This window comes from Rhizobium sp. Nf11,1, assembly GCF_050587665.1.
In the GTDB taxonomy this organism is placed as follows: domain Bacteria; phylum Pseudomonadota; class Alphaproteobacteria; order Rhizobiales; family Rhizobiaceae; genus Rhizobium.
The window spans coordinates 107803-163331 of sequence record NZ_JBOBHU010000001.1; the positions used below are offsets into that span (position 1 = coordinate 107803).

56 protein-coding genes (1 of these 56 running past the window's edge) are annotated in these 55529 nt (G+C 61.3%); 36 read left to right on the forward strand and 20 right to left on the reverse strand.

Going from position 1 to position 55529, the window contains the following annotated elements:
- From ACQ7C1_RS00580 to ACQ7C1_RS00590, 3 genes are all read left to right on the forward strand, one after another.
- Nucleotides 1-688: the 3' portion of an ABC transporter permease gene (locus ACQ7C1_RS00580; protein WP_097600296.1), read on the forward strand. The gene continues 335 nt to the left of window position 1, outside the view; 688 of the gene's 1023 nt are visible here — the last part of the coding sequence; its start codon lies off the left edge, out of view; it ends in the stop codon at nucleotides 686-688.
- A gap of 189 nt (nucleotides 689-877) precedes the next feature.
- A complete protein-coding gene (locus tag ACQ7C1_RS00585; RefSeq protein WP_430956941.1) occupies nucleotides 878-2023 on the forward strand; it encodes a right-handed parallel beta-helix repeat-containing protein in 1146 nt (381 codons plus the stop codon).
- Nucleotides 2024-2117: 94 nt separating this feature from the next.
- Nucleotides 2118-2921: a Ku protein gene (locus ACQ7C1_RS00590; protein WP_430956942.1), complete on the forward strand. Its 804-nt coding sequence runs from the start codon at nucleotides 2118-2120 to the stop codon at nucleotides 2919-2921.
- Between the two features lie 14 nt (nucleotides 2922-2935).
- Here ACQ7C1_RS00590 and ligD read toward each other — a convergent pair whose 3' ends face one another.
- From ligD to ACQ7C1_RS00610, 4 genes are all read right to left on the reverse strand, one after another.
- Nucleotides 2936-5446, reverse strand: coding sequence for a DNA ligase D (gene ligD, locus ACQ7C1_RS00595; protein ID WP_430956943.1), 2511 nt, complete (start codon nucleotides 5444-5446; stop codon nucleotides 2936-2938).
- A 1-nt stretch (nucleotide 5447) separates the two neighbouring features.
- Nucleotides 5448-6299: a Ku protein gene (locus tag ACQ7C1_RS00600; RefSeq protein ID WP_430956944.1), complete on the reverse strand. Its 852-nt coding sequence runs from the start codon at nucleotides 6297-6299 to the stop codon at nucleotides 5448-5450.
- Between the two features lie 18 nt (nucleotides 6300-6317).
- Nucleotides 6318-6548 carry a DUF2188 domain-containing protein gene (locus ACQ7C1_RS00605; RefSeq protein ID WP_077992584.1) on the reverse strand — a complete coding sequence of 77 codons (231 nt, stop codon included), beginning with the start codon at nucleotides 6546-6548 and terminating at the stop codon, nucleotides 6318-6320.
- Between the two features lie 70 nt (nucleotides 6549-6618).
- Nucleotides 6619-6885 carry a hypothetical protein gene (locus tag ACQ7C1_RS00610; RefSeq protein WP_183702626.1) on the reverse strand — a complete coding sequence of 89 codons (267 nt, stop codon included), beginning with the start codon at nucleotides 6883-6885 and terminating at the stop codon, nucleotides 6619-6621.
- 144 nt (nucleotides 6886-7029) lie between these two features.
- Between ACQ7C1_RS00610 and ACQ7C1_RS00615 the strand changes: the two genes are divergently transcribed.
- The 3 genes from ACQ7C1_RS00615 to ACQ7C1_RS00625 all read left to right on the forward strand — a co-directional run bounded on the left by ACQ7C1_RS00615 (nucleotide 7030) and on the right by ACQ7C1_RS00625 (nucleotide 10012).
- Nucleotides 7030-7464, forward strand: coding sequence for an OsmC family protein (locus ACQ7C1_RS00615; RefSeq protein WP_430956945.1), 435 nt, complete (start codon nucleotides 7030-7032; stop codon nucleotides 7462-7464).
- A gap of 47 nt (nucleotides 7465-7511) precedes the next feature.
- Nucleotides 7512-8996 (forward strand): FAD/NAD(P)-binding protein, encoded by a 1485-nt coding sequence (locus tag ACQ7C1_RS00620; RefSeq protein WP_430956946.1) that lies wholly within the window; start codon nucleotides 7512-7514, stop codon nucleotides 8994-8996.
- Between the two features lie 110 nt (nucleotides 8997-9106).
- Nucleotides 9107-10012, forward strand: a complete 906-nt coding sequence (locus tag ACQ7C1_RS00625) for a DMT family transporter (RefSeq protein WP_183702636.1) — start codon at nucleotides 9107-9109, stop codon at nucleotides 10010-10012.
- Here ACQ7C1_RS00625 and ACQ7C1_RS00630 read toward each other — a convergent pair.
- Genes ACQ7C1_RS00630 through ACQ7C1_RS00645 form a run of 4 tightly spaced genes read right to left on the reverse strand, consistent with a single transcriptional unit; the run spans nucleotide 9978 to nucleotide 15838 of the window.
- Complete coding sequence (locus tag ACQ7C1_RS00630; protein WP_430956947.1) at nucleotides 9978-11660, reverse strand: VOC family protein; 1683 nt, start codon at nucleotides 11658-11660, stop codon at nucleotides 9978-9980. The genes ACQ7C1_RS00625 and ACQ7C1_RS00630 overlap by 35 nt on opposite strands.
- A gap of 21 nt (nucleotides 11661-11681) precedes the next feature.
- A complete protein-coding gene (locus ACQ7C1_RS00635; RefSeq protein ID WP_430956948.1) occupies nucleotides 11682-13277 on the reverse strand; it encodes a response regulator in 1596 nt (531 codons plus the stop codon).
- 4 nt (nucleotides 13278-13281) lie between these two features.
- Nucleotides 13282-13707, reverse strand: coding sequence for a response regulator (locus ACQ7C1_RS00640; protein ID WP_064800648.1), 426 nt, complete (start codon nucleotides 13705-13707; stop codon nucleotides 13282-13284).
- The gene (locus tag ACQ7C1_RS00645) at nucleotides 13694-15838 is read right to left on the reverse strand and encodes a sensor histidine kinase (protein WP_430956949.1); all 2145 of its coding nucleotides are present in this window, start codon (nucleotides 15836-15838) and stop codon (nucleotides 13694-13696) included. The genes ACQ7C1_RS00640 and ACQ7C1_RS00645 overlap by 14 nt, the downstream gene beginning before the upstream one ends.
- Nucleotides 15839-16032: 194 nt before the next feature.
- Between ACQ7C1_RS00645 and ACQ7C1_RS00650 the strand changes: the two genes are divergently transcribed.
- The 3 genes from ACQ7C1_RS00650 to ACQ7C1_RS00660 all read left to right on the forward strand — a co-directional run bounded on the left by ACQ7C1_RS00650 (nucleotide 16033) and on the right by ACQ7C1_RS00660 (nucleotide 18063).
- Nucleotides 16033-16410: a response regulator gene (locus ACQ7C1_RS00650; protein ID WP_097600307.1), complete on the forward strand. Its 378-nt coding sequence runs from the start codon at nucleotides 16033-16035 to the stop codon at nucleotides 16408-16410.
- Nucleotides 16411-16891: 481 nt separating this feature from the next.
- On the forward strand, nucleotides 16892-17596 hold the full coding sequence (locus ACQ7C1_RS00655; RefSeq protein ID WP_085776927.1) for a helix-turn-helix transcriptional regulator: 705 nt from the start codon (nucleotides 16892-16894) through the stop codon (nucleotides 17594-17596).
- A 29-nt stretch (nucleotides 17597-17625) separates the two neighbouring features.
- A complete protein-coding gene (locus ACQ7C1_RS00660; RefSeq protein WP_097600308.1) occupies nucleotides 17626-18063 on the forward strand; it encodes a response regulator in 438 nt (145 codons plus the stop codon).
- A gap of 103 nt (nucleotides 18064-18166) precedes the next feature.
- Here ACQ7C1_RS00660 and ACQ7C1_RS00665 read toward each other — a convergent pair whose 3' ends face one another.
- The 4 genes from ACQ7C1_RS00665 to ybaL form a co-directional block, all read right to left on the reverse strand.
- Nucleotides 18167-18883: a sensor histidine kinase gene (locus ACQ7C1_RS00665; RefSeq protein WP_430956950.1), complete on the reverse strand. Its 717-nt coding sequence runs from the start codon at nucleotides 18881-18883 to the stop codon at nucleotides 18167-18169.
- A gap of 174 nt (nucleotides 18884-19057) precedes the next feature.
- Nucleotides 19058-21607, reverse strand: coding sequence for a protein translocase subunit SecD (gene secD / locus ACQ7C1_RS00670; RefSeq protein WP_430956951.1), 2550 nt, complete (start codon nucleotides 21605-21607; stop codon nucleotides 19058-19060).
- 85 nt (nucleotides 21608-21692) lie between these two features.
- On the reverse strand, nucleotides 21693-22073 hold the full coding sequence (locus ACQ7C1_RS00675; protein ID WP_430956952.1) for a hypothetical protein: 381 nt from the start codon (nucleotides 22071-22073) through the stop codon (nucleotides 21693-21695).
- 55 nt (nucleotides 22074-22128) lie between these two features.
- On the reverse strand, nucleotides 22129-23949 hold the full coding sequence (gene ybaL / locus ACQ7C1_RS00680; RefSeq protein WP_430956953.1) for a YbaL family putative K(+) efflux transporter: 1821 nt from the start codon (nucleotides 23947-23949) through the stop codon (nucleotides 22129-22131).
- Nucleotides 23950-23982: 33 nt separating this feature from the next.
- Here ybaL and ACQ7C1_RS00685 point away from each other — a divergent pair, with 33 nt between their 5' ends.
- Complete coding sequence (locus ACQ7C1_RS00685) at nucleotides 23983-24288, forward strand: helix-turn-helix transcriptional regulator (protein ID WP_430956954.1); 306 nt, start codon at nucleotides 23983-23985, stop codon at nucleotides 24286-24288.
- A gap of 5 nt (nucleotides 24289-24293) precedes the next feature.
- On the opposite strand, the gene ACQ7C1_RS00690 is transcribed toward ACQ7C1_RS00685, so the two are convergent.
- Nucleotides 24294-25715, reverse strand: coding sequence for an ArnT family glycosyltransferase (locus ACQ7C1_RS00690; protein ID WP_430956955.1), 1422 nt, complete (start codon nucleotides 25713-25715; stop codon nucleotides 24294-24296).
- 641 nt (nucleotides 25716-26356) lie between these two features.
- Here ACQ7C1_RS00690 and ACQ7C1_RS00695 point away from each other — a divergent pair.
- The 13 genes from ACQ7C1_RS00695 to visR all read left to right on the forward strand — a co-directional run bounded on the left by ACQ7C1_RS00695 (nucleotide 26357) and on the right by visR (nucleotide 38566).
- Nucleotides 26357-27988 carry a globin-coupled sensor protein gene (locus tag ACQ7C1_RS00695; RefSeq protein ID WP_430956956.1) on the forward strand — a complete coding sequence of 544 codons (1632 nt, stop codon included), beginning with the start codon at nucleotides 26357-26359 and terminating at the stop codon, nucleotides 27986-27988.
- A gap of 63 nt (nucleotides 27989-28051) precedes the next feature.
- On the forward strand, nucleotides 28052-28348 hold the full coding sequence (locus ACQ7C1_RS00700; RefSeq protein WP_085776937.1) for an STAS domain-containing protein: 297 nt from the start codon (nucleotides 28052-28054) through the stop codon (nucleotides 28346-28348).
- Nucleotides 28345-28710: a chemotaxis response regulator CheY1 gene (gene cheY1 / locus ACQ7C1_RS00705; protein ID WP_003570362.1), complete on the forward strand. Its 366-nt coding sequence runs from the start codon at nucleotides 28345-28347 to the stop codon at nucleotides 28708-28710. The genes ACQ7C1_RS00700 and cheY1 overlap by 4 nt, the downstream gene beginning before the upstream one ends.
- A gap of 17 nt (nucleotides 28711-28727) precedes the next feature.
- The gene (locus ACQ7C1_RS00710) at nucleotides 28728-31001 is read left to right on the forward strand and encodes a chemotaxis protein CheA (RefSeq protein WP_430956957.1); all 2274 of its coding nucleotides are present in this window, start codon (nucleotides 28728-28730) and stop codon (nucleotides 30999-31001) included.
- 4 nt (nucleotides 31002-31005) lie between these two features.
- Nucleotides 31006-31473, forward strand: coding sequence for a chemotaxis protein CheW (locus ACQ7C1_RS00715; protein WP_011424005.1), 468 nt, complete (start codon nucleotides 31006-31008; stop codon nucleotides 31471-31473).
- Nucleotides 31470-32378 (forward strand): protein-glutamate O-methyltransferase CheR, encoded by a 909-nt coding sequence (cheR, locus tag ACQ7C1_RS00720; RefSeq protein ID WP_430956958.1) that lies wholly within the window; start codon nucleotides 31470-31472, stop codon nucleotides 32376-32378. The genes ACQ7C1_RS00715 and cheR overlap by 4 nt, the downstream gene beginning before the upstream one ends.
- Nucleotides 32375-33418, forward strand: a complete 1044-nt coding sequence (gene cheB / locus ACQ7C1_RS00725) for a protein-glutamate O-methylesterase CheB (RefSeq protein WP_430956959.1) — start codon at nucleotides 32375-32377, stop codon at nucleotides 33416-33418. The genes cheR and cheB overlap by 4 nt, the downstream gene beginning before the upstream one ends.
- Nucleotides 33419-33808 (forward strand): response regulator, encoded by a 390-nt coding sequence (locus ACQ7C1_RS00730; protein ID WP_004672258.1) that lies wholly within the window; start codon nucleotides 33419-33421, stop codon nucleotides 33806-33808.
- Nucleotides 33805-34362 (forward strand): chemoreceptor glutamine deamidase CheD, encoded by a 558-nt coding sequence (gene cheD, locus ACQ7C1_RS00735; protein ID WP_085776941.1) that lies wholly within the window; start codon nucleotides 33805-33807, stop codon nucleotides 34360-34362. Before ACQ7C1_RS00730 ends, cheD begins: the two co-directional genes overlap by 4 nt.
- Nucleotides 34363-34378: 16 nt before the next feature.
- Nucleotides 34379-34768 (forward strand): chemotaxis protein CheT, encoded by a 390-nt coding sequence (cheT, locus tag ACQ7C1_RS00740; RefSeq protein WP_064800665.1) that lies wholly within the window; start codon nucleotides 34379-34381, stop codon nucleotides 34766-34768.
- A gap of 197 nt (nucleotides 34769-34965) precedes the next feature.
- On the forward strand, nucleotides 34966-36657 hold the full coding sequence (gene fliF, locus ACQ7C1_RS00745) for a flagellar basal-body MS-ring/collar protein FliF (protein ID WP_085776942.1): 1692 nt from the start codon (nucleotides 34966-34968) through the stop codon (nucleotides 36655-36657).
- Between the two features lie 407 nt (nucleotides 36658-37064).
- Nucleotides 37065-37811, forward strand: coding sequence for a transcriptional regulator VisN (visN, locus tag ACQ7C1_RS00750; RefSeq protein ID WP_430956960.1), 747 nt, complete (start codon nucleotides 37065-37067; stop codon nucleotides 37809-37811).
- An 8-nt stretch (nucleotides 37812-37819) separates the two neighbouring features.
- Nucleotides 37820-38566: a transcriptional regulator VisR gene (visR, locus tag ACQ7C1_RS00755; RefSeq protein WP_430956961.1), complete on the forward strand. Its 747-nt coding sequence runs from the start codon at nucleotides 37820-37822 to the stop codon at nucleotides 38564-38566.
- Nucleotides 38567-38878: 312 nt separating this feature from the next.
- Here the strand turns inward: visR and ACQ7C1_RS00760 are convergent, their stop codons facing one another.
- The 6 genes from ACQ7C1_RS00760 to motA all read right to left on the reverse strand — a co-directional run bounded on the left by ACQ7C1_RS00760 (nucleotide 38879) and on the right by motA (nucleotide 44181).
- Nucleotides 38879-39319 (reverse strand): hypothetical protein, encoded by a 441-nt coding sequence (locus ACQ7C1_RS00760; protein WP_085776945.1) that lies wholly within the window; start codon nucleotides 39317-39319, stop codon nucleotides 38879-38881.
- Nucleotides 39320-39324: 5 nt separating this feature from the next.
- On the reverse strand, nucleotides 39325-40404 hold the full coding sequence (flhB, locus tag ACQ7C1_RS00765) for a flagellar biosynthesis protein FlhB (RefSeq protein WP_085776946.1): 1080 nt from the start codon (nucleotides 40402-40404) through the stop codon (nucleotides 39325-39327).
- A 232-nt stretch (nucleotides 40405-40636) separates the two neighbouring features.
- Nucleotides 40637-41677, reverse strand: coding sequence for a flagellar motor switch protein FliG (gene fliG / locus ACQ7C1_RS00770; protein WP_085776947.1), 1041 nt, complete (start codon nucleotides 41675-41677; stop codon nucleotides 40637-40639).
- Nucleotides 41678-41704: 27 nt separating this feature from the next.
- On the reverse strand, nucleotides 41705-42292 hold the full coding sequence (fliN, locus tag ACQ7C1_RS00775) for a flagellar motor switch protein FliN (RefSeq protein WP_430956962.1): 588 nt from the start codon (nucleotides 42290-42292) through the stop codon (nucleotides 41705-41707).
- Between the two features lie 65 nt (nucleotides 42293-42357).
- Complete coding sequence (locus tag ACQ7C1_RS00780) at nucleotides 42358-43308, reverse strand: FliM/FliN family flagellar motor switch protein (RefSeq protein WP_085776949.1); 951 nt, start codon at nucleotides 43306-43308, stop codon at nucleotides 42358-42360.
- Nucleotides 43309-44181 (reverse strand): flagellar motor stator protein MotA, encoded by an 873-nt coding sequence (gene motA / locus ACQ7C1_RS00785; RefSeq protein ID WP_020920386.1) that lies wholly within the window; start codon nucleotides 44179-44181, stop codon nucleotides 43309-43311.
- Nucleotides 44182-44432: 251 nt separating this feature from the next.
- Between motA and flgF the strand changes: the two genes are divergently transcribed.
- From flgF to fliP, 13 genes are all read left to right on the forward strand, one after another.
- A complete protein-coding gene (gene flgF / locus ACQ7C1_RS00790; protein WP_097600325.1) occupies nucleotides 44433-45167 on the forward strand; it encodes a flagellar basal-body rod protein FlgF in 735 nt (244 codons plus the stop codon).
- A gap of 3 nt (nucleotides 45168-45170) precedes the next feature.
- Nucleotides 45171-46568: a flagellar protein export ATPase FliI gene (gene fliI / locus ACQ7C1_RS00795; protein WP_430956963.1), complete on the forward strand. Its 1398-nt coding sequence runs from the start codon at nucleotides 45171-45173 to the stop codon at nucleotides 46566-46568.
- A gap of 2 nt (nucleotides 46569-46570) precedes the next feature.
- Nucleotides 46571-47113 (forward strand): flagellar protein, encoded by a 543-nt coding sequence (locus tag ACQ7C1_RS00800; protein WP_097600327.1) that lies wholly within the window; start codon nucleotides 46571-46573, stop codon nucleotides 47111-47113.
- Nucleotides 47114-47271: 158 nt separating this feature from the next.
- Entirely contained in the window at nucleotides 47272-47664 is a 393-nt protein-coding gene (gene flgB / locus ACQ7C1_RS00805) for a flagellar basal body rod protein FlgB (protein ID WP_085776953.1), read from the forward strand.
- A gap of 5 nt (nucleotides 47665-47669) precedes the next feature.
- Nucleotides 47670-48086, forward strand: a complete 417-nt coding sequence (gene flgC / locus ACQ7C1_RS00810) for a flagellar basal body rod protein FlgC (protein WP_064693821.1) — start codon at nucleotides 47670-47672, stop codon at nucleotides 48084-48086.
- 3 nt (nucleotides 48087-48089) lie between these two features.
- Nucleotides 48090-48431 (forward strand): flagellar hook-basal body complex protein FliE, encoded by a 342-nt coding sequence (locus ACQ7C1_RS00815; protein WP_097600328.1) that lies wholly within the window; start codon nucleotides 48090-48092, stop codon nucleotides 48429-48431.
- A gap of 19 nt (nucleotides 48432-48450) precedes the next feature.
- A complete protein-coding gene (flgG, locus tag ACQ7C1_RS00820; RefSeq protein ID WP_011424026.1) occupies nucleotides 48451-49239 on the forward strand; it encodes a flagellar basal-body rod protein FlgG in 789 nt (262 codons plus the stop codon).
- 16 nt (nucleotides 49240-49255) lie between these two features.
- A complete protein-coding gene (gene flgA / locus ACQ7C1_RS00825; RefSeq protein WP_430956964.1) occupies nucleotides 49256-49738 on the forward strand; it encodes a flagellar basal body P-ring formation chaperone FlgA in 483 nt (160 codons plus the stop codon).
- Entirely contained in the window at nucleotides 49735-50856 is a 1122-nt protein-coding gene (locus ACQ7C1_RS00830) for a flagellar basal body P-ring protein FlgI (RefSeq protein WP_085776956.1), read from the forward strand. Before flgA ends, ACQ7C1_RS00830 begins: the two co-directional genes overlap by 4 nt.
- On the forward strand, nucleotides 50853-51392 hold the full coding sequence (locus ACQ7C1_RS00835) for a MotE family protein (RefSeq protein ID WP_085776957.1): 540 nt from the start codon (nucleotides 50853-50855) through the stop codon (nucleotides 51390-51392). Before ACQ7C1_RS00830 ends, ACQ7C1_RS00835 begins: the two co-directional genes overlap by 4 nt.
- Nucleotides 51389-52105 (forward strand): flagellar basal body L-ring protein FlgH, encoded by a 717-nt coding sequence (flgH, locus tag ACQ7C1_RS00840; RefSeq protein ID WP_085776958.1) that lies wholly within the window; start codon nucleotides 51389-51391, stop codon nucleotides 52103-52105. The genes ACQ7C1_RS00835 and flgH overlap by 4 nt, the downstream gene beginning before the upstream one ends.
- 12 nt (nucleotides 52106-52117) lie before the next feature.
- Complete coding sequence (locus ACQ7C1_RS00845; RefSeq protein WP_430956965.1) at nucleotides 52118-52621, forward strand: flagellar basal body-associated FliL family protein; 504 nt, start codon at nucleotides 52118-52120, stop codon at nucleotides 52619-52621.
- Entirely contained in the window at nucleotides 52618-53355 is a 738-nt protein-coding gene (gene fliP, locus ACQ7C1_RS00850) for a flagellar type III secretion system pore protein FliP (RefSeq protein ID WP_097600331.1), read from the forward strand. Before ACQ7C1_RS00845 ends, fliP begins: the two co-directional genes overlap by 4 nt.
- A gap of 79 nt (nucleotides 53356-53434) precedes the next feature.
- Here fliP and ACQ7C1_RS00855 read toward each other — a convergent pair whose 3' ends face one another.
- A complete protein-coding gene (locus ACQ7C1_RS00855) occupies nucleotides 53435-55351 on the reverse strand; it encodes a glycosyl transferase (protein WP_430956966.1) in 1917 nt (638 codons plus the stop codon).
- Nucleotides 55352-55529: the final 178 nt, after the last annotated feature.

Below are 55529 nucleotides of genomic sequence, written 5' to 3' on the forward strand. Positions count from 1 at the left end.
CGCTTCGCTCGCCTCGATGGGCACCGGCGCGCTCCTTGGCGCCATCAACGGCTGGGTCTGCGAAAAGTGGAAGCTGCCGTCCTTCATCGTCACGCTCGGCATGCTGAATGTCGCCAGCGGCCTGGCACGCGTCGTCAGCGACAACTCCACCATCACCGGCCTGCCGCAGCCCTTCGTCGATTTCGGAAATCTGATCTTCTGGGGCATCTTCCCGTCGATCTTTCTGATTGCGATCGTCGTCGTCCTCGTCGGCTGGTTCGTGCTGCGTTACACCGTGTTCGGACGTTTCGTCTTCGCAATCGGCACCAATGAAGAAGCTGTGCGGCTGTCGGGGCACGAGCCGAAACGATATAAGATCGCGGTGTTCACGATCTCGGGCCTGACCGCCGGCATCGCCGCCATGGTCTATCTGCTCCGCCTCAATGTCGGCAGTCCGGTTGCAGGCATCGGCTATGAATTGAACGCGATCGCTGCGGTCATCATCGGCGGCACTAGCCTCTCCGGCGGCAAGGGCTCGATCGTTGGAACGCTGGTCGGTGCCTGCATTCTGCAGGTGCTGTCGACGGGATTGCAGCTGCTGGGCGCCGACGACAACATCAAGCCGATCGTCATCGGCGCCGTCATCGTGCTTGCCGTTATCCTGGACAGCTATCGCGGCCGGTTGATGCGGATACTGGAAACGCGTTGACCGACCGCCAGGCGTTGGGCTTCTGAGATCTCATGGCGGCGTGCGAAGTCGACGCAGGCCGTCAAACTCCTGCCACAAGCCGTGCATTAATTCGACGCGAGTGCGTACTCCTTATATCGGAATCGATTTAGGGATAACGTGCGCAGCAGTTCATAGCGTTGCTGCAGCAACCGCGTCGATGGAGATCCGATGCCCGCAATTCTGCGAAAAAAAGTTCACGGCGCGTCCACGCGGGCTGAGGTCATCGACGGCGCAGAGGATATTGGCGTCGCCTATCAGGTGTTTTCCGATACGGTGATCGAAGACGTTGTCGTCAAGAACTCACCTCGTGGCTTCAAGTTTCACAATGGCAACAATCTCGTCGTCAGGCGCTGCGAAACGGAGAATGTCAAGGGCGACGGCATCTATCTGACGAAGACGAAGAACGTTCTTCTGGAAAACAACCGCATGGGGGCCGCGCCTGGCGAGGGCGCGGACTGCTGCCAGTTCGCCTATCAAAACAGCGACGACAATATCAGTTCGGATGTCGTGATCCGCGGCAACCTCTTCCTGCAGTCGCCGACGAGCACCTCGAATAAAGGGGCCCTGGTCTGCGACAAAACCCGGAAATATCGCGTCGAGTACAATTTCATCGGCGGCAAGAACTTCTCCTTTTCATCGATTGGCGACGATGCCGTGGTGCGCAGCAACATCATGCGCGACGGCAGAATGAACGACTATTCTTTCGGCTACGGCATCGGCGACAAGGCGGACCATACCGGCCATCACGTTTATGACAATTGGATCGAGAACAACAATCGCGGGATCAGCCTGAGCGGCTTTTCCGACCAGGAACTGGCCTTTCGCAAGGACATCGACATCCACGACAACGTCATCAGCGGATGCGACATTGCCTTCTTCGCCAATCGGCCATGGTCGGGGAGTTTCCGGCGCAACATATTCATGCGATGCGGGCAGGACATGGTTCTGTCGGGAAAGGGCAAAGCCACCGCCGGCGAGATCGACGGCAATTACCGCAATGACGGCAGCTTCTTGAACCTTGTGGCGCCGCCCCTCCGCTTCAATTCCGACGGCAAGGCCTCCGTCGCTTCGGGGGAATGGACATCCGAACCCGATGAGATCGCTATCCAGTGGCGCGACAAGGGAGTCGATATTCCTGGCGCCAACCGGCCGTCGATTACCGTCGAGCCCGGCATGGAATTGTCTTGCGTGCTGTTGGCCCGTAAGGGCCGCAATTGGATGCTCGCAATCGCCGAAACCGCCTATGACGAGTTCACGCCGCGCGCATGGGAGGAAAAGAAGCTGCCGTGGCAGAAGCGGTATCTCTCAATCTAAGCCAAGTGCTGCCTGCCATGCCGGGCCTGGAACCGAAGACCGGTTTTTGCCGTTGATTGCCAATGTTCCATCGGTCCGGGAGGGCAGGACAGTCATGGCACGTCAGACGTTCTGGAAAGGATATCTCAAGCTCTCGCTCGTCACCGCCTCCGTCTCGCTGACGCCGGCGACGACCGAAGGCAACAAGGTGCGTTTTCACGTCCTCAATCGCGAGACAAAAAATCGTGTCGAAAGCCGTTATGTCGACAGCGTTACCCATAAACCGGTGGCTGACCGGGACCAGGTGAAGGGTTACCCGCGCGGCGAGGACGACTATATCATTCTTGAGGACGAGGAGATCGAGGAAGTCGGGCTCGAAAGCACTCGGACCATCGATATCGAGAGTTTCGTCCCGCGCGGCTCGATCGATTGGATCTGGTACGACAAGCCGCATTTTCTGGCGCCGGAGGATAAGGTCGGCTTGGAAGCCTTCTGCGTCATCCGCGAAGCGATGAAGGCAAACGACGTCGTCGGCATTGCCCGCCTGGTTCTCTATCGCCGCGAGCGTGCCGTGCTCCTGGAGCCGCAAGGCAAGGGCATCGTGCTCTGGACCCTGCGTTACGGCGACGAGGTGCGCAAACCCTCGACCGAAATCGACGACAAGGCGGATATCGACGGCAAGCTGCTGACGCTGATGAAGCGGCTGGTGAAGGAAGAGACGAAGGATTGGGGCCCGACCATGGTGCAGGACCCGATCCAGAAGCAGCTGAAATCGATGATCCGCAACAAGCAGAAGAGCCTGAAGAAGGCGGCGCCCGCCAAGAAAACCGCACCGGTAAAGTCGACCGGCAACGTCATCAACATCATGGATGCGCTGAAGAAGAGCCTGACGGCGGAAGGCGGGCGGAAGCCGCGCTAGATTGGGGGCTTCTTCTACCGCTTCTTCTTTTCCAACGGCTTCGCCGCGGCGAAAAATCCGTCCCAGGGATCTTGCGGCAAAGCGTCGAGCCGGGTTGGCGTATTATCAACGGTGAAATAGGCCGGCCCGACGTCGGCCGTGAGTTCGCTCCATTCCAGCGGCATCGAGACTGCGGCGCCCGGCCGTGCCCGTGTCGAATAGGGCGCGACCGCCGTATTGCCGCGACCGTTGCGGAGATAGTCGATGAAGATCTTCCCCTTTCGCTTGGCCTTCGTCGCCGTCGCCAGATAGCGGTCGGGATCGTCGGCGGACATGCTGTCGGCAAGCCACTTGGCGAACCCCTTCACCTCGGCCCAGCCGGCCTTCGGCGTGAGCGGGGTCACCACATGCAGTCCCTTGCCGCCCGAGGTCTTGACGAAGGCGGCGAGGCCTTCGGCCTCCAGCCGCTCCTTCAATTGGTAAGCAGCGGCGATCACATCTGCCCACGCCACCTCGTCATCGGGATCGAGGTCCATGGTGATCATATCGGGCTTTTCCCAATTGCCGGTCGTTGCGCCCCAGGGGTGGATTTCAAGCGTGGCCGATTGCACCAGCGCCACGATGCCGTCGAAATCGGTAATTCTGAGCAGCTTCTCCCCCTGCTTGTCCTTAGGGTCGGTAATCTCCTGGATATGCGGGTTCATGCCCTTCCAGGCGTGCTTCTGGAAAAACCGCTGTCGGCCGTTGATCCCGTCCGGCAGGCGCAGGAGCGCCAGCGGCCGGTTGACGACATAAGGCGCCATGAAGCGCCAGACCTGGGCGTAGTAATTCGCCAGCCCTTCCTTGGTAACACCCTCGTCCGGCCAGTAGATGCGGTCGGGATGGGTGAGTGTCACAGCCGATTTCGGCAGGGCAGGGGCCATGGTCTTTTCCGTCTCACGCGTCACGTCCTTTGCAGGCTTGTCTTCCCGCAAGCCGCGGAAAGCCGCATGGCGCAGATTGCCATCGGCCGACCAAGCGCGGAACTCAACCTCGCCGACCAGCTGCGGTTTGACATAGATCAGCCCGCGCCGCTCCTCTGATGTCAGCTTGTCGTCGAATGAACTCTCGTTCTGCGTCAGACGCGACAGTTTCTCATAGAGCATCTGCGCAGTTGCCGCTGTATATCCGGTGCCGACGCGCCCGACATGTTTGAGTTCGCCGTCCTGGTAATAGCCCATCGCCAGCGAGCCGATCGCATTCTTCATCGAGGTCGACGGCACGTAGCCGCCGATGACGAACTCCTGCCGGTGCGAACATTTCGATTTGATCCAATCGCCTTTTCGTCCCGAGTTGTATTTGCTGCCGCGCAGTTTGGAAATCACTCCTTCGAGGCTGAGCCGGCAGGCATGGTCGAGCACCAGGCCGCCGCTTTCGTTGAAATGCCCGCTGTAGCGCAGCTTATCATTATCACCGGGCAGCACGCTTTCGAGCAGCTGCTTGCGATCGGTGAGCGCTGCATTCAGCAGATTATATCCGTCGAGGTGAAGAAGATCGAAGGCATAGAAGGCGAAGCGATCATCGCGGCCTTCACTCAGATCGTGCTGCAGTGCCGAGAAGTGCGAGGCGCCGCTATCGCGCTCGACGACGATTTCGCCGTCGATCACCGCCGATTTCACGGGCAGGGCGGCAAAGGCCGCGACTACCTGCTTGCCGAATTTGTCCGTCCAGTCGAGGCCGCTGCGGGTCAACATCTTGACCTCGCCGTTCTCGACCCTGACCTGCAGACGGTAGCCGTCGAACTTTATTTCGTGGATCCAGCGATCGCCAGCCGGGGGCTTCGGTTTCAATTTGGCAAGCGCCGGCTCGATGAAATCGGGCATGGCGCCCTTGCGCGCACCCTTCGGCCACTCGCGTCCTCGCGGTGCTGGGGATTTGTCCTTCGACGCCGCTTTCTTGGCGGCGGCCGGCCTGCCGTCTTTCGACTTGGATTTCCAAGTCGCGTCCGGATTTTCCGCCACCTCTTCGAGTTGGCGGCCGGTCTTTGCCGATTCCGGCCGCTCCTCGAGAATATCGCCGTCGTGGCGCGCCTCGGCGTCATCTCCCTTGATCAACAGCCAGTTCTCCCGCTTTTCCCCGGGGCGCCCATGCATGCGCACGAGGTGCCAGCGACCCTTCAGCTTCTCGCCGTCGAGCTCGAATTCCATATGGCCCTCGCGATAGTCCTTCTGCGCATCGCCGAGCGGCGTCCACGTGCCGCGATCCCAGACGATGACAGTGCCGCCGCCATATTGTCCTTTTGGAATGATGCCTTCGAAATCGCCGTAGGACAGCGGGTGGTCTTCAACGTGTACGGCAAGACGCTTGTCCTCCGGGTTGAGACTCGGACCTTTGGTGACAGCCCAGCTCTTCAGCACGCCATCCATCTCCAGCCTGAAGTCGTAGTGCAGCCTCGTTGCGTCATGCTTCTGAATGACGAAACTGTTGCCGCTCGCGCGGCCTTTGAGGCCGCGCGGCTCCGGAGTGAGTTTGAAATTGCGCTTCGCCTCATAGGTCTCGAGGGCCATCTCAGCCTGCCTTCTTCCTTTGGCTGTCGCCGCGCCCCGGAGCCTTCTTTTTTGCCGGAGCCTTCTGCGCCGCCTTGCCGCTCAGCTTGGCGCTTTGGCGCAGCGCCTCCATCAGGTCGACGACCTTGCCTTCGGGCGCCGGTTTCTTCTTGGGTGGTGCCCGGCCCTCGATCTTCGCCTTCACCAGTTCGACGAGTGCCGCTTCGTAGCGATCCTCATAGGCGCTCGGGTCGAAGCTGCCACGCCTGGTTTCGATGATGTGACCGGCGAGTTCGAGCATTTCCTTGTCGAACTTGATGTCGGGAATGTCTTTGAAGACCGCGTCAGCCGAGCGCACCTCATAGTCGAAGTTCAGCGTGGTGGCGATGATGTGGCCATCATGAGGCCGGATCAGCAACGTTCGATTCCGCCGGAAAAGCACGGCTTCGGCGAGCGCCGCGACCTTGCCGTAGCGCATGCCGCGGACGATTAGCGACAGCGCTTCCTTATCATGTTCATCGACCGGCGCGAGGTAATAGGGACGGTCGAAATAGAGCTTGTCGATATCGTCATAGGCAATGAAAGCCTTGACGTTGAGCACCTTGTGACTTTCCGGCATGATCTCCGCGATCTCGTCGCCTTCTATGACGATATAGTCGCCACTCTCCATCTGGTAGCCCTTCACCTGATCGTCTCGCTCGACCGGTTTGCCGGACTCGCTGTCGACGAATTGCCGTTCCACCCGGTGGCCGGTCCTGCGGTTGATGATGTTGAAGGAAACGCGGTCGGAGGAGGAGATGGCGGTATAGAGCCCGACGGCGCAAGCCAGGTCGCCTACTTTCAGATGACCTTTCCAGCTTGCCCGCGCGGTCATGCCATCCTCCGCTGAAAATCACAGACGACCGTTGCTCTTGTCGGTTTCGAGCTCCTGGAAAGCCCATCCGCCATCGGGGGAGGGATATGCAAGCAACGCGTCGCCGTCGCCGATTTTCTGACGTGACGCAGCATCCTTGGCGTGGACAATCGCTTCCTCGGCGGTCGCATAGGTTTCCGACAGCGTGTCGCCGAGCTTGTAAGCCCAGCCATTGTCATGCGGCACAACCTGATAGGTGATATCGGCCATTTCGGATCTCCTCTTTGCAGTTCGATGGGGAGTTATGATGTCGGCCGAAAACCGCGCACAGTTTTCGGCATTACCCCTGGTTCCGATTTGGTTTGCGCCTTTCGTCAAGCGCGATGATTTTCTCCAGGGAGGCGATGTCCTCACTGGTGACGACGGGGACCGGATCGGACGCGATCGCCTCCAGCACCTCCTGCGAGATGGCGCCGTTGCGGATCGCCCATTCCAGCGTCTCGCGCGTTTCCCGCTCGGCCTTCAGCTGTGCATAGAGCGCGACGATCAACCGGTCGCGGGCGTCCATCCGCCGGTCCTGACGATGCATGTTGCGGGCATGCGGCATCGCCGTGCACCTTTGTCACTGATCTCGTTCAGGTGTAATCAACCGATGACGGATGGAAAGGTTCCGTTACCAGGCGTTGCGGCGCCGTTGCGGGCCGCGGCGCAACTCGCTATCTCTGCGAGGCTATTCTCAGAGGATTTCTTCATGGCCGATTTCAAGGCACGCCCCCGTCCGACCGGCGCCATCGCCACCCTCGGCCGCACCGGCTTTCCGCATGTCACGTCCACCACCAAGGGTGAGATCGATATCGTCACCGCCCCCTCTCAGCCGGGCTTCAGCCCGCTCGATCTGCTCTATGCCTCGCTCTCGGCTTGTCTCGTGCTCAGCGCCCGCATTGCAGCCAGTCAGATGGGGATTCTCGACAGGATCAGCGAGATCACGGCCGATGTCACCGGCGAGAAGGCGGCGGAAGGGCTCTCACGTGTTGCGAAATTCAACATCGTCTTCTCGATCAAGGGCGATGTCGATGAAGAGACCCGCCGCAAGATCGTCCATGCCGCCGAAGACGAGATCTGCACAGTCAGCAACACCATCCGCGGCACTCCCGAATTCTCGACCGTCATATCGAAACAAGACTGATCTTCACAAACATTATAGACTATTGCGGCCGGAGGATTGCGCGAGTTATGTCCGGCTTCTATGCTCGGGGCATCGAAGCAACGGTGCCGGAGATCATGCAGCCCAAGCCTCTGTCGATGTCCGACCAGCCCGTCGTCGCCATCATCGGCGGTGGTGTCTCCGGCGCGGGCGTCGCCTATCATCTCGCCCGTGCAAACGTTGGCGAGCGTCCTGTAATCATGGTCTTCGAGCCGCGGGCGGAGCTCGGCCGCGGCCTTGCCTATGATACGGATGATCCGGCGCACCGTATCAATGTTCCTGCCGCCAAGATGAGCCTGCAGCCCGATGATCTGGGCGAGTTCCAGGCCTGGATCGACGCCCGCGATGCCGTCGCGGACGATCCCGGGGCGAGGCAACCGGACGGCATGCTCTTCCCCCGGCGCCGGCTCTTCGGCGAATATGTCGCCTCCCTTTTGAAGCCATTGCTGGAAGAAGGCGTCGTGCTCCACAACCGCGCCCGCGTGACCGGACTCGAGCGCCGGGGCGGCCGCTGGTCGATCCAGGACGACAAAGGCGGGGTCGCCGAGGCCGATATCGTTGCGATCGCCACCAGCCATCCGCCGCCTGCAGCGCCCGGCCGGCTTGCCGCCAGCTTGGCGGCCCATCCCCGCTTCGTCGCCGACACCACCAAGCCGGGCGCGCTCGGCGTGATCGGCCGGCATGACCGGGTGCTAGTCATCGGCAATGGCTTGACCGCCGCCGATGTCATCGCCTCGCTCGCTGAACGCGGACATCGCGGTCCGGTGACGGCAATCTCGCGCCGCGGTCTTCGCTCGCGCGGGCATGCACCGATGCCGCAGCCGCTCTTCGGCGAGTTCGTCTCCGATGCGGCACATTCCGCCGTTTCACTGTTGAGAAGAATCCGCGCCGCCATAAGAGCTGCGGAAGCGCAGGGCATAAGCTGGCATGGTGTGATCGATCAGGTGCGGGCGCAGGGACACGATCTCTGGCAGGCGCTGCCGATTGCCGAAAGGCGCCGTATTGTCCGACATCTGCGCCCCTATTGGGATGTACATCGGTTCCGCATCGCGCCGCAGGTGGAAGCCGTGCTCGACGCGGCGATTGCCGCCGGCCGTCTGGAGATCGTTGCCGGGTCGGTCGCCGATGCGCGCATTGAAGGTGAGCTTGTTCTTTGCGCCCTGCAGCCGCGCTATCAACGCCAGCCGTTGGAGCGGAGCTATGACGCCGTCGTCGTCACCACCGGCCCGGCGCATGGCGGCATTCTCGAAACCCAGCCTTGGCTCGCGGCGCTTGCCGCAAACGGCCACCTGTCACTTGATCCCACAGGCCTCGGCCTTGCCTGCACCGAGCAGTCGGAGGCGATCGGCCCCTCGGGCAAGGCGGAGTCTTCGTTATTGATCTCCGGCCCGTTGGCCCGCGGCACTTTCGGCGAACTGATGGGTCTGCCGCAGGTGACCGAGCATGCCTTCTTTGTTGCAGGGGAAATCGCCGCAAAGCTGCGGCAGGCCGCGACGAACACCCGCCCGGCCTGATTTTCCGTTCTGATGTCGTTCTTCGACTGTCGCCGGCGGTCGACTTCTGCTACGCACTCGGCAGTCAATGGCCCGCCGCCGGTCTGCGGGAAATCAGAAATATCGAGATCATGTCGCAGACTGCTTCCACCTTCTCCGAAGCCTCGCCTTCCAATCGTCTGGCGCTTGCCGCGCTTGTTGTCGGCGGGGCGGCGATCGGCGGTTCGCCGATCTTCGTTCGCCTGTCTGAAGTCGGGCCGATGGCTACTGCCTTCTGGCGTGTGGCGCTGGCGCTGATCCCGATCTTCATCGTCTCGTTCATGAAGAAGGATACGGGGCCGAAACCGCAAAGCCTCTCCGATTACGGTCTGCTGGCTCTTCCGGGCCTGATGCTGGCGCTTGACCTTGCCGCCTGGCATCTTTCGCTCACCATGACGTCGGTGGCCAACGCGACGCTGCTTGCAAACCTCGCGCCTGTTTTCGTCACGCTGATCGCCGTTCTGTTTTTTAAGGCGCGAACCAGCGGCGTCTTCCTGCTCGGGCTGGTCCTGGCGCTCGCCGGTGTCGTTACCTTAAAAGGCGGACCGGCAGGGCTCGGCCACGGGGACTTGGGCGGCGACGGCACCGCGATGATCGCCGCTTTCTTCTATGCCTGCTATATCCTGGCGATTGGCAGGCTGCGCAGCCGGTTCGATACGATCCGCATCATGCTGTGGAGCACGGCATCGGCTGCCGTCTGCATCTTCCCGATAGCCTTCTTCTTCGAAGGGCAGATGCTGCCGGCGACCCTCTACGGTTGGTCGATCCTCTTCGGCCTCGCCTTTATCAGTCATGCCGGCGGGCAGGTGGCGATCACCTATGCGCTGGCCTATCTGCCGCCCGCCTTTTCATCGCTGACGCTGCTGTTGCAGCCGGTCGTCGCCGCAATCCTCGCCTGGGCGCTGCTCGACGAGTCGATCGGGATGATGCAGGCGCTGGGTGCTGCGGTGGTGCTCGCCGGCATCATGGTTGCCCGAACGGCTCGCTCGTCGGTTTGACCGCCTGCTGCTCCAGCGGGGATGGATCATCCCCCATTCTCTGGAGAAGCCACTTCTGAATGATCGGCACATCGGCGTCGCCGAGATCATGGCCGCCGGGGATGACGTCGGAATCGACGGTCGCGCCCGAACTCTTCAGCCTTTCCTCCAGCTCGCTCGCATATTTGCCGTAGGCATCGGTCTTGCCGCTGATGACGAGCAGGTCCGTGCCCTTCAGATCGGCATGCGGATAGTCGCTGAGCACCGGCATGGAGCGCAGCAGCACCGCCTTGTGAACGAGGTTCGGGTGCAGGTAGAGCAGCGAGTTCAACAGGTTGGCGCCGTTGGAATAGCCGACATAGACGATCTTCTTGGGATCGAGGCCATAGGATTTGACGGCGCCTTCGATAAAGGCCGCAAAGGCTTCGGCCTCCGTCTTGATGTCGTTCTGGTCGAAGGAGAAGGGGGTGATGCGCTTGTACCAGCGCGGAAAACCTTCTTCCGTCGCACGGCCACGGACGCCGAGCAGGGTCGCGCGCGGCGCCGCCTTGTTGAGGAGCGGCATCAGCGTTGTCTCATTGCCGCCCGAGCCGTGCAGCAGCACGAAGACACTGCCATCGGGATTCGGCGGCGTATAGAAGCGATGGACGAACGGCAGCTCGCGGTAATTGATGCGCGGCTGGCCGGGCATCGAAAATTGCGGCAGAACCACCTTCAGGTCGTCGAGACTGGTGATCGCTCCCGGCGGCGCGAAGAGCTTGGTGCCGAGGGCTGCGTGCTCTTCGTCAACAGTCATGCCGGGCTTGTCGGTTGCAAGCTCCACCAGTGTGCCGCCGGGCTCGCGGGCATAGAGCGAGCGGAAATACTTGCGGTCGTGCATGTTGGTCGGCGATGCATCGGTCTTCTCCAACGCCTTGGAAACCGAACGCAGCGCCTCTTCATCGGCGGCCCGGAAGGCGACATGATCGACGGTGCCGGTTCCCGGCGCGCCGGACCAGAAGCCGCGTGCATCGCGCACATCGATGACGTCGCCCGATTGTGATACCAGCCTGTCAATCATGCCGCGGTTGGCCTGGAAGCGGTAACCGAAATGGCGCTCGAGGAAGCTGCGGCTCTCGGCCGGCTTTTCCGTCAGCATGGTTGCGCCGCGCACCCGCTTGACGGCATGCTCGACCGGGATCGAGGGGCCATCCCAGACAGCAGGCGATGTGAGGTTCTTTGCGCCCGTAAGCTTGAGGATGATATTATCGGGGTCTTTCAACCTGAGAACAGGCTCACCGAATTCATCGGCCGGTCCCTCCGAACGCAGGCCGAAGTTCATGGCGCGCGTCAGCCAATAACCGATGCTCGCCGGATCGATCGCCAGTGAAATTTCGCTGATCTGGCCGTAACCCGCCCGACCGGGCGCGCCGTCTTCCCATACGAGGAAGCTGACGAGCGAACCCGGCGTACCTGCCGAATCGCCGTAGAAGAGATGGAGCTGAGTCGCATCCTCGTAGCCGGCCGTTTGCTTGACGAGGCGCATGCCGAGAAAGCCGGCGTAAAAATCCACGTTTGCCTGCACCTTTCGGGTGATGGCTGTAACGTGATGTATGCCTGATACCATCGAGAGCAGTCCTGATTGAAGCGGCGTCGTCAGGAGCGCGAGTATGAGAGCTGCGACAGTCATACCGTTGCCAATGACCACCGCTTAGTTTTGTTCCGCGCAAAGCGCAAGCGAATCGCCGCGCGGCAGCAGTTCCAAATGGTCGACATCTTCGAGCGCCTCTTCCAGTTGCTGCAGGGTCGGCGGCTTCACCATATAGGCGCGCGCGCCGAGATTTCTGGCCCGCTGCATGTCGCTCTCATCGCTTGAGGTGCTGAGAATGCAGACGGGAATCCGTTTGAGACGGGCGTCGGCCGAAAGCGCGTTCAGCACCTCGAAGCCATCCATGATCGGCATGTTGATGTCGAGCAGCATCAGGTCGATCTGCGGCACATCGGCGATGCCGGCGCGCTCTTCGAGCAGCCGCATCGCCTCGCGTCCGTTGGTTGCGACATGAAGGTTGAAGGTCACCTTCTCCCGCCGCATCAGCTTGATCTTCAGGATCTGGATGTCGGCGGGGCTGTCTTCGACCAGCAGTACCTCGGCAAGCCTGCCGGAACCTTCACCCGGCTGCTCCGCCGGCTTCAGGCTGGGCGGAACGGCTGATGCGGCGGGCGGTGCGGGCCGTGCCTCGGCAAGCGGCATCTCGACGATGAAGGTGGCGCCGGGTCCCTTGTCCGGTTCGCACCAGATGGCGCCGCCATGCAGCTGCGCGATGCGGCGGCAGATGGCAAGGCCTAGTCCGGTGCCCTCGATGCCGCGGCCGACGAGCCGTTTGAACGGCTGGAAGATCAGCTCGCGGTGCTGGGGATCGATGCCGGGTCCGTTGTCACGCACCAACAGTCGGCAGCTACCCCCTCGCGCTTCGCTCGAGATTTGAACCTCCGGAACCTTTTGATCGCAGTAGCGGATGGCATTCGACACCAGGTTCTGCAGAAGCTGGGTCAGCAGCGTCGCATCACCCATCACTTCCGGCAGCACACCGCGAATGACGACGGCCCCGCGGCTCTCCATCTGCTGGCGCAGATTGTCTTCCACCTGGTTGAGTACATCGGACAGCGAGACCGGCGTCAGCTGCGGCCCGCCATAGGCTTCGAGCTTGGTGAAGTTCGAGACCTTGACGATCAGGTCTTCCATATGGTCGGCGGCGCTCAAGACATAATCGAGCAGCTCGCGGTCTTCGGCCGGAAGCACTGCAGAACCGTGCAGGATGCGGCTGAAGGACTTGATCGTCCTCAGCGGCTCCTTCAGGTCATGCGCCATGGCGCGTGTGAAGATCTCAAGCGATTGCCGCTTCTGCTCCAGCTGGGCTTCCAGCATGCCGTGCATGATGGCGTTCTGGATGCAGCGATGCAGCGTTTCGGGTGAAAGGGTATCCTTGGTGAGATAGTCGCGCGCGCCGCTCTTCATCACCTCGACGGCGACGGTTTCGCTGCCTTGACCGGTCAGCATGATGACGTTGGCGACGGGATCGTCCTCCAAAATATCGGCAAGAACACCGAGCCCGTCGCGCCCCGGCAGCGAATAGTCGAGCAGGATGCAGTTCGGCCGTTTCCTGCTGTTGAGAGCGCGGCCCTCTTCACCCGTCTCCGCCTCGAGGACGGTATAGGCCGTGCTGGAGACGCGGCCCAGAATGCGCCGATAGACCTCGCGGTCGTCGATGTTGTCGTCGATGATGAGAATGCAGCAGTCTTCCGCCAAACCGTCAGTCCTCGAGCGGCAGGATCGCGATTTCGAACCAATATTCCTTTAACCGCTGGATCGCGGCGAAGAGACCGTCGAGATCGACCGGCTTCTGCACATAGGTGTTGGCGCCGAGCGCGTAGCAGCCTTCGATGTCGCGTTCATCGTCTGACGTCGTCAGGATCACCACCGGAATTTTGCGCCAGCCGTCGTTCGACTTGATCGCTTCCAGCGTCTTGCGGCCGTCGAGTCCCGGCATGTTGAGATCGAGCAGGATCAGCCCTGGTTTCGGCACCATCACGCCGAGCATGTCGAGTGCTTCCTGACCCGAGGCGGCCCAGCGGATCGAGTTGCGCAGGTTGGTGCGTTTGAAGGCGCGCATCGTCGCTTCGAAATCGTCTTCACTGTCTTCGACGATCAAAATCGGTTGCGTGTCACGCTGCTGCATTCTGCCCCTCGCGTTTTCTTCCCAGGGTGAAATAGAACGTAGTGCCGACGCCGACCTCGGACTCCAGCCAGATATCGCCGTTGTGCCGCGCGATGATCTTGCGGACGAAGGTAAGGCCTGCTCCGGTTCCGTCGTCGGAATCCTGCGACTTTTCGAGCCGTTTGAAAATGCGGAAAATATCCTCATGGAATTCCTGGGGTATTCCCTTGCCGTTATCCCTAACGAAAAACACGTTGCGGGCAACCGTGCCATCCTTGCCGACGAACCGCTCGAGATAGCCGATCGAGACCAGCGGCGCCGGCTTGTCGTTGTACTTGATCGCATTGGTGATGAGATTGCGGAACACTTCGGTCAGCCGCGGCGCGTCGCAGACCACGTCAGGGAGCCGGCCGTCGGTGACGACCCTGGCATGCCGCTCTTCCAGCAGCAGCTCCATCGTCGCGACCACATCCTTGACGATCAGGCTGATATCGGTGCGTTTGACTGCCAGCTGCTGCCGCCCGAGCCTGGAGAAGTAGAGCAGGTCGTTGACGAGCTTCTCCATCCGCTGGCTCAGACGCACGAGCCGGTTCAGCCGGCGCACGCCGTCCGCGTCGAGCTTGTCCTCATAATCCTCGAGGAGGAAACGCGAGTGGTTGTGCAGGCCGCGCAGCGGTTCCTTCAGGTCATGCGAGGCAATATAGGCGAATTCGTCGAGGTCGTGGTTGCTGCGCTCGAGTTCGGCCGTATATGCCTCGAGCTGGGCGAGCGTCGTCTTCATCCGTTCTTCCTGCCGCACGCGCTCGCTGATATCTCGTACGATGCCGACGAATGTCTTGGTCTCGCCGCTGACGACAACGCTGATGGATACTTCGATCGGGAAGACGATGCCGTTCTTGCGCCGCCCGGAGACCATGCGCGTCGTGCCGATGATGCGCTCCTCGCCGGTCTGGCGGTAGTGGGCGAGATAGCCGTCATGCTCGGAATGATAAGGCTCAGGCATCAGCATCTTGATGTTCCGGCCGATCGTTTCCTGCGGTGAATAGCCGAACATGCTTTCGGCCGCCGGATTGAAACTTTTGATCGTTCCGCGCCCGTCGATGACGAGGACGGCATCGGGCGTGCTGCGCGCCAGCGCGCCGAAGCGAACGCGTTCGGCTTCCAGGTTGTTGTTGTTGCGCAGGAAATAGAAGACGAGGATGGCGATCAGCCAGAGCGTGGCGGCGGTGATGGTGCGATTGGCGATCTCCTGCCAGAATGCCGCCTCGTCATGCCTGACGGCGAAGAAGCCGAGCATGAGGAGCACGGTGCAGGCAAAGGCGAAGAAGAGCGGCGCATTCCTGTTGCCGAACCAGAGCGCCGTCAGCACCAGCGGCACGTAGAGAATGCCGTTGGCAAGGCCGAGCGGCGTATAGAGATCGACGACGAGGCCGGTGAAGCAGACTGCCGCCGGAATCCAGAGCGGAATCTGCGCCCGGTTTGCCGGCTGCATCCACCAGGAGCGGGCAAGCAGGCCCGCGCCGAAAAGCACCATGCCGACTGCCGTGTGCAACGCCATCGCCGCATAGGGACCCCAGCGGTAGCCCTGTTCGGCATCGGTGAGATAGCCGGCGAGCGCGATCATGCCGAGCGTGACGACGACATAGCTCGTCAGTTCCTGCACGACCTGGTTTTTCGACTTCTCCACATGAAGCGAGAGCAGCAGCGAAAGATTGGCAATGAGAAAGATCAGCGCCGTATTGGGGCCCATGCCGCCGCCGATCTCGGCGATGAAATCGGGAGGAATCACCAGGTGGGTGATCAACTGGTCGACGTTATGGACGGCCCGCCCAACCGTAGCGATTTCCACCAGCCGGGCCGCCGCGATCGCCGCTGCGATCCCTGTCATGATCGTTGCCGCTATCCGAGAGCGGCGGCCATCAAGCATCGAGGCCGCAAGCCCAAGGCCGGATAGTATGAAGCAGACCCCGGTGTTGAAGGCCATTGACGGAAAGCCGGGGAAGAGCGAAATGATGAGCTTGATCTGCAACAGCCAGCCGGCAAGGGCGCTCACTCCGAGAAGGAACAGCAGGCAGCCGACTGCAATTGCAAAGGCACGGTAGCGCCGTCGCCTCCGCTGGTCCTGCAGGTCCACGTTGCCCTTATCCTGCACCCGTGTATCCTCTCTCGGTTCGCGCGGCCATTTTTTCCGAAATCGAGGAATACTCAATAGGCAGCGGCCGCCGCCGTCGCGCTTTTTCCGAAATGATTTTTCGATCGGACAGATCGAATTTTCGTGAAATCGCGATATCGTGACGTCGGAAGACAACGAGGTTCATTCGAACAATACCCAGATCACGGTGCCGGATGCCTACGATAGTTTACGTCGACGACAGCAGGGATGATCTCTTCTATCTCGACTATATCCGCAAGAAGCAGCATATAGACGTCGATCTATTTTGTTTCTCGACCGCCGAGACGGCGCTGGAGGCGCTGAAGCAGCGCGTGGCCGAAGGCTGGGCTCCGCCGGAGCTGCTGGTCGCCGATCTCTATATGCCCCTCGACAGCGGCATCAGCCTGGTAAGCACGCTGCGCAGCGATGACCGGTTCAGAACAATGCGTCTCGCTGTCTGCAGCGGGTCGGATGCCGATGAGGATCGCATGCGTGCTTTCGAAGCCGGTGCCGATTTTTACCTTGAGAAGCCGCTTGACCTCGCAGCGATCCTTCTCAATCTGGAAGTGTAGGAAACAGCGGAAGCCGAATGGTGCGTTTCCTGGCGTTGGTCCTGGCGACGTGACGAACCGCAATTGACAAGGCCGAGTGCGCATCCCAAGATGCAACCGAAACGAAACGGACGGAACGTAAAATAAGCGCTGAGAGAGCCGATTGACCCGTGTTCGCCGCCACGAACTTCCAGCCAACCCCTTAGCTGAATGGGCCTGTCGGCTCTCTCGCGCTTACGTCTGGCACTGCCTTCTCGCATTCATGGATGTTGAACGCGGAAGATTTACGACACCCAGGTAAGAATTACTGCCCCTCAGTATATCTGCCCGTGCATCACCTGTAGTTGAGATAATTGATGATATCCGCCTTGTATACCGAAAGTCCCCGTTTCGATATCTCTCATCAACCGTCTCGCAATTTTTGTAGCTGTTCGCGTTTAAGACGTATATCCCAAGATTTGGGGATCGGGGGCATGGCGGGAGGAGGAGAGGAAGAGTGGGAATGAACAATGCCGCGGCAACTCCTTTTCATGCCGGACCGGAGCTGAGCCGAGCGATCAACCGCACCGATTTTTTCCGCCTGCTGAAAGCGGCGGCGCAGCATTACCACTTCGATAATTTCGCGCTTGCCCGGATTTCCGAGGCTTCGGCTCCATTCGGCGAACGCGATATCGTCATCACCAATGTCGCCGAGCGACGGGTTGGCCTGTTCATTGCGACGTTGAGGGAGGCGCTCGGGACCACCCGCGCAAAAAGCGCTCAGTTTCTGGCAACGCCCGTCCATGGCCGGAGCGCGCAGCCGGACACCTATCCCTCCGATCTGCTTTTCAACGAGTTCCGCAGCGGCGTCTTCCTCTTCATTCCGCTGTTCACGCCCGAAGGGCGGCGATATTGTCTCGTGCTGAGCGGCGAGCGTGAAGAGCCGGACCAGGGCGAGATTGCCGACATGCTTCTTGATGCCATGCGCATTTTCGACAAGCTCTACGAGGAAATCCTGACGCAGGAAATGTCCGGGCGGTTGACCCAGCGCGAAGCGGAAATCGTCAAATGGACCAGCGAAGGCAAGACCTCGGCCGAAATCGCCATCATCCTCGGTCTGTCTGAACATACGGTCAATTCGCATATCACTGCGGCCGCGCGCAAGCTCGACGCCGTGAACCGCGTCCACATGGTGGCGATCGCCCTGAGGAATGGTTTGGTTTCGTGAAAATCGGCTTCGGGACTGGGGAAATTGAAATGATCACCAAAACGGTCCGACAGAACGCCGTCAAGGTTCTCTTCGTCGACGACGAGTTCATCGAATTCCGCGCGCTCAAAAAGAAGATCGCCGATCTCTCCGAGCCGGCGGTCGAAGTCGAATATTCGCCGTCGATCGGAGACGCATTGGAAAAGATCCGCGCGGCGCGCTTCGATCTCATCCTGCTCGACAATCGCCTTCTGCCCAATGCCGATTTCCGCGAGACGGTGCCGGAGCTGCGCGGCATCGGCTATACCGGCCCGATCGGCGTCGTCTCGACCGACATATCGGGCGGCTATTTCCAGGAATTTCCGGATTACGGCGTCGACTTTCGCATCGGCAAGGACGAAATCGACGTCCAGACGCTGCAGCACATCATCCGCGAATATGTGCACTACGATGTGCCGGATTTCTGGAAGGACGATTACAGCATTTGAGCCGCGCAAAACAGCGCGAAGGCTTGGAAGCACGTCGGCCGAATCTGAGATCGCGGTGCGCTTCAAGCACGGCAAATGAGGCTGAGCGATTGCAATATGTGCCTCAGCCGGCGGGAAGGCGGATGGTGAAGTGGCTGCCGTTTTCGTCGGAATGCTCGAGACGGATATCGCCGCCAAGCACCTTCAGAAGTTCCTGCGCCGTCGTCAGGCCGAGGCCGGCGCCAGGGGCTGCCCCCGCCTTCGGTAATTTCCAGAACGGCTCGAAGATCCGCTCTCGATAAGCGGGATCGATGCCAGTGCCGTTATCGGAAATCCGGATGGCCCAGTTCGCCCCCTCTTGCTCCGCCGTCATGGCCACATGCGGCGGCGATGAGCTCCGATAGGTGAGGGCGTTGGACATGAGCTGCCTGAGCACCAAGCCGAACAGCGCCGGGTCGGTGCGGATGGAGGGGAGGTCCCGACTGGCGAACGTCGCGTCGAGAGCCCCCGTCTCCTCGATGAGTTCGCTCCAAATTTTTTCGGCCAAGACCTTCAGGTCGACCTCTTCCAGCGTCACCTGCGGTGCACCACCGGCAAGGCTCATCAGTGCCTTGGTGAGACGCTGGGCCGCCTGCACCTTTTCCAGGATCATCTTGAGGCTCTGAAGCTGCTCGCTGTCGAGTGTCTCCTCAAGATCGTCGAGCAGCAGCTCGGCATACATGGCAATATGGCGCAGCGGCGATTGCAGGTCGTGCGAGGCGATTGCAAGAAAGCGCTTAATGCGTTCTTCGTTGTCGCCGGCAATATTGGATTCAAGCGGTTTCGTCGGGTTGGGTGACATCGCGCGGTTTCCCCGATCTCTGATGCATCGTCGCGCTCTCTTTTTCAGCCGCGCGATGGACGCTGTAATAGCTTGAATTGCTGCATAATTTGATCCTGGCAATAGGCAACAATAAAAAGAGAGCGCCGGCTCTGCAACCGGCGCCCTCTTCAAGGATACGTTAACAACCCGTTTTCAGCTCGCCGACTTGCGCGAGCGACCCTCTTCCGGCGGGATGATTTCGGCTGCCGCATCGGTCGCCGTTACCGCCTTGGCGTGGCGGCGGCGCCAGTCGCCGAGGAACAGCAGGATCGGTGCGGCAATGAAGATCGACGAGGCGCCGGCCACAAGAATGCCGAAGACCATCGGGATCGCAAAGCTGGAGACGGCGCTGCCGCCCCAGATCGCCATCGGCACCAGGGCGAGGAAGGCCGTCGCATTGGTGTAGAGGCTTCGCGCAAGAGTTTCGTTGATCGACTTGTCGATAATCTCGCGCAACGGCATCGACTTGTAGAGCCGCATGTTTTCGCGCATGCGGTCGTAAACAACGACCTTGTCGTTCACCGAATAGCCAACGAGCGTCAGGATGGCTGCGATGGCCGTGAGGTTGAAGTCGAGACCGGTGATTGCGAAGAAGCCGATTGCCTTGGTGACGTCGAGCACCAGCGTAACGATGGCGCCGACGGCAAACGGCCATTCGAACCGCGCCCAGATATAGAGCAGCATCGCGATGCTGGCGATCACGACCGACAGGATGCCGGCCGAGGCAAGCTCGCCGCTGACCTTCGGACCGATGACGTCGGTGCCTTCGACGGTAGCGCTCGGATCGATCTTGGCGACTTCGGCCTTCAGCTTGGTCACCGCCGCCGTCTGTGCCTCTTCGCCGCCTTCCTGCCGCTGCGCGCGAACGAGAATGCTGTTGTTGTCGCCGAAGGTCTGCAGCGTGATTTCGCCGAGGCCGAGACTATCGAGACCCTCGCGGAACTTTGCCAGATCGGCCGCCTCCTTCGTCTTGACCGACATCTGGATGCCGCCGCGGAAATCGACGCCGTAGTTGAGGCCGGGATGGATGAAGAGCACGACCGATGCGATCGAAAGCAGCGCCGAAACGGTGACGCCGAAGAAGCGCGCCTTCATGAACTGGATGTGCTTGTCATACGGGCTGAAGGGGATCAACGGCCGGATGTTCAGCACCTTGAACTTGCGGCGGCGGGTAATCTCGATCATCGCGACGCGAACGAACGCGACGGAGGTGAACATCGAGATGATCAGGCCAAGCGCCATGGTCACCGCAAAGCCTCGAACCGGCCCGGAACCGAACCAGAACAGGATCGCCGCAGCGATCAGGGCCGTCATGTTGCCGTCGATGATGGTCGAATAGGCTCGGTTGAAGCCTGTATCGATAGCGGCAAAGGCACCCTTGCCCTTGCGGGTCTCTTCGCGAATACGTTCATTGATAAGGACGTTCGCATCGACCGCAAGGCCGATGCCGAGAACGACGCCTGCAATGCCGGGCAGTGTCAGCGTCGCGCCGACCAGCGTGAGCGCCGAGAAGGTCAGGATCGTGTGGATCAGCAGCGCCACGTTCGCCAGGATGCCCCAGGTGCCGTAGAGCACGAAGATGAAGGCTGCAACAAGGGCGAAACCGACGATGCCGGAATAGATGCCCATCTTGATGGCGTCGGCGCCGAGATCGGCGCCGACCGTGCGCTCCTCGATAACGGTCAGCTTGGCGGGCAGGGCGCCGGCGCGCAGCATGGCGGCAAGCGTCGTGGCGCTGTCTGCCGAGAAGTTGCCGGAGATCTGGCCGGAGCCGCCGGTGATCGGCTCGCGGATAACGGGGGCGCTCAGCACCTTGTTATCGAGAACGATGGCAAAGGGATTGCCGACATTCTGGCGGGTGATCTCTGCAAAGCGCGTGGCGCCGGCGCTGTCGAAGCGGAAGCTGACGATGGGCTCGCGCGTGTTAGGATCGAAGCTGACGCGGGCATCCGATAGGCGGTCGCCCGATATTTCGACACGGTCGAGAACCGGATAGGATCTGCCTTCGTCGTCCTGCAGCATGGTGACGCCGGGGCCGGGCTGATTGTTCGGCGCCAGCATGTGGAAGGACATCTTTGCCGTGGAGCCGAGAAGTTCGCGCAGGCGCGACGGATCTTGCGCGCCGGGAAGCTGGACGAGCACGCGGTTGCCGCCGATGCGCTGGATGGTCGGCTCGGAGACGCCGACCTGGTCGACACGCTGGCGGATGACTTCAAGGCTCTGCTGGACGGCGTTGTCGACATTGGCGGAGATGCCGGCCGGCGAGAAGCCGACGGTGATGGTCGCTCCGTTTGCGGTGACGTTGAGATCCGCCTGACCGGCGCTGAGGCCGGTGCTGATCGGGTTGGCAAGCGTCTTAAGATCGGTGACTGCCGCGTCGCTCTGCGCGGCATCGGCGAGCGTCACGACGATCTGGTTCTGGCTGCGCACGACGGCCTTCGGCTGGATGCCCTTTTCGCGCAGGACGCGGCGGGCGTCCTGCAGCAGCGATTGCAGCCGCTCCTTGGTCAGATCGGCTTCGTCGACCTCCAGAACGAGGTGAGAACCGCCGCGAAGGTCAAGGCCGAGCGATACCTGCTCATGCGGCAGCCAGGCCGGAATTCGCTGGAGCACGGATTGCGGCAGGGCGTTCGGCAGGGCGATCAATAGCCCGATCACGATGATCACCGTATAGGTGAACACCAGCCATGGTGAATTACGCATGTTGTATTCCTTAGATAATCGAGGGCCGGCGCCCGGGCGCTGGCGGCATGTCGTCAATGGTCGGATGCGCCGCTCGGCGCAGGCCTCAGGCGATGATCGGGGGCGCGCGCGCCTGATGGGTCCTGGAAACTGCCTGATGAAGCGGAGGCTCTAATGCCGCAAGAGGAGCCGCCATGTCCCAGCCGGTAAAGTCGACAGCAGGGGCGGCGGCAAGGGCCGGCGGTCCGGCGTCGTAGGCGGTCTGTTTCGGCGCAAGCCTGCGCTCGGCGGCAAGCACGCCGCGCACGGCATCGCGCGCGCTCAGTTGCGGCGGCTGCGGATCGCGGCCGGAAGAGGAAAGCGTATTGACGGCGGTCGCCTGCGCAATGATGAGATTGCCGCCGAAAAGCAGGCCGATATAGGCAAGAATGGCGAAGAGGAGGGAAAAGGCGATACGGCTCGTCAGACGGTGCTGGTCCAGCTCCATCTCCCCCGTCCCGGCGATGTCACTCCCGTATCGGCTCAAAAGCGCGCCAAATCTCTCATTGTCGTTCCGGCGGAGCAGTGCCCGTCGGGATGATTGTAGCAGGCTCCTGCCTGTCTTCATAGGAAACACTCTCATGATGCACTTGAGCGAGCCGGTCAACCATGCCAAGGGCGATTTCGCGTTCGCCCATGATGACGGTGTCGGCGCCGTATTGTTTCAACTCGTCGACCTCGGCGTCGGAATGGGCGCGGGCGACGATAAGGATCGAGGGATTGACGCTGCGCGCCTGCTCGGCGATGCGGCAGGCCTCGAAGGCGTTCGGGATGGCGATGGCGAGGCTGCGTGCAGACGAAAGATTGGCGAGATCGAGCGTTTCCCGCGCCACTGCATTGCCCATGTAGGCTTCGATCCCCTGCGCTTTCAATTCGCCTATGCGCTTGTCGGAATCCTCGATGACGAGGAAGGGCGTGCCTGACGATTTGAGATTCTGTCCGACGATCCTGCCGACTCGGCCGTAACCGATGAGGATTGCGTGGCCGGTAAGCGCGGTCGGACGCACGTCGTCGTCCTCGGGCGGCGCCTGTTCCTGAACGGCACCCACATCGGCGGCGGAAGCCGGCTCGGCCACGGTTTCCTCGCGCCTTGCACCTTCGAGAAGAGGCCGCGCGCGGTCGCAGAGGAAGAACAGCAGTGGATTGACGATGATCGAGATGATGGCGCCGGCAAGGATCAGGTCGCGGCCCTCCTCCGGCAAAAGCCCGAGCTCGACGCCGAGAGCGGCGAGAATGAAGGAGAACTCGCCGATCTGACCGAGGCTTGCCGAAATCGTCAGCGCCGTGCCGGGCGGCTTCTTGAAGGCGAGCACGATCAAAAAGGCGGCGACGGATTTGCCGATGACGATGATGAAGACGGTGGCGAGGATCGGCAGCGGTCTGTCGATCAGGATGTTCGGATCGAACAGCATGCCGACCGAGACGAAGAAGAGTACGGCGAAGGCGTCGCGCAGCGGCAGGCTTTCCTGGGCTGCGCGGTGGCTGAGCTCGCTTTCGGCAAGCACCATGCCGGCAAAGAAGGCTCCAAGCGCCAGGGACACGCCGAAGAGTTTGGCCGCGCCGAAGGCGACGCCGAGGGCGATGGCCAACACACCGAGCCGGAAGAGCTCGCGCGAGCCGGCATGGGCAATGCGATGCATCGTCCAAGGAATGAGCTTGCGGCCGAAGACGAGCATCAGAGCCACGAAGAGCGCCACCTTGACCAGCGTCATGGCGATCATGCCGCCGATGCCGAGATCGAGGCCGAACAGGCTGTTCAGCCCCGCCGACAGCGGCTCGACGGGACCATGGCCGTCGCCGCCGATGCTGGCTGCAGCCGGGATCAGCACCAGCGCCAGCACCATGGCGAGGTCTTCGACGATCAGCCAGCCGACGGCGATCCTGCCGCGCTCCGTCTCTATGAGCCGGCGCTCCTGCAGAGCCTTGAGGAGCACGACGGTAGAGGCAACTGAAAGCGCCAGGCCGAAAACCAGGCTGCCGCCGGTCGGCCAGCCCATCAATGCACCGAGGCCCCAGCCGAGCAAGGTGGCAAAACCGATCTGCACGACCGCGCCAGGCAGCGCGATGCCGCGCACCGACAGCAGGTCCTTGAGGGAGAAATGCAGCCCGACGCCGAACATCAGCAGGATGACGCCGATTTCGGCAAGCTCCGGCGCGAGGCTCTGATCGGCCACGTAACCCGGAGTATGTGGCCCCACCAGCACACCGGCAATCAGATAGCCGACGAGCGGCGGCATGCGCAGCCGATGAGCAAGCGCGCCGAAGATGAAAGCCAGCACCAGGCCGCCGACGATTGTCGAAATCAAGGGCGTATCGTGCGGCATCGCTTCTCCCGATCTGGAAATTTCGTTCGTATTATGACATATATGATCTATATCAACCAATATGGGTACTTTGAGATTATGGGTCAAGGCGCGAGAGAAACAATTCTAAGCCCCGCTCTCTGCCGGGCTGCACGCGGTCTGCTCGACTGGACCCAGAACGAGCTCGCCGAGAAGGCGGCCGTCTCGCGCAGCACCATCCGTGATTACGAGGGACGCCACCACGATATCCACCGTGCGACCGAAGCGCAGTTGCGCCTCGCCTTCGAGGAAGGCGGCGTCAGGTTCGTTGAGATAGAAGGCGCCGGCACCGGCCTCTGCCTGCCCAATCGACTAGGCTGAAGCCCTCAGGGCGCCAGGCAGGCGGCAGAAACCTTGTAAACGTAAAGCGTCTTTCGCTTGTAGTAGCCTGCGGCAGGCAGCCAGCTCTTCAGCAGCTCGGGGGTTTCAGTGGCGCAGGTTAGCGGCGTGTCCGTCAGGAAAAGCACCTTGCCGGCGATGTCGGCGGGCAGGGCGAATTCCTGCTCATAATAGCTCTCCGGCAGGCCTGCGGGTGCGCGCGCATAGATCCTGAAGGATGTATCGCGCAGCGTATAAAAGAGATCAGCGACCATGTCGCGGTTGTCGGTAACGATGATGTCGGTGCCCGCCTGAGCTGCAAGGGCTCCCGCCTCGCGGCTGACCTCGGCGCGCCCGAGATAGCGCTTCATCAATTCGTCGCCGTTCGGCAGCAGCAATTGCTGCGGAAAGATGGTCGCCAGCGGAAAGAGCAGGCTTGCGATGCCGTTGATGGTGAGCGACAGCCTCAGCCCCTTCGGCCACATCCGGTAAAGCAGCCAGACGGCAAGAATGGTCCCCGCGACATAGGCGGTCACGGCCCAGTTGGCATAGGCTTTGGCAACGGTCGCCTGCAGGGTGATCAGCACCACCACCGGCATCGACAGCCAGATCAGCATCTTTTCGCGGTCGTCGCTTCGGCCCTTGATCATGCGATAGACCGCCCACAGCATTGCGAAGAAGATGATCGGCCCGACGACGCCGAATTGGGCGGAGAAGAATTCGAGCCCGCGGCGCAGATTGATGCCGAGATCGCTCCAGTGGGCGATATCCTGCGTGTGGCGCACCGTCGTATTGTCGTGTTGCAGGTTCCACCAGAGGTTCGGCGAGGCGACGACAGCGGCAACCGCGACCGCTATGATGAAGTCCCGGACAGCGATGCGCGCCGCGGGGATGAGAAGGAGGGCGATCGCGCCGCCTGGTACGACGAACAGAACGGCATATTTCGTCAAAAAGGCAAGGCCGACGGCGAGACCCATGACGAGCGCCAGTGCCACAGAGCGCCGCTGCGTCAGGCTGAAATAGGCGAGCAGGGCGACGGCGATGAAGAACAGCAGGATCACGTCGGTCGAGAAGAAAACCGAAGAGAGCGCCACGCCGGGAAGCGTGATGTAGGTGGCGCCCGTCCAGCCTTCGATCTCCGGCCCGACGAAGCGCCTTGCCAGCTTCATCAGCACCAGCGCCGCCACCATGTGGATCAGCGGCCCGAGCAGCCTGATGAAATAGATGGCGTTGGAGCCGGAAAGCTCCGTCATCGCCCGGATCACCCAGGCGATCATCGGCGGTTTTGAATAGTAGCCGAGATCGAGATTCTGCGACCAGAACCAGTACTGGGCCTCGTCGACAAACAGGTCTGTGGCATCGAAATACAGCGTGACGACGCGCCAGAGCGTGAAGCCGAGAACGATGAGAAGACCAGATCTGGGAGACATGAACCGAGTGTTCCGCTGACGTGAAAGGCGCGAGTGCGATTACACCAAAGGCACCGGACTGCCAACGGGGATTGGATCGGCTTGAAGCCAGAGAGGCTTCAGAACACCCGAAGCATCCCGATGTCGCGATTTGCGGCAAGGAAATCGAGGCGGGCGATGGCGGCAAGTATGCCCATTGCGATCAAACAGGAACCCAATCCGAGAACAATCATTGCTCTGTCCTTGTCGACGTCATGTCTTGGTTGTCGACCGGCCTATAACACGGAGCTTGCGTGTGCCTTGTAGCAGCCGTGCAACTCCGCGGAAGTATTTCCTGCGAACTGCCTTGAATTGCTCCAAAAGCCTGTTCCTGGAAAGACTTATTAACCTTCGGGCAAGGAATTAACCATAAACATTGGGTTACACGTCGGAATGGGAAGATGTGCTCGTTCCCAGCAGGCATGACGCCGTACCGCCGTACCGGGTCGATCCGGTATCCATCTCTTCAGACAGCTTCGAAACATAGCTGATCAGGGGCTTTGCCTGCCGGTCGTCGCCGGTGGTGAAGACCGGCTCCGCGCTTGCGTTGATCGAATGCTGCAAAAGTTTTTTGCCGGGCATTCGCCTGGAAAGTGGGTCGGGGACAGGCGTTGAGGCAGGACATGCCATCAGATCAGGCTCGTGGAGCGCAGGCAGGCAGCTTGCGTGATCGCCTGCGTTTTGCCGGTCTCGATGCCGATCAGTGCGAACTGGTGCGCCGTAACCGGCCGGCCCTCGAAGCGTATCTGAAAGCGGGCCTGCGCGATCTCTTCCACAGGTTCCAGTCCTATCCCGACGCCGCGCGCAACTTCGAGAGCGACAGACAGGTCGATCGTCTGCATGATCTGCAGTCTTCGCATTGGGACGTGCTGACGGATGCCCGCTTCGACAGCCTCTATGCCGAGCGCGTCAAGGTTCTCTCCGACACCGAAAGCAAGATGGGCCTCGACCCGCGTTGGCACGTAGCCGGCCACGGCGTCGTGCTGGAGCATGTTCTTTCCGGCCTCGCCGAAGAGATTGCCGGCCGCCCCCTGCTGCCCTCGGCCAGGCGCCGCGCCCGCGAAATTTCCGAGCTGATGACTGCGATCGTCCGCATCGTCATGGTCGATGTCGAAATCGCCGTTTCGCTCCGCTTCAATGCGCTACGCGCTGCCCAGAGCCGCGCGCTTGCCGATCACCGCGCCGAAAGTGAAGCGGAGATCGCCCGGATATTCGGCGACGTCATCGAAGGCCTCGCCGCCCGCGACCTGACGCGGCGCGCGCCTGTCGACGCCGACGGTGCCTATGCCGGGATCGCCGCCGCCCTGAACGGCGCCTTGGATGGCCTCCAGGCAGAATTCGCCGCCATGACCGAACGCACTGATAAGGCCGAGACGGCGACCGCTTCGCTTGCCGGCCAGTCGCGGCAGTTCGCCGGCACGGCGTCTGGCCAGGCCGAGCGGCTGCAGCTTTCCGCTGCTGTCCTTGCCGGCATCGCCGGAAGCGTGCGCGACGGCGCCGCCGACAGCCGCGCCGCCGAACAGGCGGCCGCCTCCACCCGCGCTGCGGTCGAGCAAAGCGGCGAGGTCGTCGGCCGCGCCATCAGCGCCATGGCCGATATCGAGCAGTCGGCCGAGAAGATCGGCCAGATCATCGGCGCGATCGACGAGATCGCCTTCCAGACCAATCTTCTGGCGCTGAATGCCGGCATCGAGGCGGCTCGCGCCGGCGATTCCGGCCGCGGCTTTGCGGTCGTCGCCCAGGAAGTCCGTGCGCTTGCCCAGCGCTCGGCCGACGCCGCCCGCGAGATCAAGACGCTGGTGACGACGACCAAGGCGCAGGTCGACGCCGGCGTGCAGATGGTCGGACGAACGCAGGACTCGATCGGCAGCATCGTGCGGCAGGTCACCGACATCAACGCCGCCATATCGGGCATCGCCACCAGGACCGGCGAGCATGCCGCAAGCCTCGACGGCGTGGCGGCCGACGTCAAAGGACTTGGCGCAGAGGTGGCGGACAACGCCGGTTTGGCCGAACGTTCCGCTGAAGGCGCCGACCACCTCCATACCGTCATTCTTGAGCTCGGCCAGACGATTCGCGAATTCCGCATAGCCCGCGAGAATGCGCATTCCGGGCGCTTGGGCTCGGTTCGCGCTGCGCCGTCCCGCACGATCGAAGCGGCCGGCCGTCCTGCGGTCGAAGACGAATATGAAAATGACGATTTTGGCCTTCCGCAGGCGCTCGCGAGCGTCAGAGGTGGGCGGAATGTTTACTAACCTATCGGATGATCGCCGCAGCTCATCTTTTCGGGCCGGGGACAAGGGAAGAAGGACAAGCTGATGGTAGCAAAGAAGGGTGGCAAGACGCTGAATTTGACAGCGGTGCTCGATCTCAACGAGGCTTCCGCCTTGCGTGAAAAACTCATCTCCCTCAGGGGCAGCGGTCTTTCGATCGACGCATCGGGCGTCGAGCGGATCGGGGCTCTTTGCGCTCAGGTCCTGATGTCCGCCGAGAAGACCTGGGAGCAGGACAAGCAGCCGTTCACCTTCTCCAAGGTGTCCGACGCATTTCACAAAACCATGCAGCTGGTTGGCGTCAATATTGACCACCTGCTTGCCAAGGAGATTCGGCAATGAAGAAAAAAGTGCTTACCGTGGATGATTCCCGCACCATCCGAAACATGCTGCTCGTGACGCTGAACAATGCCGGTTTCGAGACGATCCAGGCGGAAGACGGCGTCGAGGGCCTCGAGGTTCTCGAAGAATCCAATCCTGACGTGATCGTGACCGACATCAACATGCCGCGCCTCGACGGGTTCGGCTTCATCGAAGGTGTGCGCCGCAACGAGAAATATCGGGCGATCCCGATCCTGGTCCTGACCACCGAAAGCGACGCGGAAAAGAAGAACCGCGCCCGCCAGGCCGGCGCCACCGGATGGATCGTCAAGCCTTTCGACCCGGCCAAGCTGATCGATGCAATTGAGCGCGTAACCGCTTAAACCCAGGATTTGCTCCTATGGATATGAACGAAATCAAAGAGATCTTTTTCCAGGAGTGCGAGGAACAGCTCGCCGAGCTGGAATCCGGTCTTCTGAAAATGAACGATGGCGATCGCGATCCGGAAACCGTCAATGCGGTGTTCCGTGCCGTGCATTCGATCAAGGGGGGCGCCGGCGCCTTCGGCCTTGATGATCTGGTTGCCTTCGCCCATGTATTCGAGACCACTCTCGATTGCGTTCGTTCCAACAAGCTCGAGCCGACCCAGGACGTCCTGAAGGTGATGCTGAAGTCGGCCGACGTGCTCGCCGACCTGACCAATGCTGCGCGCGACGGCGGCAGCGTCGATGAAAGCCGCAGCCGCGGCCTCGTCAAGGAGCTGGAGGCTCTGGCCAATGGCGACCTACCGTCTCCTTCGGCCGAGACGCCTGCGCCCAAGGCCGCCGCAAAGGCCGCTCCGGCGCCAGCCCCCAAGCCGACCGACGACAGCGGCTTCCAGCCAATCCCCTTTTCCTTCGACGATTTCGGCGACGAGGACGGCGCAGAGACCGGCTTGCCGGCCTACGAGATCACCTTCAAGCCGCGCCACGAACTCTATTCGAAGGGTAACGACGCCACCCTGCTGCTGCGCGACCTTTCGCGCCTCGGCGAAATGACGATCTACTGCAATATGGATGAGCTGCCGGGTCTCGAGGAGCTCGATCCGGAGGCTGCCTATTTCTTCTGGAACGTCACGCTCAAGACCGACAAGGGCGAGGATGCCATACGCGCCGTCTTCGAATTCGCCGAGTGGGATTGCGAGCTGACGGTGAAGCCGGTCGAGGAGACAGGTAACGCCGCTTCGAGCAACGAGGAACTGCCGATGGTGCCGGTTCCCTTCGACCTATCGATCCTGGATGAGACCGAGGCAACGGAGAGCGTTTCCGCTGCACGGTCCGAAGCCACGGCCGCTGCCGTTGCCGCCGCCGAGACCGCTTCCAACGTCACGCAAATGGCGGCAGCCGCCGCCCGCGTCGAGAAGAAGGAATCGGCCGCCGCCGCAGCCGCCGCGGCCAATGCCGCCGCCCAGAACAACGCCGCCGGCGCCGGCCAGACGATTCGCGTCGATCTCGACCGCGTCGACCGCCTCATCAACCTCGTCGGCGAATTGGTCATCAACCAAGCGATGCTGTCGCAGAGCGTCATCGAGAACGACACGACAGGCACGTCTTCGATCAACATGGGTCTCGAGGAGCTGCAGCAGCTCACCCGCGAGATCCAGGACTCGGTCATGGCGATCCGCGCGCAGCCGGTCAAGCCGGTCTTCCAGCGCATGTCGCGTATCGTCCGCGAAATCGCCGACATGACCGGCAAGTCGATCCGCTTGATCACCGAAGGTGAAAACACCGAAGTCGACAAGACGGTTATCGACAAGCTCGCCGAGCCGCTGACCCACATGATCCGCAATGCCGTCGACCACGGCATCGAAACGCCGGAAAAGCGCGCGGCCGCCGGCAAGAACACCGAAGGCACGGTTCGCCTCACCGCCAAGCACCGTTCGGGACGCATCCTGATCGAGCTCGCCGACGACGGCGCCGGCATCAATCGCGAGAAGGTTCGCCAGAAAGCTATCGACAACGATCTCATCCCGGCCGACGCCAACCTGTCGGACGAGGAAATCGACAACCTGATCTTCCTGCCGGGCTTCTCCACCGCCGATAAGATCTCCGACATATCGGGCCGCGGCGTCGGCATGGACGTCGTCAAGCGCTCGATCCAGGCGCTCGGCGGCCGCATCAACATCACCTCCAAGCCGGGCCACGGCTCGGTCTTCACCATGAGCCTGCCGCTGACCCTTGCCGTTCTCGACGGTATGGTGGTCACCGTCGCCGGCCAGACGCTGGTCGTGCCGCTGACCGCGATCGTCGAAACCCTGCAGCCGGAAGCATCCGCGATTCACTCCTTCGGCGCGAACCACCGGCTGATCTCGATCCGCAACTCATTCTGCCCACTGGTCGATGTTGGTCGCATCCTGAACTTCCGCGCGACGCAGGCCAACCCCGTTGAGGGCGTGGCGCTGCTGGTGGAATCGGAAGGCGGCGGTCAGCGCGCCCTGATGGTCGATGCCATCCAGGGTCAGCGCCAGGTGGTCATCAAGAGCCTGGAAGCGAACTACACTCATGTGCCCGGCATCGCCGCCGCCACCATTCTCGGCGACGGCCGCGTGGCTCTCATCCTAGATGTCGACGCGGTTGTCGGCGCCTCGCGCGGCCAGTCGCTCAAAGCGGAAATGTCGTTAGCAGCGGTAGGGTAGGGGAATGTCGTACGCTGTAAAAAGTCTGAACCAGGGGGATCGCGAGCTGATCGCGTTCCGCATCGGAGATCAGGAATTTTGCGTGAACATCATGTCGGTTCGCGAAATCCGGGGCTGGACCCCGGCGACCGCGATGCCGCACTCGCCTGCCTATATGCTGGGGGTCATCAACCTGCGCGGCGCGGTGCTGCCGATCATTGATCTTGCCGCTCGTCTCGGCATGAAGCCCGCCGATCCCACAGCCCGCCATGTCATCATCGTCGCCCAGGTCCGCCGCAAAGTCGTCGGCCTGCTGGTCGACGCCGTCTCCGACATTCTGACGGTCACCGACGAGATCATTCAGCCGACGCCCGAAATCTCTTCCGACCTCGAGCGCCAATTTGCCCGGGGAATTCTCGCCATCGACAAGCGCATGATCTGCCTGATCGAACTTGAAGCCCTCTTTTCCGAGACCGAAAGCGAAGCCGCATGAGTGCAATGGGTGCAAAAGATCAGAGGCAGGGAGCCGATGAGGTGCTGGCGAGCGGAGAATATCCGCTGACGCGCCGCGACCTCACGGAAATCGCCGCCATGATCTACTCGGATGCCGGCATCTTCCTCAACGAGACGAAGGCCTCGCTCGTCTATTCGCGTCTGTCCAAGCATATCCGCAATCTTGGTCTGTCGGGTTTCCGTGAATATTGCGACCTCGTCGCTTCGCCGGCGGGGGCTGCGGCGCGTCGCGAAATGCTCTCGCATCTGACGACCAATTTCACCCGCTTCTTCCGCGAAAACCATCATTTCGAGCACCTGCGCGACCATGTTCTGCCGGAACTCCTGCAGCGGGCGAGATCGGGCGGCAGGGTGCGCATCTGGTCGGCCGCTTCCTCCGACGGACAAGAACCCTATTCGATCGCGCTGACCGTCTTGTCGCTGATGCCGAATGTCGCCGACTACGACTTCAAGATCCTGGCGACCGACATCGATCCGAAAATCCTCGCCATCGCCCGGGCCGGCGCTTACGACGAGAGCGCGCTCGAAACCGTCTCGCCAGCCATGCGCAAGCAATGGTTTAGCGAAGTCGAGGTGCAAGGCCGGCGCAAGTTCCAGGTCGACGACCGCGTCAAGCGGCTGATCACCTACAACGAACTGAACCTGATGGCGCAATGGCCGTTCAAGGGCAAGTTCGACGTCATCTTCTGCCGCAACGTCGTCATCTATTTCGACGAGCCGACCCAGATGAAGATCTGGCAACGTTTCGCCGGCCTGCTGCCGGAAGGCGGCCACCTCTATATCGGCCATTCCGAGCGCGTCTCCGGTGAGGCGAAGCACGTCTTCGACAATATCGGCATCACGACCTATCGCTACACGACCAAGGGTCTCGGGAGGAAGGCATGAGCGCTCCGGCAAGAGTTCTCGTTGTCGACGACTCGCCGACCATGCGGGGTCTGATTACCGCAGTGCTGAGCTCCGACCCGGAAGTCAGTGTCATCGGCCAGGCCGGCGACGCGCTGGAAGCACGCGAGGCGATCAAACGGTTGAACCCCGACGTCGTGACGCTCGACATCGAGATGCCGAATATGAACGGCCTCGATTTCCTCGAAAAAATCATGACGCTACGGCCGATGCCGGTGATCATGGTCTCGACGATGACGCATCGCGGCGCCGAAGCGACGCTTGCGGCGCTTGAGATCGGCGCCTTCGATTGCGTCGGCAAACCGGGCCCCGGCGAACCCAGGCCGTTCGGCGATCTCGCCGAGAAGGTCAAGGCGGCCGCGCGCACGCAGCGTCAGTTCTCCCAACCGGCGGCCGCCGTCGCGCCCCCGCCTGCGGTCGCCGATTTTCGCGTCGGCCGCAAGATCGTCGCGATCGGCTCGTCCACAGGCGGCGTCGAGGCGCTGATCGCAGTACTGCAGAAATTCCCGGCAAATTGCCCGCCGACCGTCATCACCCAGCATATGCCGCCGACCTTCACCAAGAGTTTCGCAGAACGGCTGAACCGTCTCTGCGCGCCGGTGGTGCAGGAAGCGACCGACGGCGCCCGTCTCGAGATCGGCAAGATCTATCTGGCGCCGGGCGGCGAACGTCATCTCCAGGTCAGCGGCGGCTCTGCCCCGTGCTGCCGTCTCGTCGACCGGGCGCCTGTCAACGGTCACCGCCCGTCCGTGGACGTGCTCTTTGATTCGGTCGCAGAACTCGCAGGCCGCAACGCCGTCGGCGTGATTCTGACCGGAATGGGCCGCGATGGCGCCGCCGGATTGTTGAAAATGCGCCACGCGGGCGCCAGAACGCTCGGCCAGAACGAAAAAACCTGCGTCGTTTACGGAATGCCAAGGGTTGCTCACGAACTTGGCGCCGTCGAGCAGCAGCTGCCACTGACTGCCATCGGTGAAGAAATACTGAAATTGACAGCCGCCCGAAAGGAAGGGACCGAATAAATGTCGATCGCGGAGAAAATCAAAGTTCTGATCGTCGATGATCAGGTAACGAGCCGGTTGCTGCTCAGCGACGCGCTGACCCAGCTCGGTTTCAAGCAGATCACATCCGCAGGCGACGGCGAGCAGGGCATGAAAATCATGACCGAGCAGCCGCACCACCTCGTGATCTCCGATTTCAACATGCCGAAGATGGATGGCATCGGCTTCCTCCAGGCCGTGCGCACCAACCCGAACACCAAGAAGGCGGCCTTCATCATCCTCACCGCCCAGGGCGATCGCGCGCTGGTACAGAAGGCGGCCCAGCTCGGCGCCAACAACGTGCTCGCCAAGCCGTTTACGATCGAGAAGATGAAAGCGGCCATCGAAGCCGTGTTTGGAGCTTTGAAATGATCACTGAGGGGGCAGCCCGCCGCGTGCACATCATTCAGGGCGAGTACAAGGTTCTGAGCGATCCGAATGCGGTTCTCTCGACCATTCTCGGCTCGTGCGTGGCTGCGTGCCTCAGAGATCCCGTCGCCGGCATCGGCGGCATGAACCACTTTCTGCTGCCCGGTTCGGCGACGTCGCCGACATCAGGCGGCGATGCCACACGCTATGGCGTGCATCTGATGGAACTGTTGATCAACGGTCTCCTGAAGCAGGGCGCCCGGCGCGACCGGCTGGAGGCAAAGATCTTCGGCGGCGCAAAGACGATCTCGACGTTCTCCAACGTCGGTGAGCAGAATGCGGCTTTCGCCATGCAGTTCCTGAGGGATGAAGGCATTCCGGTGGTCGGCTCCTCCACTGGCGGAGAGCATGGGCGCAAGCTCGAATATTGGCCGGTCTCCGGTCGTGCCCGGCAATACCCCTTGACCGGCGCCGAAACGCAGAGAACCGTCGCTCTCGAGCAGCAGCGTCCCGCCGCTCCGCAGAAGCCCGCCGAAACCAGTATCGAATTTTTTTGATGGCGAGGATTTTCATATGACATTTACTCCGGTGATGGAGCCGCCCGCGCCTGTCGAAGCGCTGAGCGACATCCTGATGCGCATCGTTTCGGAACTCCACGATGTGGCCTACCTGATCGAGCGCATCGAACCGCAGCTACTCGAACTCGGCGGCGCTGAAATTCTGAACTCGCCGGACGCCATGAAGGTCATGCAGGGCATCGATCTGGCCGTGCAGAAGTCACGCGGCCTTGCCGAATTCATCGACACCATCACCGGCGAAATCCCGCTCGGCTGGACGGTCGACGTCGCCACCGCGCTCAGCCTCGTCAAGCTGGCGGAAATGCAGAAGGCGCTGGGCGGCTCCACGCGCCACGGTCATTCTCAGCCGCTGAGCAAAGCCGCCGGCGACTTCGACTTCTTCTGAAGCGCGCGGTTTCAACGCCGCCTCTCGCGCCTCAGGTCCTCTTTTCACGCACGTCGTTCTCGCCAAATCGCTGCGCGACATGCATCAGCCTTTCGCTCCCGCGCGCTCCTCACGAAACGCTCGCACAAGTTTCGCCGATTATTGGTCAGGTGAGGCAATAAGCCTGCTTTGTCTTTGACGGATCGTGCGAGAACAGAATGAATCTGTTAAATCAATTAGTTCAGATATTTAAGAACTTTGGTGCCCTGGGCCGGACGCGCCTGATGATTCTGGGGGGCGTCGGTGCCGTTTCCATCGCAATCATCCTTGCGGCTGCCCTTTTCGTCAACAAACCGGCCCAAGAAACGCTTTACGTCGGTCTCGACGCTCCCGATCTCAACCAGATCAGCATGGCGCTTGCCGAAGCCAACATCAATTTCCAGGTCGGCACGGACGGTTCCAGCATCACCGTTCCCGCCGGTATGACGGGCAAGGCCCGCCTGATGCTTGCCGAGCGCGGCCTGCCGAACAGCGCCAATGCCGGCTATGAACTCTTCGACAATGTCGGCTCCCTCGGCCTGACCTCCTTCATGCAGGAAGTGACGCGGGTTCGAGCGCTGGAAGGCGAAATCGCACGCACCATCCAGTCGATCTCGGGCATAACGGCGGCGCGCGTCCATATCGTCATGCCCGAAGTCGGAAACTTCCGGAAGGCGGAGCAGAAACCGACCGCCTCCGTGATGATTCGCGCCAGCGCCGCCACCGGGCGCGGCGCCGCGACCTCGATCCGTCACCTCGTCGCCTCGGCCGTGCCGGGGCTTGATGTCGATGACGTCACGATTCTTGATTCTGCCGGCCAGCTTCTCGCGTCCGGCGACGAGGCGAGCAACAGCTCGCTGAACCGCTCGCTCAACATTGTCCAGAACGTTCAGCAGGAAGTCGAATCCAACATCGACAAGGCCTTAGCGCCCTTCCTCGGCATGGATAACTTCCGCTCCAGCGTCACCGCCGACCTCAACACCGATGCTCAGCAGATTCAGGAGACGGTCTACGATCCCGAATCCAAGGTCGAACGCTCCGTCCGTTCTACGAAGGAAGCCCAGCAGTCGCAGCAGAGGCAGTCCGACAACGCGACGACCGTCGAACAGAACATTCCCCAGGCGGCCCCCGATGCCGGCGGCTCAAGCGGTCCGGAATCTCAGGACAAGTCCGACAAGCGCGAAGAGCAGACCAACTACGAAATCAACAGCAAGACGACGGCCACGACCCGCAACAGCTATCAGGTCGAGAAGCTTTCGATTGCCGTCGTGGTCAACAAAGGCCGCATCGCCAAGATGGTCGGCGAGCCCGCCGACCAGGCCAAGATCGATGCCTATATCGCCGAAATGCAGAAGATCGTCGCTTCGGCGGCCGGCATCGACGCCAAGCGTGGTGATGTCGTCACCGTCACGGCGATGGATTTCCTCGAAAATCAGCTGCTGGAAGACGCCACCGGCGGTGTCCGCGTCATGGATATGCTGAGCCGCAACCTGGCCGGCATCATCAACTCGCTGGCCTTCGTCGCGGTCGCCTTCGTAGTGGTTTGGATGGGCCTGCGGCCGCTGGTACGCAGCGTCAGCGGCAACGGCGTGGGCTCGGTGCTTGGCGACGCAACGCCGGAAGCGGCTGGCCTCGAACTTCCGGACTTCGCGCCCGCGGCCGGCGCCCCTGGAGGCGCCCTCATGGATGGCTTCGGCTCCGATTTCGGCTTCGACAGCACCGAGGATCTGCTCAGCCTCGGCGACGACGATGGTAACTTCAACCGCCGCGTCAAGGAGGGCCCGGAACGCAAGCTTGCCCGCATGGTGGAAATCAACGAGGAGCGCGCCGCCAAAATCCTCAGGAAATGGGCGATCGACGACGCAGCATGAGAAAGGGCCGGGAAACCGGCCCTTTTCGCCTCGGCGCCAGGCTTTGCCGGGCGATGGAACAGCGCCTGCCCCGGGAAGGCGCGCCGGCTGGATCTGAAAGGTTGCGGCGGGCTTCAGGAGAGGCGAATTAAGCTGGTCGGCTTCACTCGCGTAAAACGCGAATCACGTTGCGGCACAGCCAGAATCACCTTAGCCTCCCCTATATATGTCGGGGGATGATCGGCATTCGAATCAGGGCATGGACGGCGGCGAAAGTAAATCCCTAGAAGTCGGAGATGGTACTTTACATCGGCTGGCTTACCCTTGGGTGATTCGAAATGGGATTCGAGCGGGACTGGTTTGAATCCTTTGTAGAAAAAGTGCAGTTGCACCAAGTGTGATCGCTTCTCAGCCGTAGGACGTTGCCGATGGATATGAACATAGCTCTGGCGAGCAAAGGCGAGAGGCACATGATGAGTTTCGCAAGCGCAGTGGCGCCGGCTCTGTTGCCGCGCGACGAGCTGATCCAGCGCCTGCACGGGGTCGCCAGCACTGGCAGGTTGCAGTCTGGCTTGCGCGCATTGACCGATTATGTCGGTGCCTCGCACTATCTTCTGGCGCGTTGTGATCTTATCCAGGAAAGCGGCCTGGATTTCATCGTTTCCTCGGACTGGCCCTTCGATCTGGTCAAGGAGGTCGCCGATGATCTCGTCAGCACCTATGCCCGCTCGACCGAGCTGGAAAAATGCATGCAGGTTTTCCAGCCGAGTTTCGCGCTTCTGCCCGAAGGCGCCGATGTGCCGGAGGGTGCCAGCCGCCAATATTGCTCATTGACCTTCAATGTCGGCCGCTCGCGGCTTGCCTTGATGTTCCTGTTTGGCGAAGGCTTCATCCTGTCGCCGGAGCGCCTGCGGGACGTGGGGCTGCTTGCCGGCTATGTCGCGAGCTTCCTTCGCTGCGGGGGCACGAGGGTCGATCGCGATTTCGAATTGACCGACCGCGAGCTGGAATGCCTGTTCTGGATCGCCGAGGGCAAGACCAGCGACGAGATCGCGATGATCCTCGGAATATCCCGCAATACCATCAACAACTATATCACCAGCGTGATGCGCAAGACGGCGACCAAGACCCGGTCGGAGGCCATTGCTTTCGCGGTCCGCAACAATCTCGTATAGGGGGATCCATGGCGCATCCATCAAGCAGGGCGATGAACGCCACCGATCCGCTGCGCATGGTGCGGGTGAACAGGATTTCCAGCCGTTCGGATCTTTATCCGCGGCTGATCGCGATGCAGAAGCTCGCCGACGCTCAAGGCTTTGCGATCTACCGTGTCAGCGGTTCGGGGCTGCCGGCAAAGCAGCGGCTTGTCTGCGAGCTCGAGAACTGGGGCCCTTCGAATTCAGGTTTCGGCAAGGCCCTCACGGATGCCTACGGCGATATTCTTCTTGACCATATCGAAAAGTCGCTGCTGCCGCTTTCATGGGCTGGCGCTCACGACCGGGCGGCCCCCGGTCCGGCGGATTTTGCCCCTTTCATGACGCGCCTGAAGGATGGCATCCTGCCTTTTTCCGGCCTTGCATTTCCAGTACGGCTCGGCGCCGTCGGCAATGGCTTCATCCTTTTCACCGGCGATGATATCGATCCTGCCAGCGATACGATCGTCGAGCTGCACGGCCGCTGCTGCCACGTGATGATGGATCTGCTCTCGCTCGACGAACGCCGCTCGGCCGCCGCCGAAGCGCTGAGCGAACGCGAAGTCGCCTGTCTCCAGCTCGCCGGCGATGGCCGTATCAGCGAAGAGATCGCCGAAAAACTCGGCCTGTCCGTACACACCGTCAATGCCTATCTCGGCTCGGCGACGATCAAGCTCGATTCCGTCAACCGCATCCAGGCGATCGCCAAAGCGATCCGGCTCGGCTATATCAGCTAGAGCTTTTCCGGGTTAGATTGCAGCATTCTGCCGGTTTTCGTCTCGGCAAAGGCGATTGGCGACGGGCATACCCCTAGATACGTCCGAGCCGATCGCCTTTGATCCTGGCGGAAAGATGCCCGGCCCTTCGGGTTGGCTGAAACGGGCCGGCTGATCGACCGGCCGGCTTGGCCGTAGAATTGCGCTACGACGCGCGCCGGCCGGTCGACCATCCGACTCCGTTTGAGCCAACAGAATGCTGCAATCTAACCCGGAAAAGCTCTAACCCGCGCCGGTCACCTTCTTGAAAGACGGCGAAATTGCCTGAGGCAATCAGCTGGCGAGCGCGCGCGGCGGTTTCACGCTGTAGCGGGATTGCCGAAGGCTCTTTTCCAGAAAGGCAGTATTCTCGTCGGGATCGGAGGAGGGGTCCTCGAAGGCAATGTGGTTGATTTCAATGCCGGCATGGTTGTCGGCAAGGGCGAGCTGGGCATAGACGGTGACGCCGCGCGGCTTGATTTCCAGGTCGAGAACGACTTCCGGCTTGCCGCCCCATTCCAGCGTATAGTTTCCGCCCAGGCCGAAATTGACCGTGCCCGGATGAAAGAAAAGCTCCGCCGCCGAAGCAACGAGATCGGCCAGATTGCCGTAATACTCGAAGCGCAGCAGTGAAATGAGGTCAGAGGCATCCAGAAGGCGCAGTTCGGTGGCGACCGGGCTGATCGCCTCTGCGAGGATCTTTTCACGCTGGGCAGAGTGAGGGCATTTTTTCATTCGGCTTATCTTACCCGTTTGTTCTTGGCGTCTGCGGCGTAGACCCTGTGTATGAGCTCCGCAACGGCCTTATAGAAGACTGACGGTATGACACTATCGACCGAGACTTGCGCAAACATGGAGCGCGCGAGCGGTGGATCCTCGAACACCGGGATGCCGTTCTGCTCGGCAATCTCTCTGATTTTGAGCGCAATCAGGTCCTGGCCCTTTGCCAGAACGACCGGCGCGTCGTTCTCCTCACGCGCATAGCGCAGCGCCACGGCGTAGTGCGTCGGGTTGGCGATGACAAGCGTGGCGCGGTGCACGTTGGCGATCATGCGCCGGCGGGCGCGGTCGCGCATCAGCGAGCGCTGCCGGCTTTTGACAAAGGGGTCGCCCTGCGCCTGCTTGTTTTCTTCCTTCACCTCGTGGCGCGTCATCTTGAGCTCGGTGAACCAGTGGTGGCGCGTCCAGAAAAGGTCAGCGATCGCCACGATCGCGGTGGCGATCAGCATGACGATGATGATCTTGCGCATCGCCGTCATCATTCGCACGAGGATTGTCTGCGGATCGGAGAACATGGCGTCGATCGAGCCGAAATATTCGCTCCTGAGCACGAAGAACAGGACGACCCCGACGACGACGACCTTGAACAGCGACTTTCCGAACTCGACGAGGCCGGGCAGGCTGAAGAGCCGTGACCAGCCCTTCACCGGAGAGATGCGCGAGGCTTGCGGCCTGATCCGTTCGAGCACAGGCGTCGGCAGGTTCTGGAAGATCGAGGAGGCGATGCCGAAGACCATGAACAGGATGAGGGCGGGTGCCAGCAGCGCCGCGCTCGACCAGCCGAGCCGGACGAAGAGCGCCAGAATGTCCGGGCCCGTCTCGATTTTCCATTGGTCGGGCTGTTCGAAAATGTCGCGCAGCGTTTCGCCCATGCGGCCGACGCTATCGGGAAGGAAGAACACCAGATAGATGAAAGTGGCGAGGATGGTCGCGAAGATCGACAGCTCGCGCGAAAACGGCACATTGCCTTTTTCCGCGGCGTCGGTTCGCTTCTTCGCGGTCGGGGCTTCTGTTTTGCTGTCCTTGTCATCATCTGCCAAGTCGCGGCCCTCCGTCAAAAAAGCAGGCCGCAGCTCATGCGTGCCACCCCGAACCGGGCAGCGATTCTGGGATGACGAGATGCGTCAAAGCAAAAACCCAAAGCGCGCCGCAGAAACCGAGTGCTCTGCGACACGCCATAGAATGCGGCCGATCGATGAAGGGTAGTCGCCTGAGGCGCGGCGATCAACAACGGCCTGTTTGTCGGCCGGATTTGTCAACAGTCTCAGAAGCTCATGCGGCGGCCGAAGCTTCGCCTTCCTTCTCCTTGAGCTCGATCTGGCCTGAGTTGGCCAGGCGAATCGCCTCCTGCGCCACGGCGCGGCGCGCAATGGCGATCTCGCGCGGGTTGACGCCGCCCATGCCGCTCTGCAGATCCGATTCGATCATGCGGCGCTGGCGCGGACTGATGGCGGACAGAACCGATTCGCGGATATCGGCCGGCGAGCCGCGCAACGAGACGGTGAGCACGTCGGTCGAAATATCGTTGAGCAGCAGGACGCGGCTGCGCTGCGGCATGTACATGAGGTCCTCGAAGAGGAAGATCTTCGGCCGAACCTTGTTGACCGATTCGCGGCTGATCGATTCGAGCGAGGTGAGCAGCGTGTCGACCTGCGGCTTGTCGAGCTCGTTCATGAGATCGGCGACCTTCGTCGAGCCGGCAGCGTTGCGCTCTGCCTCGATTTCGGCAAGCAGCGTCATCACCTGGTTCTCGATGATCTGCGCCGCCTTCGGGCTGACGGCCTTCATGTTGACCGTCCGGTTCATGATGTCGGCGCGGCGGTTGTCGGGGAGCTGCAGCAGCACCTTGGCGCCGAAGGCGGAGGGCATCATCGACAGAATATAGGCGACGGTCTGCGGATGTTCGCGCAGCAGGAACTGTGCGACGAATGCCGGCTCGGCCTCGCTGAGGCGATCCCAGATCGAGGTCTCGTAGGCTTGGAAGGCCGTGCGGCGGCCGAGCAGGCTGTCCACCTCGTCGGGGGTCAGGCCTTCTTCCAGAATGGCTTCGATTGCTTTGGCATTGTCCATCAGTCCGGCGCCCTCGGTAAAGAGGTCCTCGAACTCGGAGACGAGGGACAGGAGCTCGTCCGGCGGAATGGCGCGCAGCGACTGGGCAGATGCGATAATGGTCTGCAACTCGGCCTGAGTGAAATATTTCAACAGCCGGCCGGCGACACCCTTTCCCATGGCGAGAAGGACCGCCGCCGCCTTTTCAGCCTGGGTCAACGGTTTCCCGGCTAGCGCGCCGCCGAAATCGTCAAAGTCCATCATGGTCTAACCTCTCCGTCCCCACAGGGATCAGGCTTTTTTCGTACTCAAAACTTCTATCAGCTTCACGCCGAATCGGGTGTCGTCGTTATCAAGAACCGTAATCTCGCCGCGTGCAATCCTGCGGCCGTTCACCATGATCTCAACGGGTTCGCCGATTTTCTTGTCGAGAGCGATCGTCGCTCCTTCATTGAGATTCATCAGGCTGGAGACCTGCATCCGGCTGGTGCCGAGCATGATCTGGACATCGATCGGAATGTCCATGATCAGCTCGAAGTTCGAGGTCAGCGCGCTGCCGAGCGGCGTCGATGACGCCTCGAACGAAGAGCTGCCGCCGAAATCCATGCCTGCAGCCGGGCTGGCATTGCCTGCGCCGAAATCGCCGCCGAAATCATCGCCACCGAAAGGGGAATCCGAAATCTCGCCGCCGAAGGCGGCCAGATCCGTTCCTGCCGCGAAGTCGTCATTCTCCAGCTCACCGCCAAACTGCGACAGGTCGCTATCGGCGTCCTTCTTCAGCACGCCGCGCAGATCGTCGATCGCCTGGTCGAGATCGGCTTCGCTGCCCGGCATATCCAGGGAGAGGTCACTGTTCTGCTGTGTTTTCTTCGTTGCCATGAAATCACTATTCCAGTTGAAACTTGCCTCAAACTGCCTTTGCAGCCCAGAAGCCAGAGAACCGATCAATTCATTAAATGACGGATGAGTTCGTCATCCGAGTTCATCGTATCCTTGACGCGGACCATGTAGTTTTCGCCAGAACGCCCGAATTCGCATATATACAATTCCTTGCTGTTGGCGCTGACCTCGACGCGTACGTCGCCGCTGTCGCGGAACGGAATGACGTCGCCGGCCATCAGCTTCGATATGGTGCGCAGCGTCAGGTCCTGTAACCTGATCCTGGCTTCGAGTGTGACATGCGAGCGGCGGACCTGATCGCCGAGCTGTTCGGTCCATTCCGGCGAATTGCCGCCGGTCTGGCGCTTCGGCTTTGGCGGCGTCACCTTGGTCTTGAGCAGCGCCGTCTGTGGAATGATCAGTGCGAATTCCGAAACAATGCCGGCGAGCGTGATCGACATGTTGATGGCGGCGGCAAATTCGTCCGGCTTGTCCTCCGCCGGCCGGGGGCGCGAGTCATGCGCATGCGGGGCCGAAAGACTGGGCTCGAAACCGCCCGGTGCGTTCACCGCCGAGCGCAGCACCTTGGCGATCTTGTCGAAGACCATGACCGCCAGATCGAGTTCAATGACCGAGAGCAGCCGCTCGGCCGGCTCCTCGATCGTATCGGCGGTGGCGCCGAGCAGGTGTTCCATCAGCGTGATGACGAAACCATTGCCGCAGGCAAGCGCGACGTTCTGAGACCAGTTGCGCAACGTCGCGTCGACGAGCGTGACGTTGTGGCTGAGGTCGTCGATCAGGTGGTTCTTATAGCCTATCTCGCAGCCGAGATAGCTGACGGTCACGTCGAGGCCGGTCTCGCTTTTGATGACGTCGGGAAAGAACTCGCTGTAGACATCCCCAAAGGCGCTGCAGATCTTGGCGACCCTGCCCCTGTCTCCGAGCCCGCCGGTCAGCTTTGCGAGAAGGGCGGGATCCATTGCCGGTTTGTCATGTGAAGCATCGCTCATGGTCATTTAAGCCGCCTTGTTCTCGCCGCCTGGGTTCATCATTTCCTGTTCGACGGCATCGATGGACGGACGTTCGTACGCCGAGATCGTCTTGCGGCCGTATTCGAGAGCGACCTGCGGCACCGAGCCGTTCATATAGGCAAGCAGCGTCTGCTTGACGATGACATAGAGGCGATGCTGCTTGTTGCGGACGACCTTGATCTGGGAAACCAGCGGCGAGCAGACGCAGTAGGACAGCAGAATGCCGAGGAAGGTGCCGACGAGCGCCGAACCGATCAGATGGCCGAGCACCTCGGGCGAATCGTTGATGTGGGCCATCGCCTTGATGACGCCGAGAACGGCCGCGACGATACCGATCGCCGGGAAGGAATCGCCCATGATCTGGATCGCGTGATAGGGCTTCATCTTGTCGTGCATGATGGTGTTGAGCTCTTCGTCCATCAGCGCCTCGATTTCGTGGCTACGGGCGTTGCCGATGATGATCAGGCGGACGTAATCGCAGATGAACGCCGTCAGCTCCTTGTTCTTCAGCACCGTCGGAGCCTGCTGGAAGATCGTCGATTCGGCAGGATTGTCGATATGGGCTTCGATTTCGTTTCGCGACTTGGTGCGCAGGTCGCGCATCAGCGAGTAGAGCACGCCGAGCGTATCGAGATAGTTCCGCTCCTTCGGAACGGCGTGCTTGAAGGCCTCTGCAAGCGCCTTACCGGAATCCTTTACCACCTTCATCGGGTTCGCCATGATGAAGCTGCCGAGGCCGGCGCCGCCGATGATGAGAAATTCGAAGGGCTGGAACAGCGCGTCCACTTCGCCGCCCATCGCCATGAAGCTGCCGACGATGCAGCCGCAGACAACAATAAATCCGATAATGATGTTCATCGTCAGCCCAATCTGAACGTTGCTTTTCTCTAGGACGGATAGGGTTTCTGCCTTGCGTGAGGCTGATGAAAGGGTCGGTCCGGGCATTTCCACGTGCCAGCTTCGCGCAAGCATCTGCCGCCAATCTAAAGGAGACGAATGGGCGCTCGCGTCCGTTTCTGAGATGCCGCCTCAGCGAAATTCCGGCCGAACCAGATCAGACGACGCCCGGTTTTCGTTCCGTTCATCGCCAATGCTTGGAGCTTACAGACATGCAATCCGGTCTTTACGTTTCTCTGTCGTCGCAGATGGCGCTTGAAAAGCGCCTGAACACCATCGCCGACAACATGGCGAACGTGAACACTACGGGTTTTCGTGCCACCGAGGTGAAGTTCGACGAGATGGTGGCGGCCACCAAGAACAAGCTGAATACCAAGGTCGCCTTCGTTTCTCAGGGCAACGACTATCTGAACGAGCAGAACGGCGAGTTGCAGCACACCGGCAACATGCTCGATTTCGCCATTAAGGGCGATGCCTGGTTTGCGCTCGATACGCCAGCCGGCCGTGTGCTCACGAGGGACGGCCGCTTCACGCTCAAGGAAACCGGCGAACTCGTTTCGATCCGGGGATATCCCGTCCTCGATGCTGGCGGCGCACCGATTCAGCTGGACACGAAGGCCGGCGAGCCGGCTGTCGGCAGCGATGGCATCATCTATCAGGGCGACCGCCAGGTCGGCTCGCTCGGCCTGTTCGAGGCCGATATCAGCAAGGGTTACCTGCGTTACGAAAACAGCGGCATCATGACCACCGACCAGCCGCGCGCCGTCGTCGACCGCTTCAATGTCGGTGTCGAGCAGGGCTATCTGGAAAATTCCAACGTCAACGCCATGCGCGAGATCACTCAGCTGATCGAAGTCAACCGTGCCTTCGAAAGCATTTCCTCGCTGATGCGCGACAGCGAGGATTCGTTCAAGCAGGCCGTCCAGACGCTTGGGGGCAGCCGCTAAGCAATGAGCACAACGCTACTGTCCGAAGACGGCCTTTCTCCGAAGCTCGCGCATCTGGCGGGTCTCGTCGATCGATACGCATCGCCGGAATTCGCCGTCGCTCATGGCGGTCGCGTCCAGACCATCGCTGCCGGCCACTATACTGTTCGCGGTCTCTCCCGTCATGTTCGTCTCGGTGAATTCGTCGCGCATAAATCGGCGACCGGCATCCATCTCGGCGAGGTCGTGCGTGTCGAGCCGGACCTGATCTATGTCTGCCCGATCGAACCCGGTGAGCCGATCGGCATCCATGACACGGTCATTCGCAAGGGCGCCTTCCGAATTTCGCCATCCGACAGTTGGTGCGGGCGGACGATCAATTCGCTGTGTGAGCCGATCGACGGGCTGGGTCCGATCGTCCAGGGGCTCGATCGCCGCTCGATTTCCAACGCCGCGCCACCCTCGATGACGCGCCAGCGCGTGGCGACCGGCTTCAAGACCGGCGTGCGCGCGATCGACATCTTTTCGCCGCTCTGCCTCGGCCAGCGTCTCGGCATCTTTGCCGGCTCCGGCGTAGGCAAGTCGACGCTTCTGTCCATGCTTGCCCGCGCCGACGCCTTCGACAAGGTGGTCATCGCCCTCGTCGGCGAACGCGGCCGCGAGGTGCGCGAATTCATCGAGGATACGCTCGGCAGCAATATGAAGAAGGCGATTGCCGTCGTCGCGACCAGCGACGAAAGCCCGATGCTGCGCAAGATGGCGCCGCTGACGGCGGTCACCATCGCCGAGCATTTCCGCGACAAGGGCGAGAACGTGCTCTTCATCGTCGACAGCGTCACCCGTTTCGCCCATGCGATCCGCGAGGTGGCGACCGCCTCCGGCGAACCGCCGATCGCCCGCGGTTATCCCGCCTCCGTTTTCACCGAGCTGCCGCGCCTGCTCGAACGCGCTGGTCCTGGCCCGGAGGGCGCCGGCACGATCACCGCCATCATCTCGATCCTCGTCGATGGCGACAATCACAACGACCCGATCGCCGATTCGACGCGCGGCATTCTCGACGGCCATATCGTCTTGCAGCGCAGTCTTGCCGAGGAAGGGCGCTATCCTCCGATCGATCCGCTCGCCTCGATCTCGCGTCTTGCCCGCAAGGCCTGGACGCCGGATCAGGAAAAGCTGGTGTCGCGATTGAAGGTGTTGATCCACCGCTTTGAGGAAACGAGGGACCTACGGCTGATCGGCGGTTATCGCCAAGGCGCCGATCCTGATCTCGACATGGCGGTCAAGCAGGTCCCTATCATTTACGACGTCCTGAAACAGTCTCCAGGCGATCGCGATTCGGTCGACGCTTTTGCCGATCTCGCCGGCGCGCTCAAGGCTGCTGCCGGCATGGGCAATCAGGGCGCACCCATGCAGAGGAGATAATAGTGGCTGATTTCGATGATGAACGCATCGCTTCCCTGAAGCCGCGCGACAAGACCGCCACTCTGGATCGGTTTCTCACCTTCGCCGGCCTGGCGCTTGCCGGCGCCTCCGCCTTTTTCCCCTGGTACGTCTTCTTCAATGCGGACAAGTTCGGCATCAACGTCGCCACCAGCAGCAATTCGCGCGAACTGCCGGATTGGCCCGCCCGCAACGTCTTCAGCGTCTCACCGCTGGCCATGGTCAACAAGAACGAGGCAGCCAAGAAGGCTCCGCCGGTCGATCCGCTGACGACGGCGACGGTCTCCGATCTCGGCAAGCAGCGTGACGGCGCCGCGATGCTGGAAGACCAGCCTTTCCCGGGCAAGTCTTCCTTCCGCCTTCTGCATGTGTCCAACGGCCGAGCGCTGATCGAGGATCCCTCGGGCATGTATGTGGTGCGCATCGGCTCGGTCCTGCCCGACGAAAGCCGCCTGGCGATGATCGAGCAGCGCGAGGGCAAGTGGGTGATCATCACCTCCAAGGGCGATATCTACAAGAACGATTGAACCTCTTCGCAAAGGCTGAAGAAAGAGGGCTCCCCCGCAAACCGGCAGGAGCCCTTTTCTCTGGCGGCCTTGGGCGAAGCGCCGCGAAGCCCGGATTCCCGTAAGTCCCACGCAAGATTACCGCTCTAGGTTCCGGATAGTAAAAACGGAGAGTTCTCATGCAACCGATCCAACTTTTCGACTTGGCTTCGCGACAGGCGGAATGGCTGACGATCCGTCAGCAGGTTGTTGCCGGCAACATCGCGAATGCCAATACGCCGAAATTCCGCGCCAAAGACGTCACGCCCTTCGATGCCGTGCTGGACAGATCCGACATCACCATGGCGCGCACCAATCCGGCGCACTTCAGCGGCAACGATTTCAGCGCAAGCGGCGATATCGACGTCAAGGAAGCGGCCCTCGACCAGGAGATCGGCATTCAGGAATCCGGCAACACCGTCGGTTTGGCCGAGGAGCTTTCCAAGTCGGGTGACATCAAGCGCCAATACGATCTGAACACCTCGCTGGTCAGCTCCTTCAATCGCATGATGTTGATGACGGTCAGGAAGTAAGTGTCATGGATCCGCTTTCCGCAGCTATGAAAATCGCCGGTTCGGGGCTCGAGGCGCAATCGACGCGCCTGCGCATCGTCTCGGAAAACATTGCCAACGCCCGCTCGACCGGTGACACGCCGGGCGCCGATCCCTATCGCCGCAAGACGATCACCTTCGGCCAGCAGATGGACCGCACCAGCGGCGTCGAGACCGTCAACGTCAAGAAGGTCGGTGTCGACGAAGGCGACTTCAGCACCGAATTCGACCCCAGCAATCCGGCGGCGGACGCCAAGGGCGTCGTCAAATTGCCGAACGTCAACATCCTGGTCGAGATGGCCGACATGCGTGAAGCCAATCGCTCCTATGATGCCAATCTGCAGACCATCAAGCAGACCCGCGACCTCATCTCGTCCACGATCGATCTTCTGAAGAGCCAATAATCAATGATCAGCAGCGTCCAGAATGTCAGCAATCTTTCGATGACCCGCGCGCTCGGCGCCGTCGACTCCGAAAATTCCGCCTCGTCCTCCGCAACAGCCATGCCGGGCACCGCAGGTGCGGCCAACGGCCTGAGCTTCGCCTCCGTGCTGGGCGGCATGGCGACCGACGCCGTCAACAGCCTGAAGGGTGCCGAAAGCATGTCCTTCGCCGGCATCAAGGGCACGGCGACGACCCGTGAAGTCGTCGATTCCATGCTCCAGGCCGAGCAGACGCTGCAGACCGCGATTGCCATCCGCGACAAGGTCGTTTCGGCCTTTCTCGAAGTCACCAAGATGCAGATGTAACTGATTTGAGGACGAACACATGAGAGCGCTCGCCATCGCAGCAACGGGCATGGATGCCCAGCAGACCAATCTGGAAGTCATCGCGAACAACATTGCGAACATCAACACGACGGGCTTCAAGCGGGCTCGCGCCGAGTTCACCGACCTTCTCTACCAGACCGAACGCGCCAAGGGCGTCGCCAACCGGGCCAACCAGGCCGTCGTTCCCGAAGGCGCCAATATCGGCCTCGGCGTCCAGACCTCCGCGGTCCGCAACCTGCATCTCCAGGGCGAACTCACGCAGACAGGCAACGATCTCGACGTGGCGCTGATCGGCAAGGGCTTCTTTCAGATCCAGTCGACCGATGGCACGACGCTCTATACCCGCGCCGGCGCTTTCAACAAGAATGACCAAGGGCAGCTCGTCACCATCGACGGCTATGAAGTCCTGCCTGGGATCACCATCCCTCAGGGTTCGACCGAACTGACTATCAGCCGCTCCGGCGAGGTCTCGGCCAAGCTGCCGGGCCAGACCGATCCGACCGTTCTTGGACAGCTGACGCTTGCCGATTTCGTCAACGAAGCGGGCCTTCAGCCGATCGGCGACAATCTCTTCCAGGAAACGCCGGCCTCGGGCGAGGCGGTTGTCGGCAACCCTGACGAGGAAGGCTTTGCCTATATGAAGCAGGGTTATCTGGAATCCTCGAACGTCGACCCGGTGAAGGAAATCACCGAGCTGATATCGGCTCAGCGTGCTTACGAAATGAATTCCAAGGTGATCACCACGGCTGATGAAATGGCCTCCATCGTCAGCAAGAACCTGAAGTAAAGGGAAGGGCCGAAACATGATGTTTTGCCGGGCAGGACGCATCTCAGGATGGGTGGCGGCAGCCACGATCGCAATCGCGGGCATCATCTTGCCCGTGAATGCGGATGCCGGCATGGGTTATGCCGTCGTCCCGACGACGATCATCTATCCCGGCGACACGTTGTCGGGCAGCCAGCTTCAGGAGGTTGAGGTCACCAACCCCAACCTCGCCGGCGATTATGCCAAATCGATTTCGCAGGTCGAAGGTCTGGTTTCCAAACGCACGCTGCTGCCGGGCCGTACGATCTCGGTTTCAGCGCTGCGCGAACCCTATACGGTGACGCGCGGCTCTTCGATCCGCCTGGTCTTCTCTCTCGGCGCAATGACGATCTCCGCCGCCGGCACGCCGCTTGAAGACGGTGCGACGGGGCAGGTCGTCCGTGCGCGTAATATGGATTCCGGCGTCATCGTCAGCGGCACGGTGCTTGCGGACGGCACGATCCATGTGAGGGCGAAATGAAATTGTTCTTCCGTATCGTCACCTTTGTTGCGGTTGTCGCCATGAGTTTGGCCGACGTGGCGCCCGCCTGGGCGCTGACGTCCCGCATCAAAGATATCGCTTCGCTTCAGGCCGGCCGCGATAACCAGCTGATCGGGTACGGTCTCATCGTCGGCTTGCAGGGAACCGGCGATGGCTTCCGTTCCTCGCCCTTCACCGAGCAGTCGATGCGGGCAATGCTCCAGAATCTCGGCATCTCGACACAGGGCGGCCAGTCCAACGCTAAGAACACCGCGGCCGTGATGGTCACCGCCAACCTGCCGCCCTTCGCAAGCCCCGGCAGCCGTTTGGATGTTACGGTGAGCTCGCTCGGGGATGCTACCTCGCTGCGCGGCGGCACGCTCGTCATGACCTCGCTTTCCGGCGCCGACGGCCAGATCTACGCTGTCGCCCAGGGCTCCGTTATCGTCTCCGGCTTTCAGGCGCAGGGCCAGGCGGCGACGGTGACCGAAGGCGTCACCACTGCCGGCCGCGTGCCCGGCGGCGCGATCATCGAACGCGAACTGCCGTCCCACTTCAAGGATTCAGTCAATCTCGTCCTGCAGCTGCGCAATCCCGACTTCTCGACGGCGATCCGCATTGCCGACATCGTCAATGGCTATGCCTCCGCGCGCTTCGGCGGCCCGGTCGCCGAAGCCAAGGATTCGCAGGAAGTGGTGATCCAGAAACCGCGCACGGCCGATCTCACCCGGCTGATGGCCGACGTCGAAAACCTCATTGTCGAAACCGATACGCCGGCCAAGGTGGTTATCAACGAGCGCACCGGCACGATCGTCATCGGCTCCGATGTCCGCGTCTCGCCGGTCGCCGTCAGCTACGGCACTCTGACTGTTCAGGTCACCGAGACGCCGCAGATCATTCAGCCCGAGCCCTTCTCACGCGGGCGGACTGCCGTTCAGCCGCAGACCGACATTGCGGCCGAGCAGACCGGTGGGCGCGTTGCCATCATCGACGGTCCCGACCTCAGGACCCTTGTCGCCGGCCTCAACAATATCGGCGTGAAACCGGATGGGATCATCGCCATTCTCCAGGGCATCAAGTCGGCGGGCGCCCTGCAGGCGGAGCTTGTGCTGCAATGATGACGATCCTGAATCCTGACATGACCGTGCTGCAGCTGCTGCGCCGCCTGGCGCTGCCGGCGGCCGGCCTCGTCCTTCTGTCGATCCCCGGCGCCTTCGCACAGGAGCATCCGGAGGGAGACATCACGTCTCAGGACGAGATCAAGCAATTCTGCACCAACATCGCCGATCCCGCCCGCGACCAGCGCTACCTGCTGCAGAAACAGGAGCTGGAAAGGCTCCGCGCCGACATCGACGCCCGGATGGAAGAGATGGACAAGCGCAAGGCCGAATACCAGGACTGGCTGAAGCGGCGCGACGATTTCCTCAAGCAGGCCGAAGCCGGCCTCACCGATATCTACAAGAAGATGAAACCGGATGCGGCGGCACTGCAGCTGCAGGATATGAACATCGAAGTAGCGTCGGCCGTCATCATGCGGCTCGGCCCGCGCCAGTCGAGCCTCATCCTCAACGAGATGGACTCGAAGAAGGCCGCGGCTATCGCCAGCGTCATCGCCAGTGCGTCCGATCCCAATACGTCGAAGGATCCTTCATGAATATGCGTTTCCCGGCCGCGATCGCCGCCCTCGCACTCCTTGCGGGCTGCCAGTCTCCGACGGCAGTCAGCGAGATCGGCCGTGCGCCCGCCATGAGCCCGATCGGCAGCGGACTTGCCTATGGCCAGACCCCGCAGATGGCGCTCTATCCGAAGCAGCCGCGCGCCGTGGCGCAGGGCTATTCGCTCTGGAGCGATTCGCAGGCCGCGCTCTTTAAGGATGCACGCGCCTTGAACGTCGGCGACATCCTGACCGTCGACATCCAGATCAACGACAAGGCCTCCTTCGACAACGAGACCAACCGCAGCCGCACGAATTCAAGCGGCATGAACTGGGACATCAACGCTCAGATCTTCGGCTGGACGCCCGAATCCAAGACCGATCTGACCTATGGTTCCGACACCAGCACCGACGGCAAGGGCAAGATCGAGCGCACTGACAAGCTCACCCTTCTCGTTGCGGCCGTCGTCACCGGCATTCTCGAAAACGGTAACCTCGTCATCTCGGGTTCGCAGGAAGTCCGTCTGAACCAGGAGCTGCGCATCCTGAACGTCGCCGGTATCGTGCGTCCGCAGGACGTCAACGCCGACAACCAGATCTCCTACGACAAGATCGCCGAAGCCCGCATTTCCTATGGCGGCCGCGGCCGCCTGATGGAAGTGCAGCAGCCTCCGCGCGGCCAGCAGGCCGTCGATCTTTTCTCGCCGCTTTGAGGCCGAACGACGATGGCAGACGAAGACGTAAGCGCAGGTCAATCGAAGAAGAAATCCGGCCTGCTGACGATCGTCGGCATTGCCGTCCTGACGCTTCTCGGCGCCGGCGGCGGCTGGGCGGTCGGCACGATCGTCGCGCCCGAGATCAAGGGCGCCAAGGAGGTAGAGCAGGCCAAGGAAGCCGATGCCAAGAAGAAGGCCGAGGAAGGCCTGGCGCGCATCTCGACCGAGGCCAACAACGTCGTCCAACTCGAGCCGATTACATCGAACCTTGCCTACCCTTCGGAAAACTGGGTCCGACTCGAAGTCGCGCTGCTGTTCAACGGGCCGCCAGACGTCAAGGTCGCCGAGGACATTCACCAGGATATCCTCGCCTATATCAGGACGGTTTCCCTGCAGCAGATCGAGGGGCCGCGGGGCTTTCAATATCTCAAGGATGACATCCAGGAACGTGTTGACCTTCGCTCGCAAGGGCGGGTATCGAAGGTCATGTTCAGGACCTTTGTCATCGAATGATTCGTTTCATAGTTTTCCTTGCCGCCATGATGGCGGTACCGGAACTGGCGGTGGCACAGCAGCTGCCGACCGACTTGTTGAACGTGCCGGTCGATGGCTCCGTCGCCGCCTGGATCATCCGCACATTCGGCCTGCTGACCGTTCTTTCGGTCGCGCCGGGCATTCTGATCATGGTGACGAGCTTCCCGCGTTTCGTCATCGCCTTCTCGATCCTGCGCTCAGGGATGGGCATCTCCTCGACGCCTTCCAACATGATCCTCCTGTCGCTGTCGCTGTTCATGACCTTCTACGTCATGTCGCCGACCTTCGATCAGGCCTGGCAGAATGGCGTGCAGCCGCTGCTTGCCAACCAGATCAATGAGACTGAGGCGGTCCAGCGTATCGCCGAACCCTTCCGCACCTTCATGGCGGCCAATACCCGCGACAAGGATCTGGCGCTCTTCGTCGATCTTGCGCGCGAGCGCGGACAGAACATCCAGACGACCGATCCGATCGACTATCGCGTGCTGATCCCTGCCTTCATGATTTCGGAAATTCGTCGCGGCTTCGAGATCGGCTTTCTCGTCGTGCTGCCGTTCCTCGTCATCGACCTCATCGTTGCAACCATCACCATGGCGATGGGCATGATGATGCTGCCGCCGACGTCGATCTCGCTGCCTTTCAAGATTCTTTTTTTCGTGCTGATCGACGGTTGGAACCTGCTCGTCGGCAGCTTGGTGCGCTCGTTCAGCTGATCGGCTGGCCCTTCAATATTTGGAAGGAAGAAAACCCCGCCGGATCCGCTCCGGCGGGGTTTATCATGGAGTCGAGCCGTTACTCAGCCGCGAAGGGGGCCGTGCGCGGCGGCAACGCCGGAATATCCATGTGCTCGGGTGCCAGGCGCTGTTTCGCCCGTTCGACCATGATTTCGTAGGCCTGCTCCAGGTGGTGGCAGAAGCGTTCGGCGTCGAAGAGCGGCGCGATATAGCGCCTCTCCTTGAGGTGTGCCTTGTATTCGGCGATTCGTTCCGGGTTCTGCGCCAGTTCGACGGCAAGGTCCTCATAAGCCTGGAGGTCGGCGGCGACGAGATCAGGCAGATCGATCGCCCTGAGCAGGCTTTCGCTGACGCGCGAGGCGAAGTTGGTGCCCTTGACGGTCAAAACCGGCAGGCCGCCCCAGAGCTGCTCCGAGGTGGTCGTGTGACCGTTGACAGGGAAGGTGTCGATCCCGAGATCGGCCGCTTGCTGGCGGCTGATGTGGTCTTCGTAGGGCGCGCGCGGGCAGAAGATGATGCGCTTGGGCGCAATGCCGGCGGCCTGGAACTGCTTCAGCAGGTTCGCCTGGTTGCGCGGCGAATTGGCCATCAGCCAGAGCACGCTGTTCGGCGCCCGCTTGAGGATCCGGCACCAGCTGTTGACCACATCAGGCGTGATCTTGCGGTTGCCGTTGAAGGAGGCGAAGATGAAGGCCTCTTCCGGCAGGCCGAGTTGCTCGCGGGTGACCGGACGCGGCTTCGGGCGATGCATCGGATCGTTCGGCTGGTAGCTCTCCGGAAGCCGGCAGAATTTCTCATGGAAGAATGGCTTGGCCACGTCGGGCAGCACCGAATGGTCGCCGATGACGTAGTCGAGGTCGATGTTGACGGTGCTGCCGGGAAAACCGAGCCATCCGACATGAACAGGTGCGAGCGGCTGGTTGAAGGCTGACGCGCGGCTGCCCGAGGTATGACCCTTCAGATCGACCATGATGTCGATATTGTGCTCGCGTACGATTTCCAGCACCGCCTGGTCGGAGAAGCCGTGAATGTCGACGATCCTGCCCCAGCGGCTGCGGTCGGTGTCGTTATGCTTCAGGTATTCGGGGCCCGTATGGCAGAAGAGCGTCACCTCGAACCTGTCCTTGTCGTGCAGTTCGAGAATGCGCTGCAGCAGCTTCATCGTCGCGTGGCGATCCCAGAAGTCCGATGACATGTAGCCGATCCGGATCTTGTTCGACCAGGTGTGCGGCTGATTGCGGCGCAAAGCGACACGTTCCTGGTTAAGCGGGGTCGTGCCGATCGTTGCATACCGGTTGAAATCTTCGTTGCCGCACCAGTGCAGATGATAGAAGGGGTTGTCCTTGCGCAGGATCTCCAGATCACCCCTTGCCAAGGCCTGGTCGATCACCGCCTGATGCTTGGCTGCCTCTTCGAAATCATTGAATTCACGAGCGAATACAAGGTGAAGAAAGCGGAAGGCGTGATTGCCGGGGAAGCGCTTGAAGAGGTTGCGGGCAAGCGACTGGTTGGTGGCGTCGTTGAGATCGTCGCTGAGCAGCAGGGCCGCCAGGCGCATGTGATCGGGGTTCATGCTTTCCGACAGAACCGTCTTGAACGGGCGGATAATATCTCGCTGCTGGCGCTTCAGATAGATCGCGGTGATGATGAAGGCGAGTTCGGCATCTTCCTGCGCCTTGCCGAGGTTGCGCATGGCGATCAGCAGCGCTTCATCCTCGTGGCCGGTTTCATAGTGCAGCTTGGCAGCCTGCTTCTGATATTCGTAGGCGTTCGGTCCTTCGCAATTGCCGGCCAGGCCATAGGCCTTCGCGGCATCAGCCTTGAAGCCGAGCTGCACGAGGTTCTTGGCCAGCAGTGCATAGGTCTTGGCGTCCTGCTGAGTATCGATGAGCTGGTTGAGCGTCGCCAAGGACTTTGTGTAGCGGCCTGCCTGGTAATCTTTGGATGCCGCAGAGAACGAAACTTTGCTGTTCAAAACCCAACTCCGTGAAGGAAATTTCTGGCATGGCTGTCGATCGCCGAGCACGCACAATCCGTCCTCCCAGACAACGGGTGGATTGATCCTATGATGCTATCCCGGCACCTGCTACGTTGCCATTCGAAGCTTGCTTGAAACAGGTGCGCCTCATGGAGACATTGTCTTGTCCGAGAGA

Bases quoted from the DNA above. Each gene is read 5' to 3' on its own strand.
- ACQ7C1_RS00585 (WP_430956941.1), top strand. From the start codon at position 878: ATGCCCGCAATTCTGCGAAAAAAAGTTCACGGCGCGTCCACGCGGGCT.
- ACQ7C1_RS00590 (WP_430956942.1), top strand. From the start codon at position 2,118: ATGGCACGTCAGACGTTCTGGAAAGGATATCTCAAGCTCTCGCTCGTC.
- ligD (WP_430956943.1), bottom strand. From the start codon at position 5,446: ATGGCCCTCGAGACCTATGAGGCGAAGCGCAATTTCAAACTCACTCCG.
- ACQ7C1_RS00600 (WP_430956944.1), bottom strand. From the start codon at position 6,299: ATGACCGCGCGGGCAAGCTGGAAAGGTCATCTGAAAGTAGGCGACCTG.
- ACQ7C1_RS00605 (WP_077992584.1), bottom strand. From the start codon at position 6,548: ATGGCCGATATCACCTATCAGGTTGTGCCGCATGACAATGGCTGGGCT.
- ACQ7C1_RS00610 (WP_183702626.1), bottom strand. From the start codon at position 6,885: ATGCCGCATGCCCGCAACATGCATCGTCAGGACCGGCGGATGGACGCC.
- ACQ7C1_RS00615 (WP_430956945.1), top strand. From the start codon at position 7,030: ATGGCCGATTTCAAGGCACGCCCCCGTCCGACCGGCGCCATCGCCACC.
- ACQ7C1_RS00620 (WP_430956946.1), top strand. From the start codon at position 7,512: ATGTCCGGCTTCTATGCTCGGGGCATCGAAGCAACGGTGCCGGAGATC.
- ACQ7C1_RS00625 (WP_183702636.1), top strand. From the start codon at position 9,107: ATGTCGCAGACTGCTTCCACCTTCTCCGAAGCCTCGCCTTCCAATCGT.
- ACQ7C1_RS00630 (WP_430956947.1), bottom strand. From the start codon at position 11,660: ATGACTGTCGCAGCTCTCATACTCGCGCTCCTGACGACGCCGCTTCAA.
- ACQ7C1_RS00640 (WP_064800648.1), bottom strand. From the start codon at position 13,707: ATGCAGCAGCGTGACACGCAACCGATTTTGATCGTCGAAGACAGTGAA.
- ACQ7C1_RS00650 (WP_097600307.1), top strand. From the start codon at position 16,033: ATGCCTACGATAGTTTACGTCGACGACAGCAGGGATGATCTCTTCTAT.
- ACQ7C1_RS00655 (WP_085776927.1), top strand. From the start codon at position 16,892: ATGAACAATGCCGCGGCAACTCCTTTTCATGCCGGACCGGAGCTGAGC.
- ACQ7C1_RS00660 (WP_097600308.1), top strand. From the start codon at position 17,626: ATGATCACCAAAACGGTCCGACAGAACGCCGTCAAGGTTCTCTTCGTC.
- ACQ7C1_RS00665 (WP_430956950.1), bottom strand. From the start codon at position 18,883: ATGTCACCCAACCCGACGAAACCGCTTGAATCCAATATTGCCGGCGAC.
- secD (WP_430956951.1), bottom strand. From the start codon at position 21,607: ATGCGTAATTCACCATGGCTGGTGTTCACCTATACGGTGATCATCGTG.
- ACQ7C1_RS00675 (WP_430956952.1), bottom strand. From the start codon at position 22,073: ATGGAGCTGGACCAGCACCGTCTGACGAGCCGTATCGCCTTTTCCCTC.
- ybaL (WP_430956953.1), bottom strand. From the start codon at position 23,949: ATGCCGCACGATACGCCCTTGATTTCGACAATCGTCGGCGGCCTGGTG.
- ACQ7C1_RS00685 (WP_430956954.1), top strand. From the start codon at position 23,983: ATGACATATATGATCTATATCAACCAATATGGGTACTTTGAGATTATG.
- ACQ7C1_RS00690 (WP_430956955.1), bottom strand. From the start codon at position 25,715: ATGTCTCCCAGATCTGGTCTTCTCATCGTTCTCGGCTTCACGCTCTGG.
- ACQ7C1_RS00695 (WP_430956956.1), top strand. From the start codon at position 26,357: ATGCCATCAGATCAGGCTCGTGGAGCGCAGGCAGGCAGCTTGCGTGAT.
- ACQ7C1_RS00700 (WP_085776937.1), top strand. From the start codon at position 28,052: ATGGTAGCAAAGAAGGGTGGCAAGACGCTGAATTTGACAGCGGTGCTC.
- cheY1 (WP_003570362.1), top strand. From the start codon at position 28,345: ATGAAGAAAAAAGTGCTTACCGTGGATGATTCCCGCACCATCCGAAAC.
- ACQ7C1_RS00710 (WP_430956957.1), top strand. From the start codon at position 28,728: ATGGATATGAACGAAATCAAAGAGATCTTTTTCCAGGAGTGCGAGGAA.
- ACQ7C1_RS00715 (WP_011424005.1), top strand. From the start codon at position 31,006: ATGTCGTACGCTGTAAAAAGTCTGAACCAGGGGGATCGCGAGCTGATC.
- cheR (WP_430956958.1), top strand. From the start codon at position 31,470: ATGAGTGCAATGGGTGCAAAAGATCAGAGGCAGGGAGCCGATGAGGTG.
- cheB (WP_430956959.1), top strand. From the start codon at position 32,375: ATGAGCGCTCCGGCAAGAGTTCTCGTTGTCGACGACTCGCCGACCATG.
- ACQ7C1_RS00730 (WP_004672258.1), top strand. From the start codon at position 33,419: ATGTCGATCGCGGAGAAAATCAAAGTTCTGATCGTCGATGATCAGGTA.
- cheD (WP_085776941.1), top strand. From the start codon at position 33,805: ATGATCACTGAGGGGGCAGCCCGCCGCGTGCACATCATTCAGGGCGAG.
- cheT (WP_064800665.1), top strand. From the start codon at position 34,379: ATGACATTTACTCCGGTGATGGAGCCGCCCGCGCCTGTCGAAGCGCTG.
- fliF (WP_085776942.1), top strand. From the start codon at position 34,966: ATGAATCTGTTAAATCAATTAGTTCAGATATTTAAGAACTTTGGTGCC.
- visN (WP_430956960.1), top strand. From the start codon at position 37,065: ATGGATATGAACATAGCTCTGGCGAGCAAAGGCGAGAGGCACATGATG.
- visR (WP_430956961.1), top strand. From the start codon at position 37,820: ATGGCGCATCCATCAAGCAGGGCGATGAACGCCACCGATCCGCTGCGC.
- ACQ7C1_RS00760 (WP_085776945.1), bottom strand. From the start codon at position 39,319: ATGAAAAAATGCCCTCACTCTGCCCAGCGTGAAAAGATCCTCGCAGAG.
- fliG (WP_085776947.1), bottom strand. From the start codon at position 41,677: ATGATGGACTTTGACGATTTCGGCGGCGCGCTAGCCGGGAAACCGTTG.
- fliN (WP_430956962.1), bottom strand. From the start codon at position 42,292: ATGGCAACGAAGAAAACACAGCAGAACAGTGACCTCTCCCTGGATATG.
- ACQ7C1_RS00780 (WP_085776949.1), bottom strand. From the start codon at position 43,308: ATGACCATGAGCGATGCTTCACATGACAAACCGGCAATGGATCCCGCC.
- motA (WP_020920386.1), bottom strand. From the start codon at position 44,181: ATGAACATCATTATCGGATTTATTGTTGTCTGCGGCTGCATCGTCGGC.
- flgF (WP_097600325.1), top strand. From the start codon at position 44,433: ATGCAATCCGGTCTTTACGTTTCTCTGTCGTCGCAGATGGCGCTTGAA.
- fliI (WP_430956963.1), top strand. From the start codon at position 45,171: ATGAGCACAACGCTACTGTCCGAAGACGGCCTTTCTCCGAAGCTCGCG.
- flgB (WP_085776953.1), top strand. From the start codon at position 47,272: ATGCAACCGATCCAACTTTTCGACTTGGCTTCGCGACAGGCGGAATGG.
- flgC (WP_064693821.1), top strand. From the start codon at position 47,670: ATGGATCCGCTTTCCGCAGCTATGAAAATCGCCGGTTCGGGGCTCGAG.
- ACQ7C1_RS00815 (WP_097600328.1), top strand. From the start codon at position 48,090: ATGATCAGCAGCGTCCAGAATGTCAGCAATCTTTCGATGACCCGCGCG.
- flgG (WP_011424026.1), top strand. From the start codon at position 48,451: ATGAGAGCGCTCGCCATCGCAGCAACGGGCATGGATGCCCAGCAGACC.
- flgA (WP_430956964.1), top strand. From the start codon at position 49,256: ATGATGTTTTGCCGGGCAGGACGCATCTCAGGATGGGTGGCGGCAGCC.
- ACQ7C1_RS00830 (WP_085776956.1), top strand. From the start codon at position 49,735: ATGAAATTGTTCTTCCGTATCGTCACCTTTGTTGCGGTTGTCGCCATG.
- ACQ7C1_RS00835 (WP_085776957.1), top strand. From the start codon at position 50,853: ATGATGACGATCCTGAATCCTGACATGACCGTGCTGCAGCTGCTGCGC.
- flgH (WP_085776958.1), top strand. From the start codon at position 51,389: ATGAATATGCGTTTCCCGGCCGCGATCGCCGCCCTCGCACTCCTTGCG.
- ACQ7C1_RS00845 (WP_430956965.1), top strand. From the start codon at position 52,118: ATGGCAGACGAAGACGTAAGCGCAGGTCAATCGAAGAAGAAATCCGGC.
- fliP (WP_097600331.1), top strand. From the start codon at position 52,618: ATGATTCGTTTCATAGTTTTCCTTGCCGCCATGATGGCGGTACCGGAA.